Annotated in this window: 41 protein-coding genes and 2 pseudogenes (1 of these 43 only partly in view); 19 read left to right on the forward strand and 24 right to left on the reverse strand. The window is 66.4% G+C overall.

All coding sequences use genetic code 11. The features are described 5' to 3' along the window. A protein-coding gene (locus ASE11_RS10825) for a hypothetical protein (protein WP_056270449.1) crosses the window boundary here: on the reverse strand, nucleotides 1-897 show its 5' portion. 186 nt of this gene lie to the left of the window's left edge; 897 of the gene's 1,083 nt are visible here — the first part of the coding sequence; it begins with the start codon at nucleotides 895-897; its stop codon lies off the left edge, out of view. A gap of 44 nt (nucleotides 898-941) precedes the next feature. Here ASE11_RS10825 and ASE11_RS25800 point away from each other — a divergent pair, with 44 nt between their 5' ends. Together ASE11_RS25800 and rocF are read left to right on the forward strand one after the other, a co-directional pair. Further along, on the forward strand, nucleotides 942-1,103 hold the full coding sequence (locus ASE11_RS25800; RefSeq protein ID WP_156406300.1) for a hypothetical protein: 162 nt from the start codon (nucleotides 942-944) through the stop codon (nucleotides 1,101-1,103). Nucleotides 1,104-1,569: 466 nt separating this feature from the next. Continuing rightward, nucleotides 1,570-2,487, forward strand: a complete 918-nt coding sequence (rocF, locus tag ASE11_RS10830; RefSeq protein ID WP_056270452.1) for an arginase — start codon at nucleotides 1,570-1,572, stop codon at nucleotides 2,485-2,487. On the opposite strand, the gene ASE11_RS10835 is transcribed toward rocF, so the two are convergent. Together ASE11_RS10835 and ASE11_RS10840 are read right to left on the reverse strand one after the other, a co-directional pair. Next, nucleotides 2,488-2,787 carry an antibiotic biosynthesis monooxygenase family protein gene (locus ASE11_RS10835; protein WP_056270455.1) on the reverse strand — a complete coding sequence of 100 codons (300 nt, stop codon included), beginning with the start codon at nucleotides 2,785-2,787 and terminating at the stop codon, nucleotides 2,488-2,490. Next, entirely contained in the window at nucleotides 2,732-4,432 is a 1,701-nt protein-coding gene (locus ASE11_RS10840) for a GMC family oxidoreductase (protein ID WP_082585664.1), read from the reverse strand. The genes ASE11_RS10835 and ASE11_RS10840 overlap by 56 nt, the downstream gene beginning before the upstream one ends. 188 nt (nucleotides 4,433-4,620) lie before the next feature. Between ASE11_RS10840 and ASE11_RS10845 the strand changes: the two genes are divergently transcribed. Further along, nucleotides 4,621-5,472, forward strand: coding sequence for a 3-hydroxybutyryl-CoA dehydrogenase (locus ASE11_RS10845; RefSeq protein ID WP_056270458.1), 852 nt, complete (start codon nucleotides 4,621-4,623; stop codon nucleotides 5,470-5,472). Between the two features lie 132 nt (nucleotides 5,473-5,604). On the opposite strand, the gene ASE11_RS10850 is transcribed toward ASE11_RS10845, so the two are convergent. Together ASE11_RS10850 and ASE11_RS10855 are read right to left on the reverse strand one after the other, a co-directional pair. Next, nucleotides 5,605-6,546 carry a pyridoxamine 5'-phosphate oxidase family protein gene (locus ASE11_RS10850; RefSeq protein ID WP_056270461.1) on the reverse strand — a complete coding sequence of 314 codons (942 nt, stop codon included), beginning with the start codon at nucleotides 6,544-6,546 and terminating at the stop codon, nucleotides 5,605-5,607. After that, entirely contained in the window at nucleotides 6,543-7,166 is a 624-nt protein-coding gene (locus tag ASE11_RS10855; protein ID WP_056270464.1) for a glutathione S-transferase family protein, read from the reverse strand. The genes ASE11_RS10850 and ASE11_RS10855 overlap by 4 nt, the downstream gene beginning before the upstream one ends. A 102-nt stretch (nucleotides 7,167-7,268) precedes the next feature. On the opposite strand from ASE11_RS10855, the gene ASE11_RS10860 reads away from it, so the two are divergent. Together ASE11_RS10860 and gorA are read left to right on the forward strand one after the other, a co-directional pair. Beyond that, nucleotides 7,269-8,174, forward strand: coding sequence for a LysR family transcriptional regulator (locus ASE11_RS10860; protein WP_056270467.1), 906 nt, complete (start codon nucleotides 7,269-7,271; stop codon nucleotides 8,172-8,174). Next, complete coding sequence (gene gorA, locus ASE11_RS10865; RefSeq protein WP_056270470.1) at nucleotides 8,171-9,577, forward strand: glutathione-disulfide reductase; 1,407 nt, start codon at nucleotides 8,171-8,173, stop codon at nucleotides 9,575-9,577. Before ASE11_RS10860 ends, gorA begins: the two co-directional genes overlap by 4 nt. Before the next feature lie 9 nt (nucleotides 9,578-9,586). Here gorA and ASE11_RS10870 read toward each other — a convergent pair whose 3' ends face one another. Then, nucleotides 9,587-10,825: an MgtC/SapB family protein gene (locus ASE11_RS10870; protein WP_056270473.1), complete on the reverse strand. Its 1,239-nt coding sequence runs from the start codon at nucleotides 10,823-10,825 to the stop codon at nucleotides 9,587-9,589. 42 nt (nucleotides 10,826-10,867) lie between these two features. Here ASE11_RS10870 and ASE11_RS10875 point away from each other — a divergent pair, with 42 nt between their 5' ends. Continuing rightward, the gene (locus tag ASE11_RS10875; protein ID WP_056270474.1) at nucleotides 10,868-12,370 is read left to right on the forward strand and encodes an AMP nucleosidase; all 1,503 of its coding nucleotides are present in this window, start codon (nucleotides 10,868-10,870) and stop codon (nucleotides 12,368-12,370) included. Between the two features lie 27 nt (nucleotides 12,371-12,397). Here ASE11_RS10875 and ASE11_RS10880 read toward each other — a convergent pair whose 3' ends face one another. The 3 genes from ASE11_RS10880 to ASE11_RS10890 all read right to left on the reverse strand — a co-directional run bounded on the left by ASE11_RS10880 (nucleotide 12,398) and on the right by ASE11_RS10890 (nucleotide 14,410). Then, nucleotides 12,398-13,102 carry an anti-sigma factor domain-containing protein gene (locus ASE11_RS10880; protein WP_056270477.1) on the reverse strand — a complete coding sequence of 235 codons (705 nt, stop codon included), beginning with the start codon at nucleotides 13,100-13,102 and terminating at the stop codon, nucleotides 12,398-12,400. Between the two features lie 61 nt (nucleotides 13,103-13,163). Next, entirely contained in the window at nucleotides 13,164-13,730 is a 567-nt protein-coding gene (locus ASE11_RS10885; protein WP_056270479.1) for a sigma-70 family RNA polymerase sigma factor, read from the reverse strand. A gap of 137 nt (nucleotides 13,731-13,867) precedes the next feature. After that, nucleotides 13,868-14,410, reverse strand: coding sequence for a DUF3455 domain-containing protein (locus ASE11_RS10890; RefSeq protein ID WP_056270482.1), 543 nt, complete (start codon nucleotides 14,408-14,410; stop codon nucleotides 13,868-13,870). A gap of 176 nt (nucleotides 14,411-14,586) precedes the next feature. Between ASE11_RS10890 and ASE11_RS10895 the strand changes: the two genes are divergently transcribed. Further along, nucleotides 14,587-15,372 (forward strand): ABC transporter ATP-binding protein, encoded by a 786-nt coding sequence (locus tag ASE11_RS10895; RefSeq protein ID WP_082585666.1) that lies wholly within the window; start codon nucleotides 14,587-14,589, stop codon nucleotides 15,370-15,372. Between the two features lie 7 nt (nucleotides 15,373-15,379). On the opposite strand, the gene purT is transcribed toward ASE11_RS10895, so the two are convergent. Both purT and asd read right to left on the reverse strand, forming a co-directional pair. Further along, nucleotides 15,380-16,582: a formate-dependent phosphoribosylglycinamide formyltransferase gene (purT, locus tag ASE11_RS10900; RefSeq protein ID WP_056270489.1), complete on the reverse strand. Its 1,203-nt coding sequence runs from the start codon at nucleotides 16,580-16,582 to the stop codon at nucleotides 15,380-15,382. Between the two features lie 25 nt (nucleotides 16,583-16,607). Beyond that, the gene (asd, locus tag ASE11_RS10905) at nucleotides 16,608-17,459 is read right to left on the reverse strand and encodes an archaetidylserine decarboxylase (protein ID WP_056270493.1); all 852 of its coding nucleotides are present in this window, start codon (nucleotides 17,457-17,459) and stop codon (nucleotides 16,608-16,610) included. A gap of 96 nt (nucleotides 17,460-17,555) precedes the next feature. On the opposite strand from asd, the gene ASE11_RS10910 reads away from it, so the two are divergent. After that, nucleotides 17,556-18,491, forward strand: a complete 936-nt coding sequence (locus ASE11_RS10910; protein WP_056270497.1) for an ATP-binding cassette domain-containing protein — start codon at nucleotides 17,556-17,558, stop codon at nucleotides 18,489-18,491. Between the two features lie 3 nt (nucleotides 18,492-18,494). Next, nucleotides 18,495-19,325, forward strand: a complete 831-nt coding sequence (locus ASE11_RS10915) for an ABC transporter permease (protein ID WP_056270500.1) — start codon at nucleotides 18,495-18,497, stop codon at nucleotides 19,323-19,325. An 89-nt stretch (nucleotides 19,326-19,414) separates the two neighbouring features. On the opposite strand, the gene ASE11_RS10920 is transcribed toward ASE11_RS10915, so the two are convergent. From ASE11_RS10920 to ASE11_RS10935, 4 genes are all read right to left on the reverse strand, one after another. Continuing rightward, complete coding sequence (locus tag ASE11_RS10920) at nucleotides 19,415-19,669, reverse strand: hypothetical protein (protein ID WP_056270503.1); 255 nt, start codon at nucleotides 19,667-19,669, stop codon at nucleotides 19,415-19,417. A 164-nt stretch (nucleotides 19,670-19,833) separates the two neighbouring features. Further along, entirely contained in the window at nucleotides 19,834-20,958 is a 1,125-nt protein-coding gene (locus ASE11_RS10925) for a YbdK family carboxylate-amine ligase (RefSeq protein ID WP_056270507.1), read from the reverse strand. Nucleotides 20,959-20,966: 8 nt separating this feature from the next. After that, nucleotides 20,967-22,154, reverse strand: a complete 1,188-nt coding sequence (locus tag ASE11_RS10930) for a cation:proton antiporter (protein WP_056270510.1) — start codon at nucleotides 22,152-22,154, stop codon at nucleotides 20,967-20,969. 148 nt (nucleotides 22,155-22,302) lie between these two features. Beyond that, the gene (locus ASE11_RS10935; RefSeq protein WP_056270728.1) at nucleotides 22,303-23,214 is read right to left on the reverse strand and encodes a class I SAM-dependent methyltransferase; all 912 of its coding nucleotides are present in this window, start codon (nucleotides 23,212-23,214) and stop codon (nucleotides 22,303-22,305) included. A 57-nt stretch (nucleotides 23,215-23,271) separates the two neighbouring features. Between ASE11_RS10935 and ASE11_RS10940 the strand changes: the two genes are divergently transcribed. The 3 genes from ASE11_RS10940 to ASE11_RS10950 all read left to right on the forward strand — a co-directional run bounded on the left by ASE11_RS10940 (nucleotide 23,272) and on the right by ASE11_RS10950 (nucleotide 25,369). Next, the gene (locus ASE11_RS10940) at nucleotides 23,272-24,330 is read left to right on the forward strand and encodes a serine/threonine protein kinase (protein WP_056270513.1); all 1,059 of its coding nucleotides are present in this window, start codon (nucleotides 23,272-23,274) and stop codon (nucleotides 24,328-24,330) included. Nucleotides 24,331-24,424: 94 nt separating this feature from the next. Further along, nucleotides 24,425-24,874, forward strand: coding sequence for a MarR family winged helix-turn-helix transcriptional regulator (locus ASE11_RS10945; protein ID WP_056270516.1), 450 nt, complete (start codon nucleotides 24,425-24,427; stop codon nucleotides 24,872-24,874). A 66-nt stretch (nucleotides 24,875-24,940) separates the two neighbouring features. Beyond that, a complete protein-coding gene (locus tag ASE11_RS10950; RefSeq protein WP_056270521.1) occupies nucleotides 24,941-25,369 on the forward strand; it encodes an organic hydroperoxide resistance protein in 429 nt (142 codons plus the stop codon). Between the two features lie 88 nt (nucleotides 25,370-25,457). Here ASE11_RS10950 and ASE11_RS10955 read toward each other — a convergent pair. The 6 genes and pseudogenes from ASE11_RS10955 to htpG form a co-directional block, all read right to left on the reverse strand. Next, a pseudogene (locus tag ASE11_RS10955) lies at nucleotides 25,458-25,751 on the reverse strand (hypothetical protein); the annotation flags it as partial. Nucleotides 25,752-25,881: 130 nt separating this feature from the next. Beyond that, nucleotides 25,882-26,838 (reverse strand): response regulator, encoded by a 957-nt coding sequence (locus tag ASE11_RS10960; protein WP_056270525.1) that lies wholly within the window; start codon nucleotides 26,836-26,838, stop codon nucleotides 25,882-25,884. Continuing rightward, nucleotides 26,838-28,043, reverse strand: coding sequence for a hybrid sensor histidine kinase/response regulator (locus ASE11_RS10965; RefSeq protein ID WP_235501249.1), 1,206 nt, complete (start codon nucleotides 28,041-28,043; stop codon nucleotides 26,838-26,840). The genes ASE11_RS10960 and ASE11_RS10965 overlap by 1 nt, the downstream gene beginning before the upstream one ends. After that, a complete protein-coding gene (locus tag ASE11_RS10970; protein ID WP_056270534.1) occupies nucleotides 28,040-29,365 on the reverse strand; it encodes a sensor histidine kinase in 1,326 nt (441 codons plus the stop codon). Before ASE11_RS10970 ends, ASE11_RS10965 begins: the two co-directional genes overlap by 4 nt. Beyond that, entirely contained in the window at nucleotides 29,358-30,788 is a 1,431-nt protein-coding gene (locus ASE11_RS10975) for a class I SAM-dependent methyltransferase (protein WP_056270543.1), read from the reverse strand. Before ASE11_RS10975 ends, ASE11_RS10970 begins: the two co-directional genes overlap by 8 nt. A 114-nt stretch (nucleotides 30,789-30,902) precedes the next feature. Continuing rightward, nucleotides 30,903-32,765, reverse strand: a complete 1,863-nt coding sequence (gene htpG / locus ASE11_RS10980) for a molecular chaperone HtpG (RefSeq protein WP_056270546.1) — start codon at nucleotides 32,763-32,765, stop codon at nucleotides 30,903-30,905. Nucleotides 32,766-32,983: 218 nt separating this feature from the next. Between htpG and ASE11_RS10985 the strand changes: the two genes are divergently transcribed. Together ASE11_RS10985 and ASE11_RS10990 are read left to right on the forward strand one after the other, a co-directional pair. After that, nucleotides 32,984-35,050, forward strand: a complete 2,067-nt coding sequence (locus tag ASE11_RS10985; RefSeq protein WP_056270549.1) for a peptidase domain-containing ABC transporter — start codon at nucleotides 32,984-32,986, stop codon at nucleotides 35,048-35,050. Nucleotides 35,051-35,134: 84 nt separating this feature from the next. Next, nucleotides 35,135-36,502: an HlyD family type I secretion periplasmic adaptor subunit gene (locus ASE11_RS10990; RefSeq protein WP_056270553.1), complete on the forward strand. Its 1,368-nt coding sequence runs from the start codon at nucleotides 35,135-35,137 to the stop codon at nucleotides 36,500-36,502. Nucleotides 36,503-36,508: 6 nt separating this feature from the next. Here ASE11_RS10990 and ASE11_RS10995 read toward each other — a convergent pair whose 3' ends face one another. Genes ASE11_RS10995 through ASE11_RS11005 form a run of 3 tightly spaced genes read right to left on the reverse strand, consistent with a single transcriptional unit; the run spans nucleotide 36,509 to nucleotide 39,769 of the window. Continuing rightward, nucleotides 36,509-37,780, reverse strand: coding sequence for an esterase/lipase family protein (locus ASE11_RS10995; RefSeq protein WP_056270556.1), 1,272 nt, complete (start codon nucleotides 37,778-37,780; stop codon nucleotides 36,509-36,511). A gap of 41 nt (nucleotides 37,781-37,821) precedes the next feature. Further along, nucleotides 37,822-39,027, reverse strand: a complete 1,206-nt coding sequence (locus tag ASE11_RS26570; protein ID WP_414842442.1) for a pseudouridine synthase — start codon at nucleotides 39,025-39,027, stop codon at nucleotides 37,822-37,824. Between the two features lie 7 nt (nucleotides 39,028-39,034). Further along, entirely contained in the window at nucleotides 39,035-39,769 is a 735-nt protein-coding gene (locus ASE11_RS11005; RefSeq protein WP_056270560.1) for a Crp/Fnr family transcriptional regulator, read from the reverse strand. A gap of 171 nt (nucleotides 39,770-39,940) precedes the next feature. Here ASE11_RS11005 and ASE11_RS11010 point away from each other — a divergent pair. From ASE11_RS11010 to ASE11_RS11030, 5 genes and pseudogenes are all read left to right on the forward strand, one after another. Further along, nucleotides 39,941-40,873 (forward strand): AMP-binding protein (locus tag ASE11_RS11010; RefSeq protein ID WP_156406307.1); only part of this gene is annotated, 933 nt, incomplete at its 3' end. 1 nt (nucleotide 40,874) lies between these two features. Beyond that, a pseudogene (locus tag ASE11_RS11015) lies at nucleotides 40,875-42,005 on the forward strand (AMP-binding protein); the annotation flags it as partial. 13 nt (nucleotides 42,006-42,018) lie between these two features. Continuing rightward, nucleotides 42,019-42,813: an ABC transporter ATP-binding protein gene (locus ASE11_RS11020; protein ID WP_056270563.1), complete on the forward strand. Its 795-nt coding sequence runs from the start codon at nucleotides 42,019-42,021 to the stop codon at nucleotides 42,811-42,813. A 120-nt stretch (nucleotides 42,814-42,933) separates the two neighbouring features. After that, nucleotides 42,934-43,863, forward strand: coding sequence for a branched-chain amino acid ABC transporter permease (locus tag ASE11_RS11025; RefSeq protein ID WP_056270567.1), 930 nt, complete (start codon nucleotides 42,934-42,936; stop codon nucleotides 43,861-43,863). A 33-nt stretch (nucleotides 43,864-43,896) separates the two neighbouring features. Then, nucleotides 43,897-44,973: a branched-chain amino acid ABC transporter permease gene (locus ASE11_RS11030; RefSeq protein WP_056270572.1), complete on the forward strand. Its 1,077-nt coding sequence runs from the start codon at nucleotides 43,897-43,899 to the stop codon at nucleotides 44,971-44,973. Nucleotides 44,974-45,092 lie beyond the last annotated feature (119 nt).

Raw genomic sequence — 45,092 nt, forward strand, 5'->3', positions numbered from 1 at the left:
CAGAGCGTTCACGTTGCCGGTCTGCACGGCGTTGCCGCTGGCGTACGTCCCCACCATCAGCGCCTGATTGCCGGTACCGGCAAAGAGGTTGGCCTTCAGCACCACCGACTGGGTGCCTGTACGCACCTGCAGAAAGGCGCCACCCGATCGGGTAATCGCCATGGTGTTGTGCGTCATTGCCAGCGTGTTGACGGAATGCAGAAGTCCTTCGGAGCCGTAACTGATGGCGCTGGGGTTCTGCGCATTGGGACCCTTGTGGAACAGGTTGCCACGGAGCACCACGCGCCCGCCTTCGGCAAAGTCCGCCAGATAGCTGGAGGTCCCGGTGGGGCCGTCCATGAAGTAATTGTTTTCAATGATCGACTCGCGCGCCCGAGTCTTGAGGTTGTGGCCCCTGTTGGCTTCGTGGAAATAGCTGCCCGTGACGGTGAGGCGGTCGATCCTGCCCACATAAAGGTTGTGCCCCAGGCCCCCGGCCACCAGGCTGCGCGCGAATTCGGAGCCTTCGATGATCAGGCTGGTACCGGCGGTGTTGTGGGTCAGGATGCCATTCTGGTTGTCAAAGAAGCCGCTGTTGCGCACACGAAGCCAGCCCCCGTGTTCGGCACGGATGCCAGCTCCGTTGCGGTCGGGCACGGTGGCATTGTGGAACTCGACGCTGTCGATCGTGACGTTGGTACCCGACACCACCCAGATGCCCTTGCCGCCGGCATTCTTGCCATCCGCAAACAGCCGGGCGCGACCACCGACACCGCAGAGCGTGAGGTTGTTGTTGCGCCAAGTGGCGACATCACCGCGGTAGTCCGCGGCGGCGATGCGGATCACGTCGCCGTCGCGCGCCACTGCGGCTGCCGCACTGGGCACCGCATAGGTCTTGCCGACGCCAACGTTCAGCACACGGCCCGGGGCTGTGTCGCAAGCGGTTCCTGCCGAAGGGACCGGTGCTGGTGCTGGTGCTGGTGCTGGTGCTGGTGCTGGTGCTGGTGCTGGTGCTGGTGCTGGTGCTGGTGCTGGCACAGGAGTTTGACCCTGAGCCAGAGCTCGAACTTCCGCTTCAGCCAGAGCTTGAGCGGCCAGGACTCGGGCTCGGCCTTCGGCAATGAGTTGAGCTTGAGTTTTGGTTTCAGCCTGAGCGAGCAGTAGCGGTGCCTGGACCGGATCGAACACGAGGTTCGAAGCGTTGTCGCCCAGGGTCGCGGCATCAGCGTCACCGCCACCACATGCACCCAAGGTGACGGCAACGGAGACCAGGCAGGCGTAGCGGTGCGACTTTTTCATTGGGCGAAGTATCTCGTCAGGGTTGTTCGAAGGGGCCAAGTTTGGAGGCTCCTTCGAAAAGGATCGCGTCAGGAAGTTCGCGGATGTAACGGCAATTTCGACCCCCCACCGTGGCTCTGGTACCGTGGGTCCTGTGGTGCGCTCTGTGGCCAGCCCGCCAAGTGAAACGACAACCCGACACAGTTCATTACCAAGTCACACGCATGGAGCACGCTCATCGCCCCTGGGCATCACTCTGTCGATTCGCAAGAAGCCCCGTCTTGCAAAGCCAGCTCATTGAGGATAGACCACATGCAAAAACACATCAGCCTCATCGGCGTCCCCACCGACATCGGCGCGGGCGCGCGCGGTGCCTCCATGGGCCCCGAAGCCATGCGCGTGGCCAACCTGGCCAGCGTGCTTGAAAGCCACGGTTTGAACGTGCTCGATCGCGGCAATCTCAGTGGGCCACCCAACCCCTGGCAACCGCCCACCGACGGTTACCGCCACCTGCCCGAGGTGGCGGCGTGGAACGAAACACTGCACCACGCGGTGCACGCCGAACTGTCGCTGGGACGCCTGCCCATCGTGCTCGGCGGTGACCACTGCCTGGGCCTGGGCTCGATCAGTGCGGTGGCCCGCCACTGCCGCGAGAAGGGCAAACAGCTGCGCGTGTTGTGGCTCGACGCCCACGCCGACTACAACACCGCTGCCCTCACGCCCAGCGGCAACATCCACGGCATGCCGGTGGCGCTGCTGTGTGGCCATGGCCCGGCGCTGCTCACCGGCATTGGCGGCACCACACCGGCCATCGACGCCAGCGTGGTGCGCCAGATCGGCATTCGCAGCGTGGACGCTGGCGAGAAGCGCCTGGTGCACGAAGCGGGGCTGGAGGTGTTCGACATGCGCTACATCGACGAGATGGGCATGCGCCACACGATGGAGCAGGCGCTCTCGGGCATGGACGACAACACCCACCTGCACGTGAGCTTCGACGTGGACTTCCTCGACCCCGACATCGCCCCGGGCGTGGGCACCACGGTGCCCGGCGGCCCCACCTACCGCGAGGCGCAGCTGTGCATGGAAATGATCGCCGACACCGGACGGCTGGCCTCCATGGACGTGATGGAGCTCAACCCGGCACTCGACGTGCGCAACCGCACGGCGGAACTGGCGGTGGATTTAATCGAAAGCCTGTTCGGGAAGTCCACGCTCATGAGGAAGGGCTGATCAGCTCTTGCCTACAAGCTCAAGGTGCTCGACCACCGGCGGCTGCGCGAAAAACGGGCCGACGATCGCGCGCCACTGGGGGAACAGGTCGGAGCCACGAAAGCCCACGGTGTGATCTTCCAGCGTGTCCCAATAAATCATCAGCAGGTAGCGGCCCGGCGTCTCGATGCTGCGGTTGACCTTGTAGCCCTTGAAGCCATTGGCGTGAGCAATGACAGTGCTCACCCCACGCAGGATGGCTTCTTCAAACGCTGAGCTCTTGAGGGGGTCGATGCGGATGTCCGCGTGTTCGAGAATCATGGTGTTGTTCCTGAAGTGATGACGCGGCGAGGCGATCGTCGAGCATCATATCCACCGCCTTCTCCGCCATCATGATCACCGGCGCATTGGTGTTGCCACCCACCACGGTGGGCATCACCGAGGCATCCACCACCCGCAAACCCGCCACCCCGTGCACCCGCAGGCGGGCGTCCACCACGTCCATGGGTCCCGGCCCCATCCTGCAGGTGCCCACCGGGTGGTAGATCGTGTCGGCGTGGTTGCGCACGAACTGCTCGATCTGCCCCTCGCTCTGCGCCAGCACCGAGGTGGCCGACTCGGTGCCGCCGTGGCGCGTGAGGGCCGGTTGCTGCAACAGCCGGCGCATCACCTGGAAGCCGCGCACCAGGCGAGCGGTGTCGTCGGGGTCCTGCAGGAACCCAGGGTCGATGAGGGGCGCCACCTGTGGATCGGCGCTGGCCAGGCGCAGGCTGCCCCGGCTCCGGGGCCGCAGCAGGCACACGTGACATGAATAGCCGTGGCCCAGCACCGACTTGCGGCCGTGGTCCACCAGCTTGCCCACCACAAAGTGCAGTTGCAGGTCGGGGACGGCCTCATCGGGCCCACTCTTGATGAAGCCACCGGCTTCGGCGAAGTTGGTGGTGAGCATGCCGCTGCGTAGGCGCCGCCATTCAAAAATGCCACGCACCGCCTTCCACACCCCGCCCGGCGTCAGGCCAAGCAGATCTCGCACCTTGGGTGCGTTGACCACGATCACCACGTCCACATGGTCGTGCAGGTTCGCACCCACGCCGGGCAGGTCCAGCACGGGTGCGATGCCGTGTTCACGCAGGTGCTCCGCCGGGCCGACGCCCGAGACCATGAGCAGTTGCGGGGAGCCGAACGCACCGGCGCTGAGCACCACCTCGCCACCGTCGTTCAAGCGCAGGACCTGCATCGGCCCACGCCCGCCGTTGCCGCGAATCTCCACCCCCACCGCGCGCGGCGGGCTGTGATCGGTATCCATCACCACGCGCGTGGTCAGGGCGTTGGTGATCACCTGCAGGTTGGGTCGCTGCAGGTGCGGCGTGAGGTAGGCCTTGGCCGCGCTGAAGCGCTCACCGTTCTTGTGCGTGACCTGGTAGGCGCCCACGCCTTCCTGCTCCAGTCCGTTGAAATCGGTGTTGTGCCGGTAGCCCGCCTGCTGGCCGGCCTCGATGAACGAGGCCAGGAATGGGTTGGGGCTGCGCAGATCCATCACGTTGAGCGGGCCGCCCTGGCCGTGCAACGCATCGGCGCCGCGCTCGTTGTGCTCGGCGCGCTTGAAGTACGGCAGCACATCGGCGTACGACCAGCCCGGGTTGCCCAGGGCGGCCCAGCCGTCATAGTCGCTGGCGTGGCCGCGCGCGTAGATCATGGCGTTGATCGAGCTGGAGCCACCCAGCACCTTGCCGCGCGGCTGGTAGCCACGCCGACCGTTGAGGCCGGGCTGCGGCACGGTGTTGTAGCCCCAGCCATTCATTTCGAATTTCGCGATCACCGCCAGGCCCGCCGGGCAGTGGATCAACACACTGCGGTCGGGGGGGCCGGCCTCGATGAGGGCGACACGGATGGCGGGGTCTTCGCTCAGGCGGCCGGCGAGCACGCTGCCGGCCGATCCGCCGCCAACGATGATGTAGTCGTACATGGTTGTCTCCCTCGTGTGTGGCGCACGCCAAGCCGTGCGCGACAATCTCACAGCAAGTTAGCACAGGGGTGTCAGCCCAGGTAGGCTGTGGCGCCTAAGAAACCGCCTCCGGCGACGCCCTCGCGACGCCGGCACAAACCGCCGATCACCCCCAGATCCCCACCCACTTCCGCAGGAGCATCCCCTTCATGAACAGCATTCAAACCGTCGGCATCATCGGCTCGGGCACCATGGGCAACGGCATCGCGCAGGCCTGCGCCACCCGCGGCATCCGCGTGGTGATGGTCGACATCGCGCAGGCCGCGGTCGACAAGGGCCTGGCCACCGTGGCCGCCAGCCTGGACCGGTTGATCAAGAAGGAAAAGATCAGCGCCGCCGACAAGGACCAGGCGCTGTCGCTCATCAAAGGCTCGACGAACTACGAGGACCTCAAGGGCACGCAACTGGTGATCGAGGCCGCGACGGAAAACGAAAGTCTGAAGGTCAAGATCCTGCAGCAGCTCGACGGCCTGCTCGCGCCCGAGGTGATCGTGGCCACCAACACCAGCTCGATCAGCATCACCAAGCTGGCCGCCGCCACGCAGCGCCCCGACCGCTTCATCGGCATGCATTTCTTCAACCCGGTGCCCATGATGGCGCTGGTGGAGATCATCCGCGGCCTGCAGACCAGCGACGCCACGCACGACGCGGTGAAGGCGCTGGCCGAGGCGCTGGGCAAGTCGCCCATCACCGTGAAGAACGCGCCCGGCTTCGTGGTCAACCGCATCCTGGTGCCGATGATCAACGAGGCCTTCTTCGTGCTGGCCGAAGGCATCGCCACGCCGGAAGACATCGACGCCGGCATGAAGCTGGGCACCAACCAGCCCATCGGCCCGCTGGCCCTGGCCGACATGATCGGCCTGGACGTGTGCCTGGCCGTGATGAACGTCTACATCGCCGAGTTCAACGACAGCAAGTACCGCCCGGCCCCGCTGCTCAAGGAAATGGTGGCCGCGGGCTACCTGGGCCGCAAGACCGGGCGCGGCGTTTATACCTATTGATCCCCCCGCGCCGCTTCGCGGCACCCCCCTGAGGGGGCGATGCCCTGTGGCCCGGCGGAGCCGGTTCCACGGCATCTCTGGGGTGAGGCACGCGCTCCGACGGCTTTGGTGGTGATTCTGTACCCCGCCGCACTACCCGGGTGACCAATTGCCCATGCCGGCGAGGTGAGGCGAGCGCTCGGCCGGTCCCCAGCGCAGCGGCAAGCCACCCTGCACGCGCAGCGCCCGCGTGACGTCCAGCCGCAGCAGCCGCTGCGCCCCCTCGAACGCCGCAAGCTCGGCGCCGTCCCACACCACGCTGGCGTGCGCCGCGAGGTACAGCAGGTCACCCCGTTCGAAGTCCATGAACAGCAGGCCCGCTGGCGGATGCACCGCGATGTTGCCCAGCGTGTTGAAGAAGAGGTTGCCCGGGAAATCGGGCACGGTGAGCCGCTGGCCTTCGATCTTCACAAAGCCCGGCGCGCCGCCACGGTGCGACACATCCACCCCATGCCGCGGCTCGCTCGCCACAGCCGCCTGGGGATGCGCGGTGGCGATGAAGAAGGTGTCGGCCGCGTGGATCAGTTGGCGCGATGCCTCGTCGAGGGTTGGTCCCTCGTGCGCCAGGTGCCCGGCCGGCGCATCCGGCGTCCACACCGGTTCGCGCGCCTGGATGTACTTCGGGCAGTTGCCAAAGCTCTGGCCGACCTCGACTGTGAGGCCGTCTTCCCGCAAGTGCGCCGTGCCGTTCATGCGGTTGCGCCGGCGCGTGTGCGGCTGGATGCCGAGCAGGCCGAGCGACGCGCCGTCGTGCAGCGTGGTGTTGAGCGGGTCGTGCGGCACGGGTCGGGCGCGGATGTGCAGGTGCGTCGGGTCGGGCGAGGTCATGAACCCTGGCGCGCCCGCGAGCACGCTGGCCCAGGGCTGGCCCTGCGCATCCACGCTGCCCACCACCACGAAGGGCAGCAGGCCGAAGAACTCGCGGTGTTGGTCGGGCATGTGGTCGCGCATCACGCGCGGGCCGATCTGCGCCATCTGTGCCTGCACGCCGGCGCGCGCCTGCAGGGCCTGTTCACCAGCGTGGAAGGCGTTCATGCTTCCAACCCCACCGGCGACTTGAGCATGGGCACGAAGCCCGGCAGCGCCTCGATGCGCGCCAGCCACGCGCGGATCGCCGGGTAGGGTTGCAGCGACACCAGGCCTTCCGGGGCGCGCGCCACGTAGGCGTAGTGCGCCACATCGGCCAGCGTGGCGCGCTCGCCGACCAGAAACGGCGTCTGGCTCAGTTCCGACTCCATGAACTGGAACAGGCCCTGGGCGCGCTCGATCGACTCTTTCGGGTCGGTGGGGCGCTGGAAGAGCTGCACCACGCGGGCGGCGGCCGGCCCGAACGCCAGCGGGCCGGCGGCCAGCGAGAGCCAGCGCTGCACGCGCGCCGCGCCCACCGGGTCACGCGGCAGCCACTGGCCCGGCGCATGGCGGCCCTCCAGGTAGACCAGGATGGCGTTTGAATCGGCCAGCGTCAGATCACCGTCGCGCAGCACCGGCACCTGCCCCAGCGGGTTCATGGCGAGGAAGTCGGGCAACTTGTGCTCTTTCAGCGCGAGGTCGACGTCGATGCTCTCGAACGGCAAGCCGAGCAGCGAGAGGAACAGTTCGACGCGGTGGCAGTGGCCGGAAATTGCGCTGCGGTAGAGCTGAATGGAAGATGTCATGGGAGGCTCCTGGATGGGGAAGATGCGATCTTCTTTGTTGCAAGCACATTCACCAATACCCCTGCACGCACTTCACTGCTCCGAGAAACGGTCTAATGGCGCATGGACAAACTCCGTGCCATGGACACCTTCGTGCAGATCGCCGACGCCGGGAGCCTCACTGCGGCGGCCTGGGCCATGGGAAGCTCCTTGCCCGCGGTGGTGCGCTTGCTCGCGGCCTACGAAGCCCATCTCGGGGTGCGCCTGTTCAACCGCACCACGCGCCGCATCTCGCTCACCGAAGATGGTCGCCGCCACCTGGAGAGTTGCCGCCACCTGTTGAGCGCGGTGGACGATGCCGAAGTCGAGCTGAAAAACCATGCCACCGAGCCCACCGGCCACCTCACCATCACCGCACCGGTGCTGTTCGGCCAGATGCATGTGGCGCCCATCGTCACGCGCTTCGTGCAGCAGCACCGCCAGATGCGCTGCCGCGTGATGCTGATGGACCGGGTGGTGAACCTGCTGGAGGAAGGCATCGACGTGGGCATCCGCATCGCCCATCTGGAGGACTCCAGCCTGGTCGCGCTACCGCTGGGCGAGATCCGCCGCGTGGTGGTGGCCAGCCCCGCGTTCCTGCGCGAGCAGGGCGTGCCGGCGCACCCGAACGAGCTGCTCAAGGCCAACTGCGTGCGCCTGGCGGGGCACTCGCCCACCTGGGGCAGCTTTCGCGACGGCGGCAAAGCGCTCAAACTCAGCGTCAGCGGCAACCTGGAGTTCAACCACATCGCGCCCGCCGTGCAGGCGTGCGCCGCGGGAGCAGGCTTTGGCCAGTTTCTTTCGTACCAGGTCGCGCCGCTCCTGAAGACCGGAGAATTGCAAACCGTGCTGGAAACATTTGAGGACGCCCCTCGTCCCATCCACGTGGTGTACCCCCACGCCCGCCTGCTGCCCGCGCGCACGCGGGCCTTCATCGATTTCATTCGCCAGGAACTCAAGGGCTTCGAGCCCGGAAGCAACCCACCATGACCACCACTTTCGACTTTGACCTTTTTGTGATCGGCGGCGGCAGCGGCGGCGTGCGCGCCGCCCGCATGGCCGCGCAGCGCGGCGCGCGCGTGGCGCTGGCCGAGGTGCTCGGCACCGATGGCCTGGGCGGCACCTGCGTGAACGTGGGCTGCATCCCGAAGAAGCTCTACAGCTATGCGGCGCACTACGCCGAGTCGTTTGACGAGTCGCACGGCTTCGGCTGGGAGGGTGAGAAACCCACTTTCAACTGGGCCACGCTGAAGGCCAACCGCGCGAAAGAGATCACGCGCCTCAATGGTGTCTACGGCAACCTGCTGCGCGGCTCAGGCGTGACCGTGTTCGACGCCTTCGCGAGCCTCACCGGCGCACACGGCATCGCGCTGGCCACGCTGAACGCCGACGGTTCACCCGGTCACCAGGAGTTCAGCGCAAAGCACATCCTGATCGCCACCGGTGGCACGCCGCACGTGCCGCACTTCGTGGGGCGCGAACACGTCATCGTCTCCGACGACATCTTCGACCTCGAACCGTTTCCAAAGCGGCTGGTGGTGGTGGGCGGTGGCTACATTGCCAGCGAGTTCGCCTCCATCTTCAACGGCCTGGGCGCGAAGGTCACCCAGCTCTACCGGGGCGAGCAGATCCTGCGCGGCTTCGACGACGAGATCCGCCACTTCGTGGCCGCCGAAATGGTCAAGGCAGGCGTGGACCTGCACCTCAACGCCGGGGTGGTGGACATCCGCAAAACGGACGACGGCCTGCGCGTGGAATGTGAAGGCGGGGCCCTGGTGATGGCCGATGCCGTGCTGTACGCCACCGGCCGCGTGCCCAACGTGAAGGACATGGGTCTGGAGGCCGTGGGCGTGGCGCAAGGCGCCCAGGGAGAGATCGTCGTCAACGAGCGCTACCAGACCAATGTGCCGTCCATCTTCGCGGTGGGCGACGTGACCAACCGCGTGCAGCTCACACCGGTGGCGCTGGGCGAGGCCATGGTGGTGGTGGACCAGTTGTTTGGCCCCGCCGCCGGCAAGGCGCCGCGCAACATGGGCTACGAGTTCATCCCCACCGCGGTCTTCACGCACCCGAGCATCGGCACGGTGGGCTACAGCGAGCAGGCGGCGCGCGAGAAGTTCGGCACGGTAACCGTCTTCCGCAGCGAGTTCAAGGCGCTCAAACACACGCTCTCGGGCAGCACCGAACGCACGCTGATGAAGCTGGTGGTGGACGCGGCCAGCGACCGCGTGGTGGGCCTGCACATGGTGGGCGCCGAGGCGGGCGAGATCGTTCAGGGCTTTGCGGTGGCCATGAAAGCCGGCGCGACCAAGGCGGTGTTCGACAGCACCATCGGCATCCACCCCACGGCCGCTGAAGAGTTCGTCACCATGCGCGATCCCGTCAAAGCCTGAACCCGTGCTTCAGAAAGCCAGCAACCCCATCACCAGCGCCGTGTGCGCCCACAACCCCGGCAAGAACCAGAGCGCGTAAGACCGCCCGCCCACCAGCGCGGCGGTCACGCTTTTGCTCAGGGCATGCACGGCCAGCGCACCCACCACGGCCTGGTGACTGATGGGCGCGGGCGGCCCCGAGGTGAAGACCGCCGCCAGCGCCGAATGCAGATCAGCCAGCGCACCCAGCAGGCTGCCCACGATCAGGCCGGCCTCGCCCAGCCACAGCGTGAGCGCATGCACCAGCACCTGGATGCCCGCGAGCAGCGCCGCCACCGCGGCGGCGCCCGTCAGGCTGAACATGCGCTCGTCCTGCTCCACAGCCGCCGGTGCAGCCTCTGACGGCGCGCCGCGCACCAACCACATTCCCCATGCCAGCGCCATCACCGAGCCACCCAGCGCCGGCCACACCAGATGCCCCAGCCAGGCCGGCTGCACGGCAGCGGCCACCAGCAGCAACTGCAGCAGGGTCGACACACAGCTGAGCAGCGCACCGCCGGCCATCAGCCGCGCACCGCTGCGGCCTTCACGCACCGCCAGACCCAGCGTGGCGATGGTCGCGGTGCTCGACACAAAACCCGAGGCCAGGGCCGAGAGCGTCACCGCGTGGCGGGCCTGCAGCAGCCGGCGCGCCAGGTGGGCGGCGGCTTGCACGCCCAGCAGCAAGGCCAGCAACTGCACGATCACATGGGGGTTGAGCGTGTTGTCCCACAAGGCTCGGTCGGGCACCAACGGCAGGGCCAGCAGCACCAGCGCGGCGAGCACGATGCCGTCGCGCACCTCGGCTGGCCGCAGCCAATGCCGCGCAAACCCGTGCAGGCGCTCGCGCCCGGCGAGCATGGCGGTCAGCCCCACCGCCAGGCCGGCGGCCAGTGGCAGGCTCCAGGCGCACAGCACACCGATCAGGTAGGTGAGCAGCAGCGCCACTTCGGTGGTCACGCCCGGGTCGTCGGAGCGGTCGCGAAAGTAAGCCACCACGCCCAGCGCAGCCACGAACACCGCGCCCGCCACCACCAGGCCGGTCACCTGCGTGAGCGCCGCGGCCGCGCCGGTGACGCAAGTCAGTGCAAAGGTGCGCAAGCCCGCCAGCGCGCGACCTGGCCCGTCGCCCTTGCGGCGCTCGCGCTCAATGCCGATCAACAAGCCACAACCCAACGCCGCGGCCAAGGGGGCGGCGGCCTGGGACAGATCGGGTATGGCAAGGCTCATCGTGTCATGCGGGTTCATCGGTGCACAGCCACAATAAGCCCCATGCACAAGACACCCGACTTTACCGCTCCGATCTTTCTCAACGACCCGGCCGCCGCCCTGCGCCAGGTGCAGCGCATCTACCACGACAACGTGGAGTTCCTGCGCGAGGCCATGCGCGATTTCGTGGGGGGTGGCGACTTCACCCATGCCCGCGTGCGCGCCTGCTACCCCTACGTGAGGCTGCACACGCACAGCGTTTCGCGCCAGGGCAGCAGCAGTCTGCCCATCAGCCGCCTGAGCTACGGCTTCGTGGCCGGCCCCGGCCGCTTCGAGACCACCCTCACCCGCCCCGACCTCTACGGCGACTACTACCTGGAGCAGTTCCGCCTGCTGCTGGCCAACCACGGCGGCGAACTGGAGGTGGGCACCAGCACGCAGCCCATTCCGATCCACTTCTCGTTCGCCGAACACGACCACGTGGAAGGCAGCCTGGACGTGGCGCGCCGCGCCTTCATGCGCGACGTGTTTGATCTGCCCGACCTCACCGCCATGGACGACGGCATCGCCAACGGCACCCACGAGCCCCGACCCGGCGAAGCGCACCCGCTCTCGCTGTTCACAGCACCGCGGGTCGACTATTCGCTGCAGCGCCTGCGCCACTACACCGGCACCGCGCCCGAGTGGTTCCAGAACTTCGTGCTGTTCACCAACTACCAGTTCTACATCGACGAATTCATCAAGCTCGGCCACGCCGAGATGGCCAAACCCGACAGCGAGTACATCGCCTTCGTGGAGCCGGGCAACGTGGTGATGCGCCGCGCCGGCCTGGCCGCCGAGGCCATTGACGCACTCGGCCACCCACCGCCGCGCCTGCCGCAGATGCCGGGCTACCACCTCATGCGCGCCGACCGCAGCGGCATCACCATGGTCAACATCGGCGTGGGCCCGGCCAACGCCAAGACCATCACCGACCACATCGCCGTGCTGCGCCCGCACGCCTGGCTCATGCTCGGCCACTGCGCCGGCCTGCGCACCAGCCAGCAGCTGGGCGACTACGTGCTGGCCCACGCCTACGTGCGCGAAGACCACGTGCTCGACGAAGAATTGCCGCTGTGGGTGCCGATTCCTGCGCTGGCCGAGATTCAGCTCGCGCTCGAAGCCGCGGTGGCCGACGTGACCGGCGTGCCCCCGCACGAACTCAAGCGCATCATGCGCACCGGCACCGTGGCCAGCACCGACAACCGCAACTGGGAACTGCTGCCCGATAACAAGCCACAACGGCGGTTTTCACAGTCGCGCGCCGTGGCGCTCGACATGGAAAGCGCCACCATCGCCGCCAACGGCTTCCGCTTCCGCGTGCCCTACGGCACCCTGCTCTGCGTGAGCGACAAGCCCCTGCACGGCGAGATCAAGCTGCCGGGCATGGCCAACCACTTCTACCGCGAGCGCGTGGACCAACACCTTCGCATCGGCATCCGCGCCATCGACATCCTGCGCGAAGGCGGACCGGACCAGTTGCACAGTCGCAAGTTGCGGAGTTTTGCGGAGGTGGCGTTCCAGTGAGTGCCGAGGCGGCGATCGAACGCCCCCTCAGAGCTGAACCGACCGCCCGATGAACTGGATCGGCCCGGTGGGCCGTCCTGTGGGCGAGCCGTTGTAGGGTTCCACCGTGATCTCGAACAGCTGGTTGGGCTCGATGGGGGGCAGCTTGTCGAGCGGAATCTCGATCGGCTTGCCCGGCTCCACCAGGCCCAGCGACACCGGCGCGCTCCAGCTGTCGGCCTTGGTCCAGAACTGCAGTGATCGCTGCGCGGGCACCGGCTCGGGCGCCACCGGAATCAGCTTCAGGCGCTGCGGGCTGCTGGCCTGCACCACCCAGCCGGGCGCAGTGCCTTGCGGCGCCACCAGCACCACCATGTATTGAGGACGCGCAGGCGCAAACAAGCCCACCGTGGGTGCGATCGCCATCACGCCGGCGGCGGCAAAACCGGTGGCGGCCGCGAAGCGCCAGAAGGCCACGCTGCTCCACCAGTGGCTCAAGCCGCCCTGCTTCGGGGCGGACGCTGCGCGGGGTGTGGCGGGCAGGCTGTTTTTGATGCGCTGCCACAGGGCGGGGGAAGGGTCGACCGGCGCCACCAGTTGGGTCAGGGGTTGCAACCTGGCTTCCCACTGCTGCACGGCCGTGCGCAGCATGGCGTCTCTGGGCAGGCGCTCTTCCACCTCGATGCGCTGGCCGGCGGAGAGCGTGCCGAGCACGTAGTCGGCGGCGAGTTGCTGCAGGGGATCAAGGCTCATTGTGAAACCTCCGTGCTGCGCACTGCGGTGCGAGCTGGCTTGGGGCGGCCCGGCACGGCGCTCATGCCAGACACTCCTTGAGCGAAGCCATGCCGCGGCGAATCCAGGCCTTGACCGAACCCAGCGGTGCACTCAGGCGTTCAGCGATCTCGGCGTGGGTGCAGCCGTCCAGGTAAGCGAGCAGCACGCAGTTGCGCTTGGCCACGTCGAGCCGCTCCAGGCATTGGTCGAGCTGGCCGAGTGTGGAACGCATGGAAAAGGCGTCGAGCATGTCGGGTGCGGCCGGCGGTTCGGCGTCCTGCATATCGTCCAGAAGTTCTTCGTCCATCGACACGGTGCGGGCGCTGGAGCGCACCGCATTGAGTGCGCCATGGCGCACGACGCTGCACATCCAGCCGCGGCCTTCACCTCGGGCGGGGTCGAAGGTGGAGGCGCGGTTCCAGATCGCCATGAAGGCGTCGTGCAGCACGTCCTCGGCGGCGGCGTGGTCGCGCACGATGCGCATGGCCACGCCCATCAGGAAGCGGTGTTCGCGTTCGTAGAGGCGTTGCAGGGCGCCCTGATCGCCCCGGGCGCAGGCCGCCAGCGCGGCGTTGTGGTCGAAAGGCGTGGGGTCGTTGGGGGGCACGGGCGACGGTCGGACCAGCGGATCGATCGGACGTCGGGCACCTCCTTGCGGAGATACCCGACGGGGTTGCCTTCCATCGTACCCGAGGGTTCCATGCACACGGGCGGCCGGCGCCCGGTCACGCCGGCCAGCGGCCATCAGACCGCCTTGTAGAAGATGTAGTCGGCCTGGTACTTCACGATCTGCTTGCTGCCCATGTTGGTGGCACCGCAGGCCATGGCCGGGGCCACACCACCCACCGTGGCCACGCGCTGCACATAGGTCACGCCGGTCATGGCGCCACTGCCCATGGCCGGGTTGGCTTTCACCAGCTGCATCGGGATGTTGCCGGCGGCGGCCGGGGCCACGGCCACCTGTGTGCCGGTGAACCTGGAGCCGTCCATGCTCTGCCACGTGGCCGGCGGGCCGTAATAGGTGCCCACCTGTTTGCCCGAGCGGTCCATCAGCCTGGCATCGGGACCCACGAACACCCATTCGAACTGGCCAGCCATGTTGGCCTTGGCGCGGCACTCGTAGGTGATGTCACCAGCGCCCACGGTCTCCATCACCACCTTGTGGCCCATGGGCACCTGCACGGCGGCGGGCAGCATGGCCTGGGAATACATCATGGGCGCGGGGCCGGTGGCGCAAGCAGTCAGGGCGAGGGCGACCGCGGCGGCCAGGGTGGACTTGATCATCATGGGTGACTCCAGATTGAGGTTGAGGAAACTCGAACAGCACAAAACAGGTGGCTGCTGGAAGTACTACGCCTGGAGTCGCGATCTGGATGCACCCGGATCAAAAAAACCGCAAATAGCTGGACATGTGTTCGTTTCCGAACGGTGTGGCGTGAAGGTGCTGCGTAAGCTGCATTCGCATGAACCTCGACCACAACACCTCGACCATCGGATGTTCCAGCGGGACGTCTGTCGTTGCAACGCGCACGAGAACCTGCACCCAGCCGCTGATGCGTCTGACGGGAGCCAGCAAGCTGTACGACAAGGGCAGCGCCACGCACGAAGCCCTGAGATCGGTGGACCTTGACATCCACCGGGGCGAGTTCACCGCCATCGTGGGCCCCAGCGGATCGGGCAAATCGGCCCTGATGAAGATGCTGGGTCTTCTGGAAGCCCCCACCAGCGGTGGCTACCGCTTTCAGGGCGTGCCGGAACAGTCGTTGTCCGACGAGCAGCGCTTGTGGTTGCGGCGACGCTTCTTCGGCTTTGTGCCGCAGGAATACAACCTGCTGCGCACCCATTCGTTGCAAGGCAATGTGGCACTGCCGCTGATGTACCGCGGCTTGTCACCCGAGCGCTGCCTGACGGCAGCCACGCGTGCGCTCTCGCTGGTCGGGCTGGAAGACTGCGGGCGCAAGATGCCCGACGAACTGACCGGCACCGAACATGGCAAGGCCGGCATTGCCCGTGCCTTGGTCTGCAACCCCAGCGTGTTGCTGGTGGACCGGGCCAGCCGGGCTTCAGACCAGCCCTTGTGCCCCGACATCGGCACCTTGCTGCGCAGGCTCAACACCGAGCACCTCATCACGGTGGTCCTGGTGAGCCAGAAGGCCAGCGCTGCCGACTGGGCGCAGCGGGTGATTCATGTCAACGGCGGTGCCGTCGAGCACCACACCACCCACGAAGCGGCCAGCGCGCTCCACTGATCGGACGTCAGGCCTTGCGGGGTCGTACTTTGGAGGCCGCCAGCCTGGCCTGTTCGCGAGCCTTCTCCACGTCGGCGTCGAAGGCCAGCGCCACGCCCATGCGGCGCTTGCTGAAGCTCTCGGGTTTGCCGAACAAACGCAGGTCGGTCTGCGGCACCTGCAGGGCCTCGTCCACACCGTCGAAGACGATGCCCTGCGCTTGCACGCCGCCGTAGATGACAGCGCTGGCGCCCGGGCTGCGCAGCTCGGTGGACACCGGCAGGCCCAGGATGGCGCGCGCATGCAGCTCGAATTCGTTCTGCCACTGCGTGATCATGGTCACCATGCCGGTGTCGTGCGGGCGCGGGCTCACCTCGCTGAACCAGACGTCGTCCCCCTTGACGAACAGCTCCACGCCATAGAGCCCCTGCCCCCCCAGATCGTCGGTCACGGCCTTGGCGATGCGGCGCGACTCGGCGAGGGCCTTGGGCGTCATCGGATGAGGCTGCCAGCTCTCCACGTAGTCGCCGCTCACCTGCAGATGGCCGATCGGCTCGCAGAAGTGCGTCTCGATCTCGCCGCTGGTACCCACGGCGCGCACGGTGAGCTGGGTGATCTCGTAGTCGAAGGCTATGAAGCCTTCCACGATGATGCGGCCCGGGCCGACCCGCCCGCCCGACATCGCGTAGTCCCAGGCTGATCTCACGTCGGCCGGACCGTCGATCTTGCTCTGGCCCTTGCCGCTGCTGCTCATCACCGGTTTGACGATGCACGGATAACCTATCCCGGCATCGATGGCCGCCTGCAGCTCTTGCAGCGAATCACAGAACTTGTACGGGCTGGTGGGCAGGCCCAGCGTCTCGGCCGCGAGGCGGCGGATGCCTTCGCGGTCCATGGTGAGGCGCGCGGCACGGGCGGTGGGGATCACGCGCACCGCACCGGCGGCTTCCAGCTCCTGCAGCATGGGCGTGGCAATGGCCTCGATCTCGGGCACCACCAGGTGTGGGCGCTCGGCCTCGATCAGCGCCTTCAGCTGTGCCGGATCGCTCATGGTGATGGTGCGCGCGTGGTGCGCCACCTGATGGCCGGGCGCGTTCTCGTAGCGGTCAACCGCGATGGTCTCCACACCCAGGCGCTGCAGTGCGATCAGCACTTCCTTGCCGAGCTCGCCCGAGCCGAGCAGCATGACCTTGGTGGCCGAGGGAGACAAAGGGGTACCGAGCGTGGTCATGTCAAGACTCCAGGAACAAAGGAATTCAGAGCGCGTCGCCCATGGCCTCGCCCAGGCGCACGCTGTTGCCAGGCGCCCAGTCGGGGTTGAAAGCGATGGTGTCGCGCGGCCAGAGCAGTACGACGGTGGAGCCGAGCAGGAAGCGGCCCATTTCCTCGCCGCGCTGCAGCTGCACCGGGTTGTCGTCGTACGACCATTCGCGCACCGTGTCAGGGCGCGGCGGGTTCACCACGCCGTGCCAGGTGGTGGCCATGCTGCCCACGATGGTCGCGCCCACGAGCACCTGCACGAAGGGCACGGTGGCCTCGCCCACCTGCAGGTCGAACACGCAGACCACGCGCTCGTTGCGCGCGAACAGGCCAGGCACGCCTTGCGCGGTGGCCGGGTTGACCGAGAAGAGATCTCCCGGCACGTGGACCATGCGGCGCAGCGTGGCGGCCGCCGGCATGTGGATGCGGTGGTAGTCCTTGGGGCTGAGGTAGATGGTGGCGAAGGCGCCGTCGTCGAACAGCGCGGCCAGCGCCGCGTCACCGCCCACCAGGGCACGTGTGCTGTAGGTGTGGCCCTTGGCCTGGTAGATCTGATCGCGTGTGATGGCGCCGAACTGGCTGATGGCGCCGTCCACCGGGCACACGAAAGCGGCGTTGGCCAGCGGGCGCGCGCCGGGGTTCAGGGCGCGCGTGAAAAACGCGTTGAAGCTGGCGTAGGCGGTCGGCGCGGGGTTCGCTGCCTCGGCCATGTTGACGCCGTACTTGCGAATGAAGCGGCGAATGATCCATTGGGTGATGGCGCCCCAGCGACCGTTGGCCACCCAGCCGCCAAACACAGTGAGCGCGCGCTTCGGAAACACGTATTGCAGGGAAACGGCGAGGGACATGGGCGTGAAGCAGAAGGAGCAAGACCCTGGCGGGCGGCCTCGCATTGTAGGGGTCGCCCCCCTCACTCATCGGCCACGCGGGCACAATCCCGCACCATGACGCAAGCCCTGTTTGAATGCCACGATCTCGTCAAACGCTACGGTGAGAGCACGGTGGTGAACGACCTGAGTTTTTCCATCCACCCTGGCGAATGCCTGGGCGTGATCGGGCCCAACGGCGCGGGCAAGACCACCACCATCCGCATGTGCCTGGGCCTGACCGCGCCGGACGCCGGCAGCATCACCGCCTTTGGCCTGGAGATGCCGCGCGACGCACTCGCCATCAAGGCGCAGCTGGGTGTGGTGAGCCAGATGGACACGCTGGACCCGGACTTCGATTGCGCCGAGAACCTGCTGGTCTATGGCCGCTACTTCGGACTGCCGGCGGCCCAGGTGCGCGCGCGGGTGCCGCGGTTGCTGGAGTTTGCCGCGCTCTCGCACAAGGCGCACGCCAAGCCGGGCGAACTCTCCGGCGGCATGAAGCGGCGCCTGTCGCTGGCGCGTGCACTGGTGAACGACCCTCGACTGTTGATGCTCGACGAGCCCACCACCGGGCTGGACCCGCAGGCGCGCCACCTGATGTGGGAGCGTCTGCAGATGCTGCTGCAAGAAGGCAAAAGCATTTTGCTGACCACCCACTTCATGGACGAGGCCGAGCGCCTGTGCTCGCGCCTGCTGGTGCTCGACCACGGCCGCAAGATCGCCGAAGGCCGCCCGCGCGAGCTGATCGCGCAGCACCTGGAGCCCGACGTGGTGGAGGTGTACGGCAACGGCGCGCTCGCGTTGGCGCAGGCCGAAGAACACGCCTCCGTGCGTGCGCTGGCGGCGCGTGTGGAAGTGAGCGGCGAGACCGTGTTCTTTTACACCGCGCAGGCGATGCCGCTGCTGGCGGCACTCGGCGCGCACCCGCAACTGCGCACGCTGCACCGGCCGGCGAACCTGGAAGACCTGTTCCTGAAACTCACAGGCCGGCAAATACGAGAGGATGGCTAAGCCATGAACACCACAGCCGTTGCAACCGTTCCATCGCATTGGTCACCGCCTCGAATTTCAATGCGATGGTGGCCCGTTTTTCTTCGCAACCTGCTGGTCTGGCGCAAGCTCGCCATTCCCAGCCTGGTGGGCAACATCGCCGAGCCGCTGATGTGGCTGGTGGCCTTTGGCTACGGCATGGGCGCGCTGGTCGGGCAGGTGACCATCAACACACCCCAGGGGGGCGTGGCGGTGCCCTACATCCTGTTTCTGGCCAGCGGCAGCATCTGCATGAGCGCGATGAACGCGGCCAGCTTCGAGGCGCTGTACTCGGCGTTCTCGCGCATGCACGTGCAGAAGACCTGGGACGGCATCATGAACGCGCCGGTGGGCCTGGACGACGTGGTGCTGGCGGAAATGTTGTGGGCGGGCTTCAAGGCCCTGTTCTCGGTGACGGCCATCATGGGCGTGATGCTTGCGCTGGGCATCAGCCATTCACCCAAGCTGCTGCTGGCCTGGCCGGTGCTGCTGGGGGTGGGCATCACGTTCTCGTGCATCGCCCTGGTGTTCAACGCCCTGGCCCAGGGCTACGACTTCTTCACCTACTACTTCACGCTGTTCCTGACCCCGATGATGTTTCTCTCGGGCGTCTTCTTTCCGCGAGAGCAACTGCCGGTGGTGGTGCGCCACATCTCCGATTGGCTGCCGCTGACCAACGCGGTGGAACTGGTGCGACCCCTGTTCATGGATCAGTGGCCTCAGCAGGCCTGGTTGCATGCGGGCGTGCTGCTGTTCTACACCGTGGCAGCGTTCTGGCTGGCCCTTGCGCTCACGCGCAAAAGATTCGCCAAATAACCTGGCCCCCACGCTCCGCCGCTTCGCGGGTCGCTGCCCCCCGAGGGGGCTGGCCTGGCTTGGGGCGGCCCTGCGCTGCGGCCGTCCTTTCAGTGAACCATCTGAAGGGCAGGTTGGGCTTCGCAGTAAAGCTCGGCGCCGGAGTCCATGAATTCTTCGGCTTCGATCACGGCGTCAAAGTCGCGGGCGGTGTCGAAGATCTTGGGAATCAGCGGCTTGTCCAGCGGGCGGCAGATGCGCTGGCGCAGGCCACGCAGGTTGGCGCTGGTCTCCATGGCGTGGATCACGGCTTCCGGATCGAGCATGAGGACGAAGGGGTTGAGGCGGCTGGACGTGATGGACATGGTGGGTTCCTGGGGGAAATGCGGCGGTTGTTTCAAATCGGCTGTCGATGAAACAAACTGTATCGGGCCACCTTCAGGGCGTTAAGTCGGCGCAGCCCCATTCCCTGTGTAAGAAGTTGCCTGACACGGCGTCCCAAACACCTACAAGCCCGGCGCAAACAAAGTCACGGTCCCGTGCGCAGCGCCTCCACGCTGGCGCGCACCACCGACTGCACGCTGCCACTGTCCCTGTACTGGTTGCGCAGGTAGGTGGCGTGGTTGCCCACGCGCCCTGCCGTGCGCTCGATCTCGTCGAGCGCGGCCAGCGAATTCAGCGCGAGGCCATGCGGTGCCAGATGCCGCAGCGTGGCCAGGATGTCTTCGCGGATGCTGATCTGCTCACGCGTCTTGGGGTTGACCATCATCCCGTCCAGCCCGAAGCGGCAGGCCTGGAACCGGTTGTAGGTGTAGACGAGGTAGTCGTCTTCCTCGGGTGGCAGCTCGCGGCGCTCCAGCAGGTGGCGGCACAGCGCCTGCAAATAGCACGCCAGGCCCGCGGCGCGCTCCACCGTGAGAGGCGTGTCGCACACGCGCAGTTCGATCGTGCCGTACTCGGGCTTGGGCCGGATGTCCCAGTAAAAGTCCTTCATGGACTTGACCACGCCGGTGCTCTCCATCTTGGTGAAGTACACGTTGGAAAACTCGTCCCAGCTCAGCGTGAACGGCGCGCGCCCGCTGAGCGGAAACGCGAACACCGAATTCAGCCGCGCCGAGTCGAACAGCGTGTCCACGCCCTGCGAAAACGGCGACGACGCCGAGAGCGCGATGAAGTGCGGCACGTAGCGGTTGAGCGAGTGCAACAGGAACAGCGCCTCGTCGGCGTTGGAGCAACCGATGTGCACGTGTTGCCCGAACACGGTGAACTGCTTGGCGAGGTAGCCGTAGAGGCCCGAGAGCTCCTGGAAACGCGGCTTGGAGAAGATGCGCTGCTCGAACCAGCGCTGGAACGGGTGCGTGCCGCCACCCGCGATCTCGATGTTGAGCCGGTCGCCCGCGCTCACCAGCGTGTCCCGGATTTGCTGCAGCTGGCTCAGCAGCGGGCCGTGCTCGCGCTGGATGTCGGTGGCGATCTCGATCATGCTCTGCGTCATCTCGGGCGTGACCACCCCCGGAAACGGCTTGCGTCGCAACAGCTCCAGCAAGTCGTTGGCGCTGCTGGAGAGATCGAGGTCGTAGGTGTTGACGAGCTGCAGCTCCAGCTCCACGCCCATGGTCAGCGAATCGGACGATTTGAATGTTTCCAATGGCATGGGAGCTCCTACTCTTTTGTGACGTGGGTTTCGTGCGCGGTCATCAGCGCGCGCTGCGTGACCATAGGCCCCAGCAGCTCCTGCACCACCATCATCCCGGCCATGGCCGCCAGCACCTCCACCGCAGGCGCGAAGCCGTACAGGCGGGTCTGCTCGAGCAGCAGGATGGCAAACGCCGACATGGGTGTGAGTGCGAGCCCCGTGAGCACACCCTTGCGCTCGGTGATGCCCGAGAGGCGCGCGGCCACCAGGTTGCAGCCCACCTTGGAGGCCGTGCGCATCAGGATCAGCAGCAAGCCCATGAGCAGGCCGGCCCCCACGTCGGCCCAGTTCAGCAACGAGGCGATGTAGACGAACAGGAACACCGAGGCCATGTCGCCCGCGGTGCCGAAATCGCGCTGCGCGTTGGTGAGGTGCACCCGCCGCTCGCGCGCCACGATGCCGAAGGACAATGCCGCCAGCAGCGGCGAGAGCTTGAGGCCGTAGGCGGCGGTGGTGAGCAGCAACACCGACAGCGCAAACACCACCGTCACACCCCGCTCGTGCGTGGTTCGCCAGCGCAGCAGCCAGGGCACGGCCACCCCCAGCAAGACACCGATGGCCACCGACGTGGCCACCACGTACATGCTGCCGAAAGCGGCCAGCACCAGATCACCGGAGGTGTTCAGGTACCAGTAACCCGCCACCAGCTTGAGCGCCACCACCGACAAAATGCAGTTGATGGCGCACAGGTGCAGCACGCGTTCGGTCACCTGCCCTGCGCTGCGCAGCTCGTTGGCCACGCGCACCACGCCCGCGGGTGAGGCCGAGATGGAGAGCGCGGCAATGATGAGGCGGTGGTCCAGCGGCAGGTCGAACCAGCCGCTCACCCAATAGATGACGCAGAAGGTGACGATGGATTCGACCACGCCGAGCGCCAGCATCCAGGGGTTGTGGCGGAACCAGCGCAGGTTGATGCGGTAACCGAGTTCGAACAGCACCAGCGACAACGCCACGTTGGCCAGGAACGGCAGGCCGGGCACATCGGTGGTGAGGCCGGGCAGGTTGATCAGTCCACCGAGCAGCCCCACCGCCACGTAGCTGGTGACGCGCGGAATGTGCCAACGCTCGAAGAACAGCTCGGCCAGGAACCAGGCCAGCAGCAGCACCAAAGGCCAGGCAATGGACTGCAATAGAAAAGCAAAATCGGTGACCATGGGCAGGCTCTCCTGGATGGGGTCTGTGGGATGGTGACCTTGGGGCAAAAACTCCCCGGAGGTCAACAGGCAAACCGGCATCAGCGTGGCGCTGACTTGTACACCGGGAACATGAACAACAGGCGACCGGGAAGGCCGCCGCGAACAATCAGGTCGTCACTGCGGACGGACCCGATCCGACCTCTGCAGCAGCAAACCGCGTCTTGAGTTCGGGTAGGCCCAACTCATCGAGCACCTGCATCAATCGCTGCCGAGCCTTCTCGCGGGCTCCATGTCGGTCGTCGGCCATTCTACGGGCCAGGATGAGTTCGTTTTTCAGGGAGTGCTCCCAGCCGACCAGTTCGGTCACCGTCACGTTGTAACCATTTGCTTCCAGTTGCAAACAGCGCAGCACGTTGGTGATCTGGCTGCCGAACTCGCGCGTGTGCAGTGGATGGCGCCAGAGCTCGGCCAGCGGCGAACGTGACAGGCTCAATGCCTTGTGCTGGCGCAGCACGCCAGCCACCTCGGCCTGGCAACACGGCACCAGCACCATGTGGCTGGCCTGCTTGGCCAGACCGAAGGCAATCGCATCGTCGGTGGCGGTGTCGCAGGCGTGCAGCGCGGTCACCACGTCGATGCGCTCCGGCAGGCCGGGGTGGGTGAGCGCCTCCTGCACCGTGGTGGCCAGAAAGTCCATGCGCCCGAAGCCCAGCTTGCTGGCCAGGGCTTGCGACTTGTCCACCAGCTCGGCGCGGGTTTCCACGCCGGTCACGCGGCCCACCGGCCTGGATTTGAAGAACAGGTCGTACAGAATGAAACCCAGATAGGACTTGCCCGCGCCGTGGTCGGCCAGGGTCACATCGCCGCGCGCGGCCAACACCTCGGCCAGCAGCGGTTCGATGAACTGCACCAGGTGGTACACCTGCTTGAGCTTGCGCCGCGTGTCCTGGTTGAGCTTGCCCTCGCGGGTGAGGATGTGCAGCTCCTGCAGCAAGGCCACCGACTGGCCTTCGCGCAGCTCGGGCAATTGCTCCTGCAGCGTGGGCACCGGGCGTGGTAAAGATTTGTTTTTGGCCATGGGCCGATGATAGGTGCGCGCACCCGCCACGGCGGTCTGCAACGGTGACAATCGCCCATGACCCTGCCCATGACGCTCGACTCCGTTGCTCCCGCCGATCATCCCTACAGCGCCTTGACACCCGATGTGGTGCAGGACGCGCTGGCCAGCATCGGCCTGTGGGGCGACGGGCGCATGGCCGCGCTCAACAGCTTCGAAAATCGCGTATACCAGATCCACCTGGAGTCACCGGTGAATGGCGTGGACCAGGTGGTGGCCAAGTTCTACCGGCCCGGGCGCTGGAGCGACGAGCAGATTGCCGAGGAGCATGCGTTTGCCATGGAGCTGGCGCAGGCCGAGATTCCCGCGGTACCCCCGCTCGTGGTGAACGGCGCCACCCTGCACCATTTCGGCGGTTTTGCGTTCGCGGTGAGCCCTCGCCGCGGTGGACGGCGGCCCGAGCTCGACGACTTCGACGTGCTCGAATGGATCGGCCGCTTTCTGGCGCGCATCCACAGTGTGGGTGCGGCGCAGGCGTTCCAGGTGCGCCCGGCGCTGGACGCCGCCAGCTTCGCCCGCGAGCCGCGCGACTGGTTGATGGAACACGCCGCCGTGGCGCCCGAGGTTCGCACCGCCTGGGCCGCCGCACTCGAAGAAGCGCTGGCCTTGATCGAAGCCCACCCGGTGCTCAAGGCGGGCGCGCCGCTGGCAGAAGACGGCATCCGCCGCATCCGCCTGCACGGCGACTGTCACCCCGGCAACATCCTCTGGACGCCCGAAGGCCAGCCCGGCGCCGGACCGCATTTCGTGGACCTGGACGACGCGCGCACCGGCCCGGCGGTGCAGGACCTCTGGATGCTGCTCAGTGGAGACCGGCGCCAGCAGACGCAGCAGCTCGGCGCACTGGTCGATGGCTACGAACAGTTCCGCCCCTTCGACCGGCGTGAGCTCGCGCTGATTGAGCCCCTGCGCACGCTGCGGCTGATCCACTACAGCGCCTGGGTTGCGCGCCGCTGGGACGACCCTGCCTTCCCGATCAACTTCCCCTGGTTCGGCAGCCGCGACTACTGGCAGGGCCAGGTCGACATGCTGGTGGAGCAGATCGAGGAAATGCAGGCCGAGCCATTGATGGCCTGAACGCTGTTCGAGGGGTCGGCGATGACCCCATTCGGTTTGTGGTTGCTCGCAATTGAATTGCACGCAATTTAATTGCTCGATACACTAACGACCCATGAACACCCCACGCCTCTCCAGCGACCAGGCCCTGCAGCTCGACCACCAGCTCTGCTTTGCGCTGTACTCGGCCTCGCTGGCCATGACCAAGCTGTACAAGCCGCTGCTGGACGAGATCGGCCTGACCTACCCGCAGTACCTGGCCATGCTGGTGCTGTGGGAGCACGACGGCGTGGCCGTCTCCGAACTCGGTGAGCGCCTGCACCTCGACTCGGGCACCCTCACCCCGTTGCTCAAGCGTCTGGAGACCGCCGAACTCGTGACCCGCCTGCGCGACGTGCAGGACGAGCGCCGCGTGCTGATCCGCCTGACCGCTGCCGGCCGCAAGCTCAAGGCCCGGGCCGCGCGCATTCCGGGCTGCGTGCTGCAAGCCACGCAGTGCGACGTGGCCGAAGTCCTTGCACTCACCCGGCAGGTGCAGACCCTGCGCGATCGTCTCTCCGCCTGACCCTTGTTCCCTTCCCCGTTTCAATCCCCCGCTTCCCGCAAGCGATTCAACCCCAGGAGCCACACCATGCCCACTTCCCTCGACAAAGTCGTCTACACCGCCCGCGCCCACACCACCGGCGGCCGCGAAGGCACATCCCGCTCCGACGACGGCATGCTCGACGTCAAGCTTTCGCCTCCCAAAGCCATGGGCGGCTCGGGCGCGGCCACCAACCCCGAGCAGCTGTTCGCCGCCGGTTACTCCGCCTGCTTCATGGGCGCCATGAAACACGTGGCCGGCATGAAAAAAGTGGCTGTGCCAGCCGACGCGTCGATCGACGCTGAAGTCGACATCGGCCCGATTCCGGCCGGCTTCGGCATTGCTGCCCGCCTGAACGTGAGCCTGCCAGGCATGGACCGCGCCGTGGCCCAGGACCTGGTGGACGCCGCGCACCAGGTGTGCCCGTACTCCAATGCCACCCGCGGCAACATCAACGTGACGATCACGGTGGTCTGAGCGTCGGCTCAGGCAGCAAAAAGCCCGTCTGGCTCACGCCGGACGGGCTTTTTTTGATGGGGGTCGACCCCTATTTGCGATACAGGTCGGGATCGTAGATGGTGGTGCTGGTGCCCACACCCACCCCGACGCGCGCATTGCTGTTGCCGACCCGGCTGCTCGTGCCCACGCCGGCACCGGCGCTCACCGCACCGCGCTGGTTCACCCCCACGCCCACACCCACCGGCCCCACGCCGGTGCTGACGCCGGCGTTCACGCCACCGGAACCCACGCCCACGCCGATGGAAAACGGGCCGACCGGAATGCCCACCCCCACGCCCACCGAGCAACCGGTGAGCAAGGCGGCGGCGCACAGCCAGGTGGCCCGTCGTGACGCATGCATGAGCCGCTGGCGGCAGGTATGGGCAAGGTTCGTCATGGGATCCCCAAAAGGTTCAAGAGCAAGGGTACTTCAACGCTGCCTGAATGACCCGTGCCGCTCACCGTGGTTCCGCCGTTCCGACGAGCCGGTTTCAAGCCGGGTCTTTCCCCAGCCGCTCCATCGCATCGGCCAGCCAGTCCCCGCGCAGCACATCCGGCGCGGCGGGGCGCACCATCCAGCCCCCTTGCGCGGGCGTCACTCGGGCCTGGCCGGCCTGCCACAGCAACCACGCCAGCCAGGCGCATTGCGGCGCGGTGGGCGTCTCACCCGCGGGCGACACCAGCAGCGCGGTGAACACGGTGGCGTTGGCCACCAACACCCCGTCGCCACTGACCTCGCCGCCAATCGAGCGCGCCAGCGCCGACAAGGCGTCGCCCGCATCGCCCCGAGGGCCCAGCACCAGCAGGGCATCGCGCAGGTGCGTCGCGATGGCCGCGCCGCGCAGTGCCTCGGCCTGCAGCAGATCCGCGTGGTCCCAGCGGTTCCAGTCCACCATGGGTTCAGCCCCACCCACCACCCGCGCCGCTTCGGCATAGCGGTAAAGCGCCTGCTCATGACCGTCGGCGTACACGGCCGAACCCACCATGAGCAAGGCGGCGAGGCGGTTCGCCAGCAGGCGGCTCTGTTGGGCCAGCAGCCTGTCGCGCATCAGGCTGTCGCGTTCGCTGCGCAGCACCGCAAGCTCCAGTGCGTTCTTCAGGTCGGCGCGCAGGCTCTCCAGCTCCCAGGGCTTGTTGATGTAGCGGTAAATCTCGCCGGTGTTGATCGCCTCGATGGCATCCCCCAGCTCCGAATAGGCCGTGGTCAACATGCGCACGATGCCGGGGTAGTACTCGCGGGCGTGGCGCAGCAGCTCGTTGCCGCGCTCGCCGGGCATGCGCTGGTCGCACACCAGCACGGCCACGTCGGCACCGTGCGCCAGCAAGACCGCGCGGCCTTCTTCCACCGAGCCGGCGGTCAGCACGGGCGCCAACGGGCTGACCAGGCGCTCGAAATACTTCAGCGCCATGGCCTCGTCATCCACATAGAGAATTTTTGTTGGTGTCATCAGGTCTCCTCGACCGGGGTGTCGTCAGGCGACGGTGGGAAATAAAGGGTCACGGTCGTGCCCTGGCCCAGGGTGGATTGCACGGCGATGTCACCGCCCAGGGTGGTCATCACGCGCTGGCAGAACAGCAGGCCCATGCCGCTGCCGCCACTCTCGGCGCGTGTGGTCACGGGCTCCCGCGTGAGGCGATTGAGCACCTCGGGCGGGATGCCGGGGCCGTTGTCGGTCACACGCAAAGCCGACTGTGGGCTCAGGCCAGGCAGCATGGCCACACGAACCAGCGCAATGCGCACCTCGGGGCGCTCCGGCGGCTGCGCGCGCAGGGCGATCAAGGCGTTTTTGACCAGGGTGCACAGCACAAGGTAGAGCAGGTCGCGTCGACCGGGCAAGGTGAAGTCGGGCGCCAGTTCCGCCGACAGCCAGTCGGCCTCGGCGGCTTCAAAGGGGTACTCCTCCTGCACCGCGCGCACGAGTTCGCTGGCGCGCAGGCTGGCCGAGGTATCGCCCCGGCTGGCGTCTCGCGCGGTCTGCACAAAGGTGGATACCAGTGACTGCGCATACTCTGCGCGCCTTTGCGCGGCCTCGATCATGAACAGCACGTCACCCGGTTTCTGCTGGGCAATGTAGGCCATGCCATCGGTGCTCTCGGGGCTGGCGCGGTGGTTCTCGCGCATGGCCGACAGATAGCCACGCACCGTGGCCAGTGGTGAAGTGACTTCGTGGGCCAGAAAGCCCAAGGTCTCGCGCAAGGCCGACTCGCGCCGCGCGATCAGCGTCTGGTCGCGTGTGCGGCGCACGCTGGACTCCAGCGCCTCACGCAAGGCCTGGCGGGTGATCGCGTCGTCCAGGGGCTTCTCGAGAATCTTCTCCACATGGCCCTGGTTCACGGCCGACATGGCCACGTCCTTGTCGGCATAGGCAGACACCAACAATCGCGCCACGTGCGGATAAAGCCGCCGCACCTCGCTGAGCAAAGCCACGCCGTCGCGCGTCGGCATCGCGTAGTCGGTGAGCAGCACCGCCACCTCGTGGCCGCGCTCGCCCAGCAAGGCCAGCGCCTCTTCCACGCTGGCGGCGGTCAACACGGTGAATTCGCTTCCGTACAGGCGGGCAAACCATTTGCAGGCCTGCGGCTCGTCGTCCACCATCAGGATGGCGTGTGGTCCCTGGGGGACTCGCAAGGTACCGGGGTCTTGCATGTTCATGAGGGCCTCGGCAAATCAAAGGTGAATTCGGTCCAGGCGCCCAGCTCGCTCTCCACCGCCAGGGTGCCGCCGTGGCGCTGCACGATGCCGTAGCTCACACTCAAGCCCAGTCCGAGGCCAGCGCCCACATCGCGCGTGGTGAAGAACGGCTCGAACACGCGGCCCACGTTGTCGGGCGCAATGCCCGTACCGTTGTCGCGCACCGAGACAAACAGGCGCTGCTCGCGCGAGACCATTGTCACGGCGATCTGCGGCTGTTCGCGCCGCGCCGCCTGCAGGGCATGCGCGGCATTGCTCAGCAGGTTGATCAACACACCGATGATGGCGGGCTCATCGCCCAGCACGTGTGTGTCCTGCGGCAACTCCACCGGCACGTCGATGCCCTTGAGTTCGTAGCCGGCCAGCCGCAGGGCCGAGCGCAACGCATTGCCCAGCAGGAAGGGACGCTGGGCGTCCTGACCCGGCTTCTGGTAAGCGAACGTCTTCAGATCAGAGACGATGTTCTGGATGCGCTGCATGCCCTCGCGCGCATCGCCCAGGCTTTCCTTGAGCATGGCGTCGCTCTCCACACCCGGGCAGGTCAGGCCCATGTCGATCGCCATCAGGCTGTAGTTCACCGGGTTGTTGAGCTCGTGCAGCAGGCCGGCTGAGAGCGTGCCGATCGCGGCCATCTTCTCGCGCTGGATCAGCTGGCCCTTGACTTCGGCCAACGTGGTGTTGATCTCACGCAGCGAGGCGTTCTTTTCCGACACCTCGTGCTGAAGAGAGAACAAACGGATGCGAGCCTTCTCGTTGAACCAGGTGCACACCGCGCTGGCGGCGGCAGAGAACAGGATGAACAGTGAGTTCGTCACCAGCCGAGAGGAGTCCTCGCTGGCCCCGGAGTGCATCACACAGGCTGCCAAATACAGGCCCAGCGTGAGCGCCCCGAAGCCCACTCCCTCGAAGAAGCTGATGGGCAGGATGATGCCCACCGCGTAGAGCGCCAGGTGAAGCCCCACGAAGTAAATCGACTGGGCTCCATCGGTGTCGAAGATCATGAAGGCGATCATGACCTGCGGCAGCAGCAGCCACAGCATGGTGAGCGCGCGCACATGTTGGCGCCCGAAGGGCGTGAACAGCACCCCGAACACACCCAGGGTCAGCACCGCCACCAGGACGCGCAGCAGCGAAAACTCCAGCAGCCGGTCCGGGTACGAAAAATAGTCGAGGCCAAAGCCGGCCAGCACCAGCACGATGGAGGTGATGCTCCCCGCCTTGCTGTAGGTGAGCCGGAAGTCCGAGAGCTGCTGCTCGTAAGGCGAACTCGACCGGCTAACCATTTTCAAGCGCCATCGCTTTCAGGCGCGCGTTGACCACCAGCTCCGCAAAGATGTTCACCCCGGTGGGATCGGTGTAGAGCGTCACCGGCGCATCGACCTCTTCCAGCACGACGCGCATCTGCGCCTCGTCGCGGTAGATCAGGTGCCACTCCAGCAGGTGCTCCATGCCAAAGCGCTCCGGGTTGTCCGAATGCACGTTGGTCACCAGCAGGTGGGCGCCAGGGTTGCTGCGTGACATGAAGTAGCGGATCAGGCGCGAGCACACCTTGTCCGACAGATAGTCGAACAGGCCGGCGCAGTAGATGGTGTCGAAACCTTCACCATCCGCCGGCGCGGTGTCGCGCGTGGCGCGCTTGAGCAGTTCGTGCACCGACTCCTGCACATAGGTCACATCGACCTTCACCCGGTGCGCGGACGCGGTCTCTTCGATCTTCTGCTGCGTGTACTTCAGCGTCTCCAGGCTGAAATCGATCAGGGTGAACTTCAGGCGCGAGAGGTCCGCACCGCTGGCAATCAGCTTCTGGATTTCCACCCCGGGGCCACAGCCCACGTTGAGCACCCGGATCACGCGCTCCTGCGCGGCCGCATTGTCCGCCGCCTTCTTCAGGAAATCCACCAGGATGTCGATGCGGTTGCGGTGCGCCACGGCCACCGCCGCCTTCAGAAACATCGCATTGATCAACTGGATGTAGGTCGAGCCGCCCTGGCGCGGGTCGCCCAGGATCTGGTTGACCATCTCGTAGTCGCCGGCGTAGCCCAGCGGTTTGGCGAAGGTGCGGTAGACAAAGGGCGCGCGCAGCAGCAGCGGGTGCAGCGCGGTCTGGGCATAGGCGCGGTGCAGCAGCGAATCCTCTTCGGGCAGGCGCGAAGCCTCGTCCTCCAGACGCACCAGGAACTCTTTGCCTTTGATCATCAAGGGCTCGGCGATGGCCTCGAACACATCGTCGGCCAGGCGCCCGCTGCTGTCGCGCGGGAGCGAGTCGACCATGTCGGCCTGGTCGATCCAGCGCGCGGTCTCCGCCAGGAAGGCCCGGAACTCGCTGATGGTGACCTGGTAACTCTGCTTGATCTTGAAGCGCGACTCCCAGTCGGCGACGAAGCGGCTCGCCTCGTCGCGCACCTGGCGCACATCGCCGCGGATGGCGTTCAGATCGGACCACTCGTCAATCAGCGCCACCGACACCACCGCCATCAGGCCGGTGTTGAGCAGGCTCACCACCACCGCCTTGCCCTTGTAGATGATGCGGTCGCCTGAGCGGATGGTCAGCTCGCTGAGCACCTCGCTGACCTGCACGATGGAGTACGGGTTGTAGATCTCCATCACCAGCGAGCGGCGCTGCAGGCTGGTCAGGGTGCCGCGGGCACTCTCTCCCTGGCTATTGCGAAAGGTGACGACGTGGTCGAATGGGCGCTGAAGGTACACGGTGTGAGTGTTTGAGTGCGTGGGGGAACAGGTGCATTGCCCTGTTCCCGAGGAAACCCCCCGGGGCACAGTGTAGTCAACCGCGCGCGTGACCTGCGCACCCCGATCTTTCAATCAAATCAACAGGGCATTCACACGCTTGACATACGCCGCCGGATCATCCGGCAGCCCGCCTTCGGCCAGCAAAGCCTGGTCAAACAGGATGTGGGCCAGATCGTCGAAGTGTTCGCTGCTCTCCAGTTTCTTCACCAGCGCATGTTCGGCGTTCACTTCCAGGATGGGCTTCACATCGGGCGCCGGCTGGCCGGCCTGCTTGAGCATGCGCGCCAACTGAGTCGACAGATCGCCGTCTTCCACCACCAGGCAGGCCGGTGAATCCACCAGGCGCGAGGTCACGCGCACGTCCTTGGCCTTGTCTTTCAGGGTTTCCTTCAGGCGATCCAGCACGGGTTTGAACACCTCGGCTGCGGCCTCGGCGGCTTTCTTTTCCTTTTCGTCCTGCAGCGAGCCCAGGTCCACCGCGCCCTTGGCCACGCTCTGAAGCGGCGTGCCCTCGAACTCGTTGAGGAAACTCAGTGCCCACTCGTCCACACGATCGGTCATGAGCAGCACCTCGATGCCCTTCTTGCGGAACACCTCCAGTTGCGGGCTGTTCTTCGCGGCAGCGAGGTTGTCGGCGGTGATGAAGTAGATCGTGGCCTGGCCTTCCTTCATGCGGGCCTTGTAGTCGGCCAGGGAGACCAGATCCGAGTCCTGCGTGCTGGCAAAGCGCAGCAGCTTGGCCAGCTTGTCGCGGTTGGCGAAGTCCTCGCCCAGGCCCTCTTTCAGCACCGAACCGAACTCGGCGTAGAAACCGGTGTACTTCTCCGCATCCTTGCTCATGTCGTCCAGCATGGCCAGCACACGGCGTGTGTTGCCTTCTCGGATCGCCTTCACGTCGCGGCTCTCTTGCAGCAGCTCGCGGCTCACGTTGAGCGGCAGGTCGGCCGAGTCCACCACACCCTTGACCCAGCGCAGGTACGAGGGCATCAGCGCTTCGGCCTCGTCCATGATGAAGACGCGCTTCACATACAGCTTGATGCCGGCCTTGCGGTCGCGGTTCCAGAGGTCTTGCGGCGCCTTGGCCGGGATGTAGAGCAGCTGGGTGTACTCGGTGCTGCCTTCCACCCGGTTGTGGCTCCAGGCCAGCGGGGCCTGGGTGTCGTAGCTCAGGTTCTTGTAGAACTCGGCGTACTGCTCGTCGCTGATGTCCTTCTTGCTGCGCGCCCACAGCGCATTGGCCGAGTTCACCGCTTCCCACTCGTCCTGCTTCACATAGGCACTCTTCTCGGCGTCCCACTCTTCCTTCTGCATCAGGATGGGCAGGCTGATGTGGTCCGAGTACTTGCCGATGATGGACTTGAGTTTCCAGCGATCGAGGTAGTCGCCAGCGTCGTCACGCAAGTGCAGCGTGACGCTGGTACCGCTCGCGGCGCGCTCGATGGTTTCGACTTCAAAGTCGCCAGTGCCGCCGCTGGTCCAGCGCACGCCTTCAGCGGCGGGCAGGCCGGCGCGGCGCGACTCCACGGTGATCTTGTCGGCCACGATGAAGCCCGAATAGAAGCCCACGCCGAACTGGCCGATGAGCTGGGCGTCCTGCTTCTGGTCGCCACTGAGGTGGCTCATGAAGTCTTTGGTGCCACTCTTGGCAATGGTGCCCAGGTGGTCAATCGCCTCCTGCGCGCTCATGCCGATGCCGTTGTCGGTGATGGTGATGGTGCGTGCCTCGGTGTCGAAAGCCACGCGCACGTCCAGGTTGGGCGCGTCTTCGAACAAGGCGGCGTTGTTCAGGCCCTCGAACCGCAGCTTGTCGCAGGCGTCCGATGCGTTGGAAACCAGCTCGCGCAAAAAGATGTCGGGGTTGGAGTACAGCGAATGGGTGACCAGGTGCAGCAGCTGCGCCACTTCGGCCTGGAACGACAGGGTTTGTTTGCTCATGGGAGTTCGTTGGAAAAAAGACAGGGGGGACTCCCGTGGCGGGAGCGCTCGCGAGGCGGAATTATGGGCGGCTGCGGCTTTTTCAAGCGCCGGGCCACTTCCAGCATTCGAACACGACTGCCTCCAATTACTGCATCGGTGGTATTTCCCGCACCCCCTCGCCCCCCTAGCCTCTTGCGGTCTTGCGCCAAGAACAAGCCAAGAGGGAGGAACCGGATTTGTCATCGCACCACGATGTGGGGCTCACACACGCCCTGAGCACGGAGGCCGCCGTCTGGCTGATCGGCAGCCTGGCCGGCCTGCACCGCAAGCCCTTTGATGCCGAACTGCTGATCAAGCGCTATGCCCCGCCCTGGGACCTGCCCACACTGATCGAAGCCCTGGCCGGGCTCGGGCTCAAGGCCCAGACGGTTCCCTGGCCCGATGGCGCGCAAGCACCCCCACCGATGCCCGCCGTGGCCTTTGCGCGCGGCACCCCGCCCGACAGCGCTGGCCCGCCACTCCTGGTGGCCCGCCGCGGCGACGGCCAACTGGGCCTGTTCCGCCCGGGTGAAGCTCCAGGTGAAATCGACGACCTGCATGCCCTGAGCAACGAAGTCGAACCATGGCTCTTGCTCTGCGCCCCACAAGAACCCGCTGCCCCGGCAGGACCCGACGAAGACGGCAGCACGCAAGACGATGTGCCCCACGGCAGCACGGCGAGCCCGGGCAAGCGCCCGGCCTTCGGTTTTGCCTGGTTCATCCCCGAACTGCAGCGCCACCGCCAACTGTGGCGCGACGTGCTGCTGGCCAGCCTGGCCATCCAGCTGGTGGGGCTGGCCACGCCGCTGTTCACCCAGGTGATCATCGACAAGGTGATCGCTCACCACAGCGTGAGCACGCTGTGGGTGCTGGGTGTGGCGCTGGTGGTGTTCATGCTGTTCACCAGCACCATGACCTGGCTGCGCCAATACCTGGTGCTGCACACCGGCAGCCGCATGGACGCGGTGCTGGGCGAACAGGTGATGCGACACCTGCTGCGCCTGCCCCTGCCCTACTTCGAAGCCCGCCCCACCGGCACGCTGGTGGCGCGGCTACAAGGTGTGGAGACGCTGCGCGAGTTCGTCTCGGGCGCGGCCGTCACGCTGCTGCTGGACCTGCCCTTCCTGTTCATCTTTCTGGCGGTGATGTTCTGGTACAGCAGGGTACTCTCGCTGGTGGCGCTGGGCCTGCTGCTGCTCATCGTTGGGGTGAGCCTGGTCATGGTGCCGGTGTTTCGCCAGCGGCTGGACCGCCAGTTTCTGCTGGGCGCGCGCAACCAGGCGTTTTTGACCGAATACCTATCGGGCATGGCCACGGTGAAGGCGCTGCAGATGGAGCCCGACGTGGACAAGCGCTACGGCACCTACTTGGCGCAGTACCTGCAGGCCGGCTTTGCCACGCGCCAGGTGGGCAACACCTACCAGGTGAGCGCCTCGGCGCTGGAGCAGACCATGACACTGGCCATCCTGATCGTGGGCGCCTGGACGGTGATGCACGACAGCAACTTCACCGTGGGCATGCTGGTCGCGTTCCAGATGTTCGCCAGCCGCCTGAGCCAGCCACTGATGCGGCTGGTGGGCCTGTGGCAGGAGTTTCAGCAAGCCAGCATCGCCGTGAAACGCCTGGCCGACGTGCTGGACATGCCCACCGAACCGGTGAGCCTGGTGCCGCAGCGCGCCCCGGGCGGCACAGGCGCCATCGAGGTGCAGGGCCTGGGTTTTCGGTACAGCGAACGCCACCCCTGGCTGTACCAGGGCCTGAGCCTCACGCTGCCGCCCGGGCAACTCACCGTGCTCATGGGCCCCTCGGGCTGCGGCAAGAGCACGCTGGCCAAGCTGCTGCTGGGCTTTCATTTGCCCGAGCAAGGCCGCATCACCATCGACGGCCGCGACATCCGCCACCTGGCCGCCAACGAACTGCGCGCGCACTTTGGCGTGGTGCCGCAAGAGACGGTGCTGTTCTCTGGCTCGGTGCTCGACAACCTGCTGATGGCGCACCCCCACGCCCGGTTTGAAGACGCCGTGGCCGCCTGCCGCGCGGCCGAGATCCACGACGTCATCGAACAACTGGACGCCGAGCGCAATGTCGGTGACTTGTGGAGCGACCCGGCCTGGGGCGCAGGCCACGGGCTGGCCGGCTTGAGCGCGGGCGCTGGGCAGGCGGGCGCCTCAGGCGCCAGCGCCGTGGGATTGAGCGTGGGCTCCGGCACGCACCTGGTCGGCTTCAACGGGCTCAAGGAGGGCCTGGCCAGCCTGGCAGCCTGATGCAGGCCACTGCGGCGACCCGGGCGCACCGTTCGGGTCGCCGCAGCTTTGCCTGCCTTGCGATCCACACAACAAGAACAAGCCATGACAGAAGCGCCCGCTGCCTCCAAATCCACATCCACCCACCCCGCCCACCTCGCCTTCCACCCACCTCTGATCCGCCTGCAGCAGCAGGCGCCCTCGCCCATCGGCCGGCGCGTGTTGTGGTGCCTGCTGGCGCTGCTGGTGTTCCTCTTCATCTGGGCCACGCTGGGCCGGCTCGACATCGTGGCCGTGGCCGAAGGCAAGCTGGTGCCGCAGGACTACCTCAAGATCGTGCAGCCCTCCGAGGCCGGCATCGTCAGCGAGATCCTGGTGCGCGAAGGACAAACGGTGCACCAGGACCAGGTGCTCATGCGCATGGACGCCCTGAGCACCGAGGCCGACCTGAACGCCCTGGGCACCGAGCGCTGGCGCAAACGCCTGGCGCTGCGCCGCCTGGACGCCGAGCTGGCCGAGCAGGCTCTGCGTATCACCCCGGACGACCCGCCTCCCCTGGCGCAGGAAGCCACCGCACAACAGCAGGCCAACCAGGCCGCGCTGGCCAGCGCCCTGGCCGAAGAGCGCAGCCGCATGCTCAAGGCGCAGCAAGAGCTGGCCGCCGCGCAGCAGCAGAGCCAGCGGCTGCAAGCGGTGATGCCCCACTTCCAGGCCCAGGAAACGGCCTACGCGCAACTCGCCGACCAGGGCTTCACCGGCCGGCTCATGGTCAGCGACAAACGCCGCGAACGCATCGAGAAGGAACAGGAACTTGCCACCCAGCAGCACGTGATTGCCTCGGCACGCGCGAGCATCGACCAGTCGGTGAAGAAGCTCGAACAGATCCGGGCCGAACACCGCCAGCGCCTGCACAGCGAGCGCGCCGAAACACGGTCACAGCTCGAGCGGCTGGAGGCCGACTGGCAGAAACAACAGCATCGCCACGCCCTCATGGAACTGCGCGCGCCGCACGAAGGCATCGTGAAGGAGCTGGCCACCCACACCGTGGGCACGGTGGTGCAGCCCGGCACCGTGTTGGCCACGCTGGTGCCGCAGCAGGCGCCACTGAAGGTGGAGGTGTGGGTGTCCAACGACGACATCGGCTTTGTTCGGCCGGGTCAGCCGGTCAAGCTCAAGTTCGCGGCCTATCCGTTTCAGAAGTACGGCATGGCGCACGGCGAGGTGCAGTGGGTCAACGCCGATGCGCAGGTCGAGGAGCCCGGCCGAGCCGCCGCCCAAGCGGGCAACCCGCCGCCTCGCTACAAGGCAACCGTCACGCTGCGTGAGGCCGAGCTGGTGCGTGACGAGAGGCGCCACACGCTCACCGCCGGCATGCAGGCGCAGGCCGAGATCCTGCTTGGCCAGCGCACGGTGATGGAGTACCTGCTCTCACCGGTGCAGCGCGCCTGGCATGAGGCCGGGCGCGAGCGTTGAGGCACCTCAGTCGACCTCCACGGCCACAGGCGCCAGCCACTGCACCAGCTGTTGCGCCACCACTGGGCTGGAGAGCAGCTCCAGGTGGCCGGTGCGGTAGACCGTGCGCTGGCTGTCCTTGGCAAACACCAGCCGGCGCGCAGCTTCATCGTGCTGGCCCAGGGCACTGCGCAACGGCACCAGGCCGTCACCGGTAAGGCGGTCGGCCAGCAGGCCGCGCTGTGGCGCGAGCGTGGCGGCCACAGTGAAGCAGGCCACGCCCTCGGGCAAAGGCAATGGCACGCGGTGATCGTGGGGGGATTCAAACCGGCCGCGCCCCTGCCAATCGTCATCCACCACATGGCCGTGGCGCAGGTCGGTGATGCCGGCGCTGCGCAGCATGCCCAGCCGGGTGAACGGCAGGGTGAAGGGCGAGGCGGCGAGCAACACGTCCACCCCGTGACCGGCGCGCTCCAGCGGCGCGCCGTGGTGCGGTGTGCCCAGAAATACCAGGTGCTTGAGTTGGGCCGGCCAGTGGTGGCCCATCTGTCGGCCATAGAACACGGCCGCTCGCGCCAGCAGCCCGCCCATGCTGTGGCACAGCACGGTGATGGATTCGATCGCGGGCCACTGGGCCACCAGTCGCTCGAGCTGCCCAGCCAGTTCACGGCCATTGATGGAGGTGTGCAGGCCGCTGTTGTAGCGCACGTACACCGGCGTGCAGCCCAGCTTTTGCGCCAGGAAGGCGCCGTGGTCGTGGCCGCTGCGTTGCCATTGCGTGTCGTTCATGCACAGGCCATGCACGAGCAGCAGCAGGTGGGGTGAGGCGGCCACCAATCTTTCTCGCAGATGGGTGGGCCGGTCCATGGGCAGGGTCTGCCCGGCCAGCCTCAATTCCATGCGTTGGGCCAGCGGATTGTTCTGCGCCAGCAGGCGGTCCCCCAAGACGCCGTTGAGCGCGGCCAGCACGGCTTCGCGGCCTGGGGAGGGTTCGGGGTGGGTCGAAGGGTCGTTCAGCAGGGGCAGCAGGGTCGAGAGCGCCCCGTCCAGCCCGTGGCCAACCATCTCTGTGACGCCGCGGATGCCGCGGTAGATCTGCCCCGTGAGGCCACCGGTGCGACCCAGCTCGGCGCCGGCCGACAGACCCATCTTGCGGCGCACCGACTGGTGCACTCCTTCGGCAATGCCGATCACGCCCGTGGTGGCCTGCGTGGCCAGCCGCACCGCAGCTTGCAGGTCAGAGGGCCGCAGGTGGCGCAGCAGGGCCTGGCGGGTGGCGGAGGGTTTGGCGCGGGTCATGGGGCATTGTGGCCGTGCACACCGGGCACGCTGGCAATACCCTAGAACCGCTCGTCGGCCCCGAGGAAACGCCACTGCCCCACCGGAAGATTCCCCAATACGACCTTACCGATACGCACGCGCTTAAGGCCCACCACGTGCAGTCCCACCTGCTCGCACATGCGGCGAATCTGGCGCTTCTTGCCTTCGATCAGCACAAAGCGCAGCTGCTCGGGGTTTTGCCAGTCCACCTGCGCGGGCTTGAGGGGCTGGTCGTCCAGGCTCAGGCCGTGGCGCAACCGGGCCAGCTGATGCGGCGGAAAGATCGCCTGCACGTTCTCCGCGATCACGCCCGCCCCCATCGGGCCGTTGGGCGCGAACTGCACGCGCACCAGGTATTCCTTCTCCACACCGCTGCTCTCACCGATCAGCGTGCGCGCCACACGCCCGTCCTGCGTGAGCACGAGCAGGCCGGTGGAGTCGATGTCAAGCCGCCCGGCGGGGGCCAGGCCGCGCGTGTGCTCGGGCGCGAAGCGGCGGCCATCGGCCGGCGTCTTGGCGTCACCGCGCCACTGGCTGGGCGCGCCGATCAGCGTGGCGGCCGCCTCGTGACCGTCTTCAGGCTGCCCGCTCACGTAGCCCACCGGCTTGTTCAACAGGATGGTGACCTGCCCGGCCTGCTGGTGGCGCGCCTGGGGCAGCACCTCCACTTGCGCGTCGGGCGCCACGGGCATGCCCATGACCGCCGGTTCTCCGTTGACCAGCACCCAGCCGCGCGCGATCCACTCGTCGGCCTCGCGGCGCGAGCACAGACCCAGGTCAGCCATGCGTTTGTTGAGGCGGACTTCACCACGCACGTTGCCCACGCGGGCGAGGTCGGGCCGGTGGGGTTGGGGCGGGCGCGGTGCGGCGGACGGGCCGCGCTGCGGACGGTCACCTGGCCCCACGCGGTCGTCGCTGCGGCGCGGCGCCGGGCGCTCGTTCCAGCCGCGGTCATCACCGCGCGGGGCATTTGCGGGGCCTGAACGTGGACCGTCTGCCCCGTAGCGCTGGCGCTCGGTGCGATCGCCTTCGGGGCCGGCGCGCTTTGCGCCGAAGCCCGGCGACGGCTCACGCGGCGGCTTGGGTGCCGAGGCCGACACACTCTTGGCCCGGGCCGGGCCGGGCGGGCGCACCGGGGCGCGGCGAGGTGCGAACGGGTCAGCGGGTTTTTTCTGAACTGCGCCCGGGTTGAGCTTGAGCGTGCGGGCGGGTTTGTCGGTTGTCATGGGTCGATCATCCTTCATCGAGCTGGCCCGAGCGCAGCGCCGCGAGATCGAGCACGCGCAAACCACCGTATTCCACGCAGATCCAGCCCTTGGCCGCCAGCGTGGTCAGCGCTTCGTTGGTGCGCTGGCGCGACAGGCCCACAAGGTACGCCAGTTCCTGCTGCGTGATGCGCAGGATGCCGCCCACGTTGGGCGAGAGCAGCGGGTGGAACAGCGCGGCCAGATTGCGGGCCACGCGCAAATCGGGGCTGCCCAAGCGGTCGATCTCGCGCGCGGCGATGAACTGGCCCAGGCGCTCGTTGAGCTGGTGCATCACGAAACGGTTGAAGCCGATCGAGTGGTCCAGCAGCCAGTCAAACGTCTCCACCGGCAGGCCGGCCACGCGGCTCTTGCGCAGCGCCTGGATGTTGTAGCGGTACTGCTCGTGCTTGAGCACCGTGCCCTCGCCAAACCAGCCACCGGGCGCCACACCGGTGAAGGTGACCACCGGGCCCTGCGAATCGTCGTTGCTCATCTTGAGCAGCCCATCCACCAGACCAAACCAGTACGTCACCGGCCGGCCAAAGCGGCAGATGATGTCGCCCGTGTCGGCTTCACCCACCACCAGTGCATCCACGGCCCGCGTCCGTTCGATCGGCGTCAGGCGCTGCAGCCAGGGAATTTCGGCAAGTTCCGCCTCGGTGGGCGCGCGCGCACGATCACGCAGATCGCTGCCGGAACGGTGGGGGGCGAATGGGTTCATGGCGGGGTGAAAGGCGAAATCCCGTAGGGGAAAGTCCTAGGAGGGATGACCCGCAATTGTCGTCGTACCGACAACATGACGTCAAACGAAGTCATACGATCCGCTTCATCAATGAGTGTCCCGTGAAAGACATTCAAATGCCGGCGGCCCGGACCGGCCCAGGAGACACATATGCAAACGACGTTCCCCCAGCTGCTGCTGGACCACGCCCAGCGCCGCCCCGACGCGCCGGCGATGCGCGAGAAGGAATACGGCATCTGGCAGACCACCAGCTGGAGCAACATGGCCCGGCTGGTCGAGGCCCTGGCCTGCGGGTTGCATCAGGCCGGCCTGCAGCGCGGCGAACACATGGTCGTGATCGGTGCCAACCGCCCCCGGCTCTACGCCACCATGCTGGCCGCGCAGTCGCTCGGCGCCATTCCGATCCCGCTTTACCAGGACGCGGTGGGCGGCGAGTGTGTCTTCCCGATCAACAACGCCGAGGTGCGCTTCTGCGTGGTGGAAGACCAGGAGCAAGTTGACAAGATGCTGGAGATCCGTGAGCAGTGCCCTCAGCTCTCTCACATCTATTACGACGACCCACGCGGCCTGCGCAACTACGACCAGCCCGGCCTCGGTGGCATGGAAGAGCTGATCGCCGCTGGCCAGGCGCACGCCCAGGCGCACCCGCAGCTGTTTCGCGAGCAAGTGGCCGCCGGCCAGCCCGACGACGTGGCCGCCATGTTCTTCACCAGCGGCACCACGGGCAACCCCAAGGGTGTGGTGCACACCCATCACACGCTGATCAACCGCGCCGACGTGGGCGCGCGCTTCGACAAACTCACACCCGCCGACGAGGTGCTGGCCTACATGCCGCCGGCCTGGATCGGTCAGAACATCTTTTCTTACGCCCAGTGGCTGGTGGCCGGCTACGTGGTGAACTGCCCCGAATCCGGTGCCACGGTGACGATCGACCTGAAGGAAGTGGGCCCGACCTACTACTTCGCRCCGCCACGCGTGTTCGAAGGGCTCTTGACGAGCGTGATGATCCGAATGGAAGACGCCGGGGCCTTCAAGCGCGGCATGTTCCATTACTTCATGGACGTGGCGCGCCGCGTGGGCCCCNCCGCCACGCGTGTTCGAAGGGCTCTTGACGAGCGTGATGATCCGAATGGAAGACGCCGGGGCCTTCAAGCGCGGCATGTTCCATTACTTCATGGACGTGGCGCGCCGCGTGGGCCCCACCCGCATGGACGGCAAGTCCATCGGTCTGGTGGATTCGATCAAGTACCAGTTGGGCGACTGGCTCGTCTACGGCCCGCTGAGGAACAACCTCGGCATGAGCCGCGTGCGCGTGGCCTATACCGCGGGTGAGGCCATCGGGCCCGATCTCTTTTCCTTCTACCGCTCCATCGGCATCAACCTGAAGCAGCTCTACGGCTCCACCGAAACCGCCGTCTTCGTCTGCCTGCAGCCTGACCACGAAGCGCGCGCGGACACCGTGGGCGTGCCCTGCGAAGGGGTGGAGATCAAGCTCAGCGAGAGCGGCGAAATCCTGGTGAAGTCCCCCGGCCTCTTGAAGGGCTACTACAAGAACCCGAGCGCCACCGCCGAGGTGCTCACCGCCGACGGCTGGTACCACACGAGTGATGCCGGCTTCATCGATGCTTCGGGGCACCTGAAGATCATCGACCGGGTGAAGGACGTGGGCCGCATCCTGGGTGGCGAGCACGACGGCGCCATGTTCGCGCCCAAGTACGTGGAGAACAAACTCAAGTTCTTCTCGTACATCAAGGAGGCCGTGGCCCTGGGCGACAAGCGCGATCGGGTCTGCGTGATGCTCAACATCGACTTCGAGGCGGTGGGCAACTGGGCCGAGCGGCGCAACCTCTCGTACGCCGGCTACACCGATCTGGCGCAAAAGCCCGAGGTCTACGAGCTCATCCGCGACTGCGTGGAGAAGGTTAACGCCGACCTCTCGCGCGACGAGCTGCTCGCGGGCAGCCAGATCAGCCGTTTCCTGGTGCTGCACAAGGAGCTGGACGCCGACGACGGTGAGCTCACCCGCACGAACAAGGTGCGCCGCGGCTTCATCAGCGAGCGTTATGCCGTGCTGGTGGACGCGCTGTACGGCGGCAAGACCGAGCAGTACATCGAGACCCAGGTGAAGTTCGAGGACGGGCGCAGCGGCTCGGTCAACGCCACGCTGAAGCTGGGGGATGCCAAGACCTTTGCCCCGGTGAAAGCCGCCGCCTGAAGCACCACACACCATGAGCAAAAAAATCGGCGACGTCATCCTGGACGTGCACAACATCAGCCTGCGCTTTGGTGGCGTCAAGGCGCTCACCGACATCAGCTTTGACGTGCGCGAGCACGAGGTGCGCGCCATCATCGGGCCCAACGGCGCGGGCAAGAGCTCCATGCTCAACTGCATCAACGGCGTGTACCAGCCGCAAGAGGGCTCGATCAGCTTTCGGGGCCAGACCTTCAAGCACATGAACAGCCGCCAGGTGGCCGAGATGGGGATCGCGCGCACCTTCCAGAACCTCGCGCTCTTCAAGGGCATGAGCGTGATCGACAACATCATGACCGGGCGCAACCTGCGCATCAAAAGCAACATCTTTGCGCAGGCGTTTCGCAACCCCTTCGGCATCGGCGGGGCGCAGAAGGAAGAAGAGGCCAACCGCGAGTTCGTCGAACACATCATCGACTTCCTGGAGATCCAGGCCCACCGCAAGACACCGGTGGGCCAGTTGCCCTACGGCCTGCAAAAGCGCGTGGACCTGGGGCGCGCTCTGGCCATGGAGCCGCAGGTGCTGCTGCTGGACGAACCCATGGCCGGCATGAACCTGGAGGAGAAGCAGGACATGAGCCGCTTCATCCTGGATGTGAACGACGAGTTCGGCACCACCATCGTGCTCATCGAGCACGACATGGGCGTGGTGATGGACATCTCCGACCGCGTGGTGGTGCTGGACTACGGCAAGAAGATCGGCGACGGCACGCCCGAAGAGGTGCGCTCCAACGAAGAAGTCATCAGCGCCTACCTCGGCACGAGTCATTGACATGACCCCAAACCCCGTTACCCAAACTCCGTTCGGGCTGAGCCTGTCGAAGCCCCTCCACACCAACACCGCCAGAGCCCTTCGACAGGCTCAGGGCGAACGGCCGTAAAGGCACTCGATATGGCGTTTTTTCTTGAAGCTCTTCTCGGCGGCCTGATGGCCGGCATGCTGTATTCGCTGGTGGCCCTGGGCTTCGTGCTCATCTACAAGGCCTCGGGCGTCTTCAACTTCGCGCAAGGCGCCATGGTGCTGTTCGCGGCTCTCGCCATGGCGCGCTTCTCGGGCTGGGTGCCGCTCTGGCTGGGCATCGAGGACAAGTTCCTGGGCAACCTGATCGCCTTCGTCATGGCCGGTGCGCTCATGTTCGTGCTGGCCTGGCTGATCGAGCGCCTGGTGCTGCGCCACCTGGTCAACCAGGAGGGGGTCACGCTGCTGATGGCCACGCTGGGCATCACCTACTTCCTCGACGGCCTGGGCCAGACCATCTTCGGCTCGGACATCTACCAGATCGATGTGGGCATGCCCAAGGACCCGGTCTTCCTGTTCGAGAACACCTTCGAAGGCGGCGTGCTGGTCAACCTCGAAGACGTCTACGCGGCCTGCGTGGCCGCCTTGCTGGTGGCCGTGCTCTCGCTGTTCTTCCAGAAGACGGGCACCGGGCGCGCCCTGCGCGCCGTGGCCGATGACCACCAGGCCGCGCAATCCATCGGCATTCCCTTGAACCGCATCTGGGTCATCGTCTGGTTCGTCGCCGGCATCACCGCGCTGGTGGCCGGCATCATCTGGGGCTCCAAGCTCGGTGTGCAGTTCTCGCTCACCACGGTGGCCCTGCGCGCCCTGCCCGTGATCATCCTGGGCGGTCTGACCTCGGTGCCCGGCGCCATCATCGGCGGCCTGATCATCGGCGTGGGCGAGAAGCTCTCCGAGGTGTATCTGGGCCCCTACGTGGGCGGGGGCATCGAGATCTGGTTTGCCTATGTGCTCGCGCTGGTGTTTCTGCTGTTCAGACCGCAAGGGCTGTTCGGCGAGAAGATCATCGACCGCGTCTGACCCCACCACAAGAACAAAGAAAGGGCACGCACCATGTTCTACCGTGAGAACGGTCAATTCAAGACCTCCTACCGCGCCGACCAGCAGATCTTCCCGATCGCGCAGGACCGCTGGGTCATCCTGGCCTTCATCGCCTTTGCCTTCATCGGCGTGCCGCTGCTGGTCGATGAGTACATGTTCCGCGCCATCCTCATCCCCTTCCTGATCCTGGCGCTGGCCGCGCTGGGGGTGAACATCCTGGTGGGCTACTGCGGACAGATCAGCCTGGGCTCGGGCGCCTTCATGGCCGTGGGCGCCTACATGGCCTACAACACCTACGTGCGCATCGAGGGGATGCCCGTGATCATCGCCCTGCTCTCGGGGGGCTTCTTCGCCACGCTGGTGGGCATCTTCTTCGGCATCCCCAGCCTGCGCGTCAAGGGCCTGTACCTGGCCGTGGCCACGCTGGCCGCGCAGTTCTTCTGCGACTGGGCGTTCCTGCGCATCGGCTGGTTCACCAACAACACCGCCTCGGGCTCGGTCTCGGTCTCCAACCTCTCGGTGCTGGGCTGGACCATCGACACCCCGATGGAGAAGTACCTCTTCTGCCTGGGCTTCCTGGTGGTGTTTGCGCTGCTGGCCAAGAACCTGGTGCGCTCGGCCATCGGGCGCGAGTGGATGGCCATCCGCGACATGGACGTGGCCGCCGCGGTCATCGGCATCCGCCCCATGTACGCCAAGCTCAGCGCCTTTGCGGTGAGCAGCTTCATCATCGGCGTGGCCGGGGGGCTGTGGGGCTTTGTGCACCTGGGCTCCTGGGAGCCCGCGGCCTTCTCCATCGACCGCAGCTTCCAGTTGCTCTTCATGGTGATCATCGGCGGCATGGGCTCCATCATGGGCAGCTTCTTCGGCGCGGCCTTCATCGTCGTGCTGCCCATCTTCTTGAACCAGTTCCTGCCCGCCCTGGGCTCCCTGGTGGGCGTGGAGATCTCCACCGCGGCCGTCTCACACGCCGAGTTCATGGTCTTCGGCGCCCTCATCGTCTGGTTCCTCATCGTCGAGCCCCACGGCCTGGCCAAGCTCTGGAGCATCGCCAAACAGAAGTTGCGGCTCTGGCCTTTCCCGCACTGAGTTCGGAACGGCGCGGGCCGTCCGGCATCCAAAGGTCATCATGGGTTTTGTGTTGGTGTGTGTTTGATTTTTATTAGGAGACAACGAAATGAAACTGCGAAATCTGGTTCTGACTGTGT

Source organism: Hydrogenophaga sp. Root209, assembly GCF_001428625.1.
In the GTDB taxonomy this organism is placed as follows: Bacteria; Pseudomonadota; Gammaproteobacteria; order Burkholderiales; family Burkholderiaceae_C; genus Hydrogenophaga.

Bases quoted from the DNA above. Each gene is read 5' to 3' on its own strand.
- rocF (WP_056270452.1), top strand. From the start codon at position 1,570: ATGCAAAAACACATCAGCCTCATCGGCGTCCCCACCGACATCGGCGCG.
- ASE11_RS10835 (WP_056270455.1), bottom strand. From the start codon at position 2,787: ATGATTCTCGAACACGCGGACATCCGCATCGACCCCCTCAAGAGCTCA.
- ASE11_RS10840 (WP_082585664.1), bottom strand. From the start codon at position 4,432: ATGTACGACTACATCATCGTTGGCGGCGGATCGGCCGGCAGCGTGCTC.
- ASE11_RS10845 (WP_056270458.1), top strand. From the start codon at position 4,621: ATGAACAGCATTCAAACCGTCGGCATCATCGGCTCGGGCACCATGGGC.
- ASE11_RS10850 (WP_056270461.1), bottom strand. From the start codon at position 6,546: ATGAACGCCTTCCACGCTGGTGAACAGGCCCTGCAGGCGCGCGCCGGC.
- ASE11_RS10855 (WP_056270464.1), bottom strand. From the start codon at position 7,166: ATGACATCTTCCATTCAGCTCTACCGCAGCGCAATTTCCGGCCACTGC.
- ASE11_RS10860 (WP_056270467.1), top strand. From the start codon at position 7,269: ATGGACAAACTCCGTGCCATGGACACCTTCGTGCAGATCGCCGACGCC.
- gorA (WP_056270470.1), top strand. From the start codon at position 8,171: ATGACCACCACTTTCGACTTTGACCTTTTTGTGATCGGCGGCGGCAGC.
- ASE11_RS10870 (WP_056270473.1), bottom strand. From the start codon at position 10,825: ATGAGCCTTGCCATACCCGATCTGTCCCAGGCCGCCGCCCCCTTGGCC.
- ASE11_RS10875 (WP_056270474.1), top strand. From the start codon at position 10,868: ATGCACAAGACACCCGACTTTACCGCTCCGATCTTTCTCAACGACCCG.
- ASE11_RS10880 (WP_056270477.1), bottom strand. From the start codon at position 13,102: ATGAGCCTTGATCCCCTGCAGCAACTCGCCGCCGACTACGTGCTCGGC.
- ASE11_RS10890 (WP_056270482.1), bottom strand. From the start codon at position 14,410: ATGATGATCAAGTCCACCCTGGCCGCCGCGGTCGCCCTCGCCCTGACT.
- ASE11_RS10895 (WP_082585666.1), top strand. From the start codon at position 14,587: ATGAACCTCGACCACAACACCTCGACCATCGGATGTTCCAGCGGGACG.
- purT (WP_056270489.1), bottom strand. From the start codon at position 16,582: ATGACCACGCTCGGTACCCCTTTGTCTCCCTCGGCCACCAAGGTCATG.
- asd (WP_056270493.1), bottom strand. From the start codon at position 17,459: ATGTCCCTCGCCGTTTCCCTGCAATACGTGTTTCCGAAGCGCGCGCTC.
- ASE11_RS10910 (WP_056270497.1), top strand. From the start codon at position 17,556: ATGACGCAAGCCCTGTTTGAATGCCACGATCTCGTCAAACGCTACGGT.
- ASE11_RS10915 (WP_056270500.1), top strand. From the start codon at position 18,495: ATGAACACCACAGCCGTTGCAACCGTTCCATCGCATTGGTCACCGCCT.
- ASE11_RS10920 (WP_056270503.1), bottom strand. From the start codon at position 19,669: ATGTCCATCACGTCCAGCCGCCTCAACCCCTTCGTCCTCATGCTCGAT.
- ASE11_RS10925 (WP_056270507.1), bottom strand. From the start codon at position 20,958: ATGCCATTGGAAACATTCAAATCGTCCGATTCGCTGACCATGGGCGTG.
- ASE11_RS10930 (WP_056270510.1), bottom strand. From the start codon at position 22,154: ATGGTCACCGATTTTGCTTTTCTATTGCAGTCCATTGCCTGGCCTTTG.
- ASE11_RS10935 (WP_056270728.1), bottom strand. From the start codon at position 23,214: ATGGCCAAAAACAAATCTTTACCACGCCCGGTGCCCACGCTGCAGGAG.
- ASE11_RS10940 (WP_056270513.1), top strand. From the start codon at position 23,272: ATGACCCTGCCCATGACGCTCGACTCCGTTGCTCCCGCCGATCATCCC.
- ASE11_RS10945 (WP_056270516.1), top strand. From the start codon at position 24,425: ATGAACACCCCACGCCTCTCCAGCGACCAGGCCCTGCAGCTCGACCAC.
- ASE11_RS10950 (WP_056270521.1), top strand. From the start codon at position 24,941: ATGCCCACTTCCCTCGACAAAGTCGTCTACACCGCCCGCGCCCACACC.
- ASE11_RS10960 (WP_056270525.1), bottom strand. From the start codon at position 26,838: ATGACACCAACAAAAATTCTCTATGTGGATGACGAGGCCATGGCGCTG.
- ASE11_RS10965 (WP_235501249.1), bottom strand. From the start codon at position 28,043: ATGAACATGCAAGACCCCGGTACCTTGCGAGTCCCCCAGGGACCACAC.
- ASE11_RS10970 (WP_056270534.1), bottom strand. From the start codon at position 29,365: ATGGTTAGCCGGTCGAGTTCGCCTTACGAGCAGCAGCTCTCGGACTTC.
- htpG (WP_056270546.1), bottom strand. From the start codon at position 32,765: ATGAGCAAACAAACCCTGTCGTTCCAGGCCGAAGTGGCGCAGCTGCTG.
- ASE11_RS10990 (WP_056270553.1), top strand. From the start codon at position 35,135: ATGACAGAAGCGCCCGCTGCCTCCAAATCCACATCCACCCACCCCGCC.
- ASE11_RS10995 (WP_056270556.1), bottom strand. From the start codon at position 37,780: ATGACCCGCGCCAAACCCTCCGCCACCCGCCAGGCCCTGCTGCGCCAC.
- ASE11_RS26570 (WP_414842442.1), bottom strand. From the start codon at position 39,027: ATGACAACCGACAAACCCGCCCGCACGCTCAAGCTCAACCCGGGCGCA.
- ASE11_RS11005 (WP_056270560.1), bottom strand. From the start codon at position 39,769: ATGAACCCATTCGCCCCCCACCGTTCCGGCAGCGATCTGCGTGATCGT.
- ASE11_RS11020 (WP_056270563.1), top strand. From the start codon at position 42,019: ATGAGCAAAAAAATCGGCGACGTCATCCTGGACGTGCACAACATCAGC.
- ASE11_RS11025 (WP_056270567.1), top strand. From the start codon at position 42,934: ATGGCGTTTTTTCTTGAAGCTCTTCTCGGCGGCCTGATGGCCGGCATG.
- ASE11_RS11030 (WP_056270572.1), top strand. From the start codon at position 43,897: ATGTTCTACCGTGAGAACGGTCAATTCAAGACCTCCTACCGCGCCGAC.